Below are 40817 nucleotides of genomic sequence, written 5' to 3' on the forward strand. Positions count from 1 at the left end.
TGCGCACGCAGCGCTCCGGCACACTCGACCGACGAGCCGATGTAGGTCGACATCAGATCGATGTCGGTGGCGACGAACCACGCCCGGTCCCGCGGCCACGACAGGTTCGGACGCCACGAATCCAGGGCGCGCACCGCGTCACGCACGGTGCCGTGGACCAGATAGTTCTCGCGCCCGGGGATGCTCACCCGCGGCCCGAATCTCGGCAGTCCCAGACGCTGTCCGGCGCCGCGACCGTCCCAGAACCCGAACCAGCAGTCGTCCGGGGTGCCGGTGTGCCCGGTGAGCACCGCGGCCAGCACTGCGACCTGGTCTTCGGGCATGTCCCCAATCTCGGGTGCCTCGTCCCACACGATGCCCGCACCGTCCCCGGCACCGCGGCTGGTCCCGGCGTGCAGCAGGGAGAACCACTCGACGGTCGGATGGACCACCCCGGCGGTCGCGGCCGCGACCTCGGCCCACCGCACCGGGACCTGTTCCCCGGAGTCGTGCTCGACGCGCATCGCCGGATGCAGGATCCGCGTGTAGGCCGAGTAGATCGGCGGCACCAACGATCCGACGGTGGAATCGAAGCGGGTCAGCGCGGCGGTGACCCAGTCACCGGCAGATACATCGCCGAGGACATCGTCCACCTGCCACGCGAGCTGCTGGTACTCGTAGCCTGGGGTCATCGCCGGTCACTCATCCCGCGGGTAGACGCGGGTGGCCCGGAACGAATATCCGTCCTGCTGCGCAAGTTCCCAGCCGAACTCGACCGTCGCCCCTACGCTCAAGGCACGGAACCCGGTTCCCTCGATGGTGCTCCAGTACACCCAGCACCCGCCCGGGGTGTCAGGAGAGTCCAACACTCCCCACCCCAGCTCGCCGTGCCATTCCCGCACCGTCCCCACCGTCTGTCCCATGGTGACGGTGATACTTCCTCCGCCGGGCACAGGTCGGTCATCGGGATGTCTGCCCAGGTCGGCATCCCTCGCAAAGTCCTCGTAGCGTTCCGGCTTTCCATCCTCGATCACAGGTTCTTCGACCGAGGGGTCGTAGTCGGAAGGCACGTTGTCGTACGTGGACATGGCGGTTTGCTGCTCCTCGATCGGGTAGTTGTCCGTGTCGTCGACGACGAGAGTGAGCGCTGCTACGACCGCTGCAAGCACACAAGCCCCGCCCACCATGTGTGTGAATCTCAGAGTCACGCTGCCTCCTCTCCGACAATGCCGTGAGCGTAGCGGTGACCGAGATGGTCGACAGGCTCCTCGGAAGCGGCCAGCGCCGCATGGCCGTTCCGGGCGCTCGTCACCGCCTCCATGTTGTTTCTGGAAGAACCCGATCCCCGGTCGATCGGTGTGCTGCTTGGCGATCGTCAAACAGCACACCCACGAAACCGAACCCGAACCCGAGCACAGCGGGCCGGGCAGATTTCCACCACGGCGGGCTTGCGACTCGAACACCGCCCACTTTTGCGTTTGTTTCGTTTGCTGCGTATATTTCGCTTGGAGGAGGTGGGGTATGTCCGCGATCGAACATCCGAGTGCCGTGGAGCAGGAACAGGCACGGCAGGCGCTGAACGCTCTTCGGGACGTGAAACCGAGTGCCGACACGTTCGATGTCACCGTCGCCGGCACGTCGGAGTCCGTGCACCTGCCGAGTTCCGCCCTGGAGTTGATCAAAGACGTCTTGGCGAACATGGCAGCCGGCCAGGGCGTGACCGTGGTCCCTGCGCATGCAGAGCTCACCACCCAGCAGGCCGCCGAGCTGCTCAATGTGTCGCGCCCGCACGTGATCAAACTCCTCGACCAGGGCCTCATCCGGTACCGGCTGGTGGGCCGGCATCGCCGGATCCTGGCATCCTCGCTCCTCGAGTACCGACGCACCCAGCAGGGCGATGCGCGGCGGGCCGCGGACGATCTCGCTGCCCTGTCCGAAGACCTCGGACTCTACTGACGTGACCTTCACCGTCCTCTACGACGCGAACGTGCTGTACCCGAACGTGCTTCGCGACGTGCTGATTCGCATGGCCCAGACCGGGCTGGTGCACGCCCGGTGGACCGACCGGATTCTCGACGAGACGTTCCGCAATCTCGCCGCCGACCGACCGGACATCCCCACCGAAACCCTGGCCAGGCTGCGGGAGCTGATGAACCGAGCCGTCCCGGACTGCCGGGTCACCGGGTACGAAGCACTCATCCCGGCCCTGAGGCTGCCAGACGAGGACGATCGGCATGTACTCGCCGCGGCGATCCGCTGCGGAGCGCAGGTGATCGTCACCGCGAACCTGCGCGACTTCCCCGATACCGAACTTGCCCAGTTCGGCATCGAGGCCCTGCACCCGGACGAGTTCGTCATGGACCTGTTCACGCTCGACGGGGCGCGGGTGCACCAGGCGATCAGCGCTACTGCCGCAGCGTGGCGTAACCCGCCCGGCACGCCGGCCGACGTATGCGACCGCCTCGCCGCGGCGGGCTTACCGATCTCCGCCGCGGCGTTGCGCCGCTGAGGCTCACGATGCGCGCCCGCGACCGGATGGTTCCGAAGGTTGTTCTCGTACTGATGTTTTGACACGGCAGATTCAGAATCAACTTGCGAGACACCTTGGACTGGCATGTCGATCCATTACGGACGGGCGGCGTGGGCCGTCTCGATACCAAGGAAGTCCCGATCCGCGGGCCCGGTTCACCGTGACCGCCCGGGCATCGCCCGGGCGGTCACGGTGAACGAAACCGTGTGCACCACAACCCCGTGGTGACAGACTGGACCGATGGACGGTACCACCGAGGACCAGGCCATCGTCCGTGTGCTCGACAACCTGCGTAGTCAGTTCCCCGGAATCCCGTCCGAGCACATCGAGGCCCTCGTCGCCGAGATCCATGCCCGGTACATCGACTGCAGAATCCGAGACTTCGTCCCGCTGTTCGTCGAGCGTCACGCTCGCGCGCAATTGCATGCAGGCTCCGGCGGTTCGGCCATCCGGTCGAGCGCCGACCCCGCGCCGCCGACGGTCGCGCAGGGACGCTGACGGTCGACCGACGCCGACCGCCGGTGGCCGGGAAAGTCACCGGCACCCCCTGGCAACGACGAGTTCCGGTTCGGGAGGAGCGCGGCAGTCCCGCACCCCTCCTGCATCCCCTCGGAATTCACCGGTCCCCGCACCGCCCGGGCACGCATCTGCTGTTTCGCTGCGCTGACAGCCGGTCGGCGGCACGGCCGTCCGGCATGCGACAGACGAGGACACACCGGTCCCCGGACTTTCTGCCGGAGCCGGCGACGATGCCGGCAAGTGCGGTCGGCGGGAGCGCCGGACGTGCCCCGGGTGACGAGCAATACCGTCGGTCGGCCGGCGGGGGGTGGGAGGAAGACAACGTACGGACCTTGACGCATGATGTGCGGTGCGGGGGTGGCCGCTGCCGGGGGCGACCGGAACCTCGTCGAGGAGTCGTTCGAGGCCGTCGAGCGTATCGGCGTGGAGCAACAACTGCCCCGGTCCCGATTCCCGGTAGTGCGCATCGGACAAGCGGGTTACCGGGTGGAGTCTTCGACTCAGCGGTAGTCGGCGCGCGGCTGCCAGGTCGAGATCGCCCAGATCACCACCACGTCGAGCGCGATGATCGCCATCGCCCACCCCGGGTAGTACGGCAGCCACATGAAGTTCGCCAGGATCGACAACGCCGCGATGACGATCGCCGCCACCCGCGCCCAGGTGACGCCGGTGATCAAGGCGATGCCCACGACCACCATGACCACACCGAGGACGATGTGGATCCATCCCCACGTTGTGAAGTCGAACTTGAACGTGTACTCCTGGCCCTGGACGAGCAGTTCGTCCTCGGCCACCGCGGCAAGTCCCTGGAAGAACTGCAGGACACCGATCGTAACCATGATGACTGCGGCCCCGACCGAGGTTCCCGCGGCGATCCCCTGTTTGACGGACATGCTTTCCTGATCGGTACGCGCATGCTGTGACACAGTTCGTCTCCCTTTGCCAACGGACGCGACGAGGCAAGTGTGCGCCGAATCATGCCTCTATCGCAGGAACTTCGGCTCATTGGCGGTAGCAGAATCGTCGCGCCGCACCTGCTCACAACGAGCACTCGGACACGACGACGAGAAGTACCGCTGCCCCTGCGGTTCCTTCTACGCACCGTGCTGGACCAGCGATACCTCGAAACCTGATCGTTCCCTTTCCTTCGTCTCACGGATGGATGCTCGCGTAGTTCTGCAGGAATTGGGCTTCGACCGCCGACATCGCCGCGATCTCGGCGGGATCGACGCTTTCGTTGGGGGCATGGATCAGGGCCCGTGGTTCTTCGACGCCCATCAAGATGATCTCGGCGTCGGGGTATGTGTCGGCGAGGACGTTGCACAACGGGATGGATCCGCCTTGTCCCAGCATGACCATGGGCCGACCGTAGGCCTGCTGCATGGCTGCCGCGAGGGCCTGATAGGCGGGTCCGTCGGTGCGGGCCCGGAACGGCGATCCGGAGGCTTCCACCTCGATCTCGACGGCGACTCCCCACGGGGCGGCGGCACGCAAATGGTCGATGAGGGCCTTCTGTGCCTGTGGGGCTTCGAGTCCGGGGGGTATCCGCAGGTTCAGGCGGGCGCGGGCCCGCGGCGCGATCGCCGCCGCCGAGCCGACCACCGGCGGGCAGTCGATGCCGAGGATGGTCAGGGCCGGACGCGCCCAGAGCATGTCGGAGACGGTGCCGTCGCCGAGCACGGATTCGGTGTCGAGCATGCCGGCGTCGGTGCGGAACTGTTCCGGTGGGTAGCGCTCGCCGGCCCAGGTCTGGTTGTTGTCCAGACCGTGGATAGTGGTGTTGCCCTTGGCATCTCGCAGGGTTGCCAGCATGGCGACCAGAGCGGCAAGGGCGTCCGGGGCGGCCCCACCGAACATGCCGGAGTGCAGCTCGGAGGTGAGCGCTTCGACGGTGACGACGACGTTGACCATTCCGCGCAGGCTGACGGTGGCGGCGGGTCTTCCCACGTCGGCATTGCCGGTGTCGCACACGAGGATCGCGTCAGCGCGCAGGAGATCTGCGTTGTCCTGGACGAACGCTTCCAGGCCGCCGGTGCCTTGCTCCTCCGACCCCTCGACCACGAGTTTGAGGTGCACGGGGAGTTCACCGCCGAGAGCTCGCAGCGCGGTCAGGTGAACGAGGATGTTGCCTTTGCAGTCGGCGGTTCCGCGTCCGTACCAGCGCCCGTTCTTCTCGGTGAGCTGGAACGGTGGTGTGTCCCAAGCGGTGTCGTCGAGCGGGGGTTGGACATCGTAGTGGGCGTAGAGCAGCACGGTCGGGGCCTGCGGGTTCGAGCATCGCCTCGTCCCGACCACGGCGTGACTTCCGTCGGCGGTTTCTTCCAGGCGGGCATCTGCGAAGCCTTGTCGGTCGAATTTCTGCCGTACCCATTCCGCCGCACGGTGACATTCTTCGGGAGGATATCGGCGGGGATCGGCCACCGATTGCATCGCGACGAGTTCGGTCAGTTCTTCCTTCACCTGCGGCATCAGATCGCTGATGCGCTCGGTCAGATCCATCGGTTACTCCCCTGCCACATCGCTGGTCTCGAGGTCGTCCACGAACTGCTGGAACTCGGGTAGTTTTTCGGGGCAGTAGATCTCGATGATCAGCAGTTCTCCTTGAACGACCCGATCGTCCACGATGACCGGTCGGGTGCCCGGTCCGCCTGCTCCGTTGACCATCTGGGACAGCAAGGTGGCGCGGGTCAACGGAGCATCGGGATTGGCGCAGACGGCCCCGCCGTCTTCGCCGAGCACCCTGACGATCTGGTCGCGCGAGGGGGTGCGGGCGCCGGCCTGGTCCAGGGCGGCGATGAGCTGGTCGGCCTTGGCCTCGGCTTCTCGGCTCGACGAGACATAGGGAAACAGGAGCAGGGCAATGACGGTGAGGATGACGATGACAAATGCGACGACCCCGTAGATGATCATGCGGTCACGGCGATTCCATGTTTCCTCCGCGGTGGTCATGACGAGCTCTCCTCGGGTTGTTTCCACGAAGGCTTGCGGGATTTGTAGAACAGGTAGGGCACCAGCAGGCCGAGGCCGAGCGCGCCGGCGGCGACGATCAGGAAGTAGACCCCGGCGTTGCCGGAACTGAACTGCGAGGGCGGGATGAAGCCGATGAGCAGAGCAGCGAGCGAGGCGGCGAAGCCGACGCCGCAGAGCCCGACGAGCATCGGAGCCCGGTAGCCGCGGGGGTGGTCGGGAAACTTGCGGCGCAGCCGGACCGCGGCGACGAACATCAGCAGGTACATGATCAGATACACCTGGGTGGTGATCACCGAGAAGATCCAGTAGGTGCTCGACACGTCCGGGATGAACGCGTACAAGAGGGCGATCACCGTGGTGACCAGACCTTGCGTGACGAGGATGTTCTGTTGCACTCCGTGCTTGTTCACCCGCTGCAGGAACGGCGGCAGGTAGCCTTCCTGCCGAGAGATCAGCAGCAGGCCCTTCGAGGGGCCCGCCAACCACGTCAGCATGCCGCCGAGAGAGGCGGCCACCAGCATGATTCCGATCACCGGGGTCAGCCATTGCCAGCCGAATTGTGCGAACACGGCGTCGAATGCCTGCATCACACCGGCGGTCAGGGACAGCTGTTCGGCGGGCACCACCCAGCTGATGGCCAGTGCGGGCAGGATGAAGATCAACAGCACCAGCCCCATCGCGAAGAACATCGCCTTCGGAAATTCCTTGGCGGGGTTGCGCAACGAGGAGACGTGAACGGCGTTCATCTCCATCCCGGAGTAGGACAGGAAGTTGTTGACGATCAACACCAGGCTGGCCAGTCCGGCCCAGGCCGGCAGCAGATGATCGGCCGTCATCGGAGCAGCCGAGGGGTTCCCCTGCCCGAGGAAGACGGCGCCCAGGATCACCAGCAGCACCCCCGGGATCAGGGTGCCGATGATCAGTCCGCCGCTGGCCAGGCCCGCAACGCCCTTGGTGCCGCGGGAGGAGATGTAGACCCCGGACCAGTAGCAGATCATGATGACCAGGGCGGTCCACACGCCGCTACTGGCCAAAGCCGGATTGATGACGTACGCGAGGGTGCTGGCCACGTATCCGAGCAGACTCGGGTAATAGAAGATCGTCATCGCGAACTGGCACCACACCGCCAGAAAGCCCATCGGCTTGGAGATCCCGAGAGCGACCCAGTTGTAGACTCCGCCCTCCCATCCGGACGCCAATTCGGCCGATACCAGCGATGTCGGGAGCAGGAACACGATCGCGGGCACCACGTACAAGAAGACGCAGGCGAGACCGTAGACGGCCATCGTCGGCGACGGCCGCAGACTGGCAACGGAACTGGTGGTCATCAACGCCAGAGCCAGCCACGAGATCCAGGACCCGGCCGGAACGCGGGTCCGTGCCTTCGACTCGGTGGGCGGCCGGTCGGCCGGGATGTCCGGGGCACTCATGAGATCCACCTGTGGGAGATCCGGTGCCGGGCGCTGTGAGCCCCGAGGTTGCATGTCATCCCAGTGCCTTCCTCGTCACGGCGCGATCGAGCGCCCCTGTGGTGGACCTGCGGTGTCGGTGTAGGTGCTCTGTTCCTCGGCGCCATCGGGCCATTCGACGAGCGAGACCGCAGCCGCACCGTTCACGGCATCGGCATCGCCGCTCGAGTTCCGCGATATGGATTTCATCGACCACGGTCGTCCTCCCCAGGCCGCTCATCGCCGCATTTCCCGTATGCCCGCAACTACCGAATCTTGCGCCTGCTCAGCCGGACGCCGCAGCGAATTCGGGTAAATACGACCGCTGCCGGCTTCGGGACGAATGAGCGTTTCGTCTCGCGGATCCGAAGATTCGGTGTCGGTGATCAACGGTCTCGCCGAACGGATCCGCCGGGATCGTGCATCGAGCACGACCCATCCCCGGAAGCGCCAGGGTGAGCACGGTCGACACCATGCAGATCTTTCGGTGGCCAAACCCGATTCCGACGGTCCTGCCGTGGGGAACTATGGACGGCATGGACGAGAAGGCTTCTCAGGTGCCCGGCGGCGACGGGGCGGCCGGCGCAGGGAGAGACGATTCGGTGGCGGTGCGGTCGATGACCGTGCGCGGTGCCGCCTTCCTGGGGGTCGGCTCGATGGTCGGGGCGGGGATTTTCGCGCTCCTCGGCGAGGCCGGGGCGGTGGCCGGGTCGGCTGTGTGGGTGTCGTTCCTGCTGGCGGGAATTGTGGCCACCTTGCAGGGCTATGCGGTAGCCAAGCTCGGTGCGCGATATCCGTCCTCCGGTGGCATCGTGACTTTCCTGCTGCAGGCGTACGGTCGAGGCCACACCACCGCCATTGCCTCCTGGCTTCTCTACTTCGCCGCTCTCATCGTGACCGCGATGGTCGCCGTCTCGTTCGGCAGCTATGGTGCCGCATTGTTTTTCGACGACTCCGTCGTGTGGGGCAAGGTCCTCACGGCCGCAGTGATCGTGCTCGTGGTCGCGGTCAACATCGCCGGCGCAACCTTCATCGATCGAGTCCAGACCACGATCGTGGTGCTGCTGCTGGCCGTCTTCGCGGTCTTCATCGTGGTTACCCTCGCGGACCTCGAACCAGCCCTGCTCGCCCCCTCCACCTATCCCCCGACGGTGGACATCGTGTCGAGTGTGGCACTGACGTTCTTCGCCTACCTCGGATTCACCGTCGTCAGCTTCACCGGCGGGGACCTTCCCGACCCGCACCGCAACCTGCCCCGCGCGATGTACCTGTCGCTGGGCATCACCGTGACCCTCTACATTCTGATTTCCGTCGGAGTCTTCGGGACGCTGCCGGTGGACGAGGTCATCGCGCATGGCGAGACCGCCCTTGCCGTGGCCGCCCAACCCGCTCTCGGCGACGCCGGCTTCGCGATCATGGCCCTCGCCGCACTGCTGGCGACCTCGTCGTCGGTCAACGCCAACCTCTTTGCGGCTGCCGGATCCACCAGAAAGCTGGCCGAATCCGGCATGTTCCCACCGGTATTCGGTCGTCGAGCATGGGTCGGTGGCACCCGAGGGCTGACCATCTCAGCCGCACTGATTCTGGTTCTGGCCCTGTCCGTCGATCTGAGCGCGATCGCCTCCCTCGGCAGTGTGGTGGCCCTCGCGATCTTCCTCGTCACGTCGATCGGCGCCTTCCGGCTCCGGCGGGAGATTGCAGCGGCAACCGGCATCCTCGTCACCGGAATCGCGTTGACCGTAATCGTGCTCGTCGTATTCGTGGTGCAGACCTTGCGGACCGCCCCGCAGACGTTTGCCGCAATGGTGGCGACGCTGGGATTGGCGATCGTGCTGGAGCTGATCTGGTCCCGGATACGGGCACACCGTAAATGATCGCAGAGACCGGGTCGCCCCCGATCCCACGCGGTCGTGGTACTCCGGCGAGCTCGTGGGACTTCTCGTCTATGTGACAGCCATCGTCACTTCCATCGGAATCCCTGCAGGGCAGCAAGTTATTCGACCTTGCCTGCCGGGCAGTGGGTATCGGCATCGTCGTGTTCGCACCCCTGATCGTCGTCCTTCTCGCTCCATCGCGAGGACGGCGCCGGCATACAGCGCGGCACCCTTGGCGCGGAAGACCCACACATCGAGGCGACCGGATCCGCTGAAGCCACGGTGGGCGAGTGTCCACACGGCAGGAGCTTTCCGTGTCTCCGTCGTCCCGTCGGGGTGGTAGATCGTCGTCGACGTGAGTTGCTTGATGAAGTCGGAAGGGCGTGCCATCGCCCCAGCTATTCGCGTTCCGACTGGGCCCCAGCCCGAACTCGACACTCGCAGGCCAGGAGTCGTCCAAACTTCGCGCACGAACGCGTGTTCGAGTTGACCGCCCCCACCTCGCGTGGGACCATCCCAAGATCATCTGAAAACAGTTCGACCCCGGCCGGTGCGGGAACACCGATCCGGGGTCTGGGCACACGACAGAAGGAAGCTGTCATGCACCGTAGGCTGGATTCTATCCACGCGCCCGATCGAGGCGCGCACCGGCGAGCGACTCCGCTCGATCCCCTGTCGACGTCCTGACACTTCCGCCCTTCGACCCCGCCGGTCGAGGGGCCACAGGCGTTTCTCTTACACGGTTGTGCACGAGGGCCGTTCCGGTAACCGAGGCATGACCGTGCCCGTCGCTACCCTCCCGTAGTCCGACGTCAGCGCATCGACGCTGCGGGTCTCCGGCCACGGAGCCGAACCCGAAACCGACAGGGCACCAGTACCTTCAGCCTCCGCAGCTGGTGGCGGAGCACCCGATCGCGCGGGTCGACACGAACGACCGGGTCCAGCCGAAGCCACACGTCACCACCCGACGTGGGGCCAGAAGTGCTGGCCGAGACGGTCTATCGGGGTATGGCGACCGGGCAGCGTTGGGGAAGGGGCCGAGCAGACTCAGCGACCCGTAGGGTCTCCGATCGGTTCAATCCAGCCGCCCGCAGGGCGTCCGCGTCGATTCGTGTTTGCCCGTGCAGGAATCCCACGGAACCTCACGCGAGCGCGACCACCAGCAGAACGAAGGCGCCGACGAGAACGCCGACCCGCGCGTAGTGGTAGCGATCCCACTGCCCGACCTGGTCCTGCCAGTCGTCCGGCGCTCCCCCACCCGCCCACGCGGCGACACGATTGTTGATCGGCACGAGCAGCACAACGGACATCACCACGCTGAGCACCAGCAGCGCCGTCGCCACGATCACCAGCGATGCGCGCGGCTCGCCCCACGCGAGGATCGACCACAGCACTCCGAGAGCGGTCGCGGCTGTGTACCAGGGCGGCATCACGCCACCCTCGGGGATTGCATCCAGGGAACGAAGGACTGCTGGTCGACTGGTAGTCGGCACTCCGGAATGCGCGCCGCGACCACAAGACCCTCGAGGACCTCACCGAGGTCTTCGACGAGATCGAACAGCGCGCCGACACCCCGTTCGAGGGACCTGTTCGCCGTGCTGGACGGATTGTGACCACCCCGGTCCGCATGCCGGGATCTGCAAGCGCGGCCGCACAATGTCTCTTCGGTGCGTGCACGCCATGCACGCACCGCACGCCCATCGCCTCGGACCCGGTACACGGTCCGCACGGCAGCAGTCGGTATCTCCGAGTAGCCATGTCCGATCAGGACCGAAGTCCGTCCTGGCTCACGTGGGTCAAGTCCCTGGCCGCCATGGCGGTGTACCGGCTCGGGGAGCCTCGAACGAACTGGTCGGAGGCGGGTGCAATGCTCGAGGCATGGCAGAGCTCGAACCCACGGACTACGCCGCTACGCTCGAGGAACTCAAGCGCCGCGTACACCAGGCGCGGTATCAGGCGCAGCGGAAGGTGAACACCGAGCTGATAGGCCTCTACTGGCAGATCGGCCGCACGATCTTGGATCGCCAGCAGACCGAGCGTTGGGGAACCAAGGTGCTGTCCCGTCTCGCCGCGGACCTACGCGCCGAGTTCCCCACCATGAAGGGCTTCTCGCGAGCGAACCTGTTCTACATGCGACGCTTCGCCGAGGCATGGCCCGACGAAGAAGCAATCATCCAACGACCCGTTGGACAATTGCCGTGGGGTCACATCGCCGAACTTCTCGACAAGCTCGACGACCAGGACCTGCGTGAGTGGTACGCCGCCCGGGACGTCGAGCACGGGTGGTCACGCTCGGTGCTCGCTCATCAGATCACCACCTGCCTCCACGGCCGTCAGGGTGCTGCGCCCTCGTACTTCGGCTCCGCGCTCGAACAGCGGGACTTCGAGCTGGCGCAGCAGCTCACCAAGGATCCGTTCGCGCTGGAATTCCTTGCGATCGGCGGCGACGCGAGCGAGCGGGAACTCGAGGAGCGTCTGGTCGCGCGGATCATCGACACGCTGCGCGAGTTGGGTCGGGGATTCGCATTCGTCGGTCGCCAGGTGCATTTCGACGTCGACGGGGACGACTTCTACGTCGACCTGCTGTTCTTCCACGTCGAGCAGTTGCGCTACGTGGTCATCGAGCTCAAGACAACGAAGTTCGACCCGCGTGATGCCGGGCAACTCGGCTTCTACGTTGCTCTGGTCGAGGATCGACTGCGGCTCCACGACATACACCAACCGACGGTGGGCATGCTCCTCGTGGCCGAGAAGAACGAAACCGTCGTCCGGTACGCCCTCGCCGGCACCCGGTACCCTGTCGCTGTTTTCCCGATACGACCTGACGGCATCCGCCCAGGCCGCTCTCCCCGCCGAAGAGACCCTCACCCGCGTCGCCCTCGAAGTCACCGCCCACGACGGTCGCCACGGGACACGTGCCGGACACTGAGCCCCCGCCCGTAAGGATCCTGCCTACCGGCCGAGGCGTGTGAGGGATGTGCGCTGCGCCCGCAGATCACGGCCCACGGTGGAGCATCGGGCATACCCGATGAGGATTTCGGTCAGCAGTCCGTCGCAGTCGAACACGACCCCGGACGCTGCTTTCGGTGCGGGCTTCACGGCCGCATTCAACCAGATCGGCTGTGGTTGCACCGGATTACAGGCACCCGGGGTGCGCCCGACCCGGTCGCCGGCGGGACTATTCGACCCCGAGCATGACCTCGGTGGACTTGACCAACACCGTCGCTGCGACTCCGGCCGCGAGACCGAGTTCGTCGACGGCCTCCTTGGTGATCGGGGCGGTCACGATCTGCTCACCGCCGTCGAGCTTGACCTTCACAGTTGCCATCACGGCGCCGACGGTGACCTCCGTGACCGTGCCGGTGAGCTCGTTGCGGGTGGACAAACGCATCGAAGGTGGACCTCAATGCCTCACCGGCACACAGAGCACGGTCGCCGGCGACCCCACCGTCAAGGACGACGACCGCGTCGACAGAAGGCGGCCGGCACGCTGCACTGCACATGGCCGGATACCGCGGGACGCCAATCGGGCGCCGGGGTGTTGCGGGTGTGCTGTTTGAGGATCGTCAAACAGCACAGCTCAAATCAGGGTGGATCAGGTGGAGAATCCAGCCGTTGCCGGAATGATGTAGGGAAGGTCGGCGAGGGTGAAGGTGGTCGTGATCCACCGGACCGGTAAGACCCATCCTCTGTAGTCCTCACCGTCCTTCTCGTCGTGGATCTCATGGCGGTAGGGCCTGCTCAGCTCAAGGCTGCGGGACGGCAGTTCGTTCCCGTAGACGGTGAGAATTTCCTCGTCGGCTGGCTGGGCTTCGCTGGTTACTTCACCGACGCCGACGTAGCCGGTCTTCGGGATGTAGGTGAAGATGCGGGCGCGTGATGGCCTCGGCCTTCGGCCAATTCGTGCGCCGCATACCTGCACAGAGCACCTTGCCGACAACGAAGATCATGTCAAGGATGGTGGAGCCGGATCTGTATCCGATACGGCCTCCCAGAACGCGCGGTAGCGCGGCGCTTTATCGACGTCCCCGAGGTCGATTCTTTCTTGGCTCGTTTCTCCCAGCACCCTCCCGCAGTCCGACGTCAGCGCATCGACGCTGCGGGTCTCCGGCCACGGAGCCGAACCCGAAACCGGCAGGGCACCAGCACCTTCAGCCTCCGCAGCTGGTGGCGGAGCACCCGATCGCACGGGTCGACACGAACGACCGGGTCCAGCCGAAGCCACACGTCACCACCCGACGTGGGGCCAGAAGTGCTGGCCGGTTCAAGACAGCCGCCCGCAGGGCGTCCGAATCTATCGTGGGCACGTCCCCTGGTAACGGTCGAGACCGCGGCCGCCGTTGCGCTTCTTGCTCCGACCCGTAGGACCACCCTTCGGGCTCCGCACCCAGGTGCCCTTCGAATCGAGCCCGGGCATGCGCTCGCTTCCGATTCTGCTGTAACGGGTTTCGCCGTCGACGGTCAGCACACCATCCTGCACGTCGATGTGCGCGACGGTCGCCCAGTAGGCGTTCTTCCCGTTCCCGACGTACACGAGAATCTCGTCGGCGTCCGGACCCGGCAGCCCGTCCTTGCCGGCCCGGCCGTATCGGATCGCGACGCGCGGCCGGCCGAACGTGTCGATCGCGCCGGTGCCGTTGTCGACGCTCTGATAGATGTTGACGAGCAGATCCCCGTTCTCGTCGGGGAGCACCCGAACCTGTTCGACGGCAGGCTTCTTGCCGCGCCCGGGCCCCTTGCTGTCACCGTAGTGATGGATGTACGGCCACGTTCCGAGATCGCCGCGGTGGCCGCGGTCGCCGCTGATCACGACGTATTCGTTGGTGTGTTCGTTGCGGCAGTAGAAGTACACGTCGAGATCGCCCTCGCCGAACTTCTTCACGTTCCCGGATCGGTCGTAGATGGCTCCACGGCCGTCCCATTCGAGGCCGACGGTGAGCACCCAGTTCGGATCGCCCTGGGACTTACGCAGGTCGATCCGGGCGGTCTTGTCGGCGGAATCCTTCGTGAGGGAGACCTGAACCTTCTCGAACGAGATGGGGCGCGCTGCCGGCTGAGGTGGGGTCACAGCAGCCGGCTCAACTGCCGACTCAGCTTGCGGCTGAGCAGATCCCGGTTCGTCGACAACGATGCCGTGGTCGGTCGCGAATGCCGCCAGACCGTCCTGATAGCCCTGACCGACCGCGTCGAGACGCCATCCAGTGCCACGACGATAGAACGCGACGACCTGCAGAACGGTCTCGGTGGTCAGGCCGGGCGGGGTGAATTCGATGGTCTGTCGAGCGCCCCGGATCTCCGCGCGGAGCCCGGGCACGTCGCCGAATCGCCGACCCTGCGCTTCGGTGCTCGCCGCGACGAGCACCCGGTGGATGTCGTCGGGGACAGCGGACAGGTCCACAGACGCGGACGTGTCGGACGTGAGTCGGACGCCGGGAGCCTTCGGGTTGTTGAAGAAGACGAAGTCCTCGTCCGATCGCACCCGTCCGTCGGCGGTGAGGAGCACGGCGGTGAGATCGACCGCGCCCACAGGACCGCCGGTGACGAGTACGACCTCGTATCCGAGATCGACAAGGTCGGTCTTCGACCCCTTGGACACTGCACTCATCCGCGATCACCTGCTTCTGCCGTCATCCCGTTCGCAGCGAAATCGGCTGCAACGCATACAACGTAACCTGCACCGCGGGTTCCCCGCTCCTACGGCGGCCACCTCAGGTGATAGCACTTCCTACCGTTCGATCCTGGTCCATCATTTCGAAACACACTGCGCCACATCGGCATTCGAAACAACGACGGGACTACTCGGGTGCCTCGTCCCACGCCTCACGCAAGTGATCGAGGACCGCCTCGGCAAACCATCGATTGTGGTAGCGGCCGTACGACCCCTTCCCCTTGGCGACCAACCTGTCGGCGAGGCGCCTGACCAGCTCTGCATCATCGATGAGTGCCACGAACTGTTCGTTCGAGGCGTCGTCGAGCAGGTTGATCCTGATGACGACGGCGTCGCCCTCGGCCGATGCGAGCTGGGAGCGGTGGAATCGCAGATTCGGAAACTGCGAAGTCAATTCGTCGAACGTCTTTCCCGTCCGGCTCTCGAGCGCCGCACGGGAGACATATACCGACACAGACCACACGTCGATATCCCGGTCCTCGATGAATGGGTTCTCGACGTGGAGAACTTCCATCGGCCCGATGTTGAGCGTGAACAACCGTCGCCCTCGATCGGTGGCCGGCAGACAACTCAGCGTCCACCTCTCGACTTCACCGGAGGCCGGATCGTCGAAGGCCAGGTCCAGATACAACGCGACGAGGTCGAGGCAGATGATCAGTACGTCCTCGTCGCTCGCGAGTTCGCGGAAGTTCTCCTCGGATGCCGAGGGATACTCGTTCTCGCTGTTGCCGTCACCGGTACTCACTCGGCGCTACCACCTTGTTCTGCTCGTAGAGACCAGCAGAACTGTATAGATGCCGCTATCACCCCTCACGGAACCTCACGCGAGCGCGACCACCAGGAGGACGAACGCGGCGACGAGGACGGCGACCCGCACGTAGTGGTAGCGATCCCACTGCCCCACCTGATCCTGCCAATCGTCCGGCGCTCCCCCGCCCGCCCAGGCGGCCACGCGATTGTTGATCGGCACGAGCAGCACGACGGACATCACCACGCTGAGCACCAGCAGGGCCGTCGCCACGATCACCAGTGATACGCGCGGCTCTCCCCACGCGAGGATCGACCACAGCACTCCGAGAACTGTCGAGGCGATGTACCAGAACGGCATGGCGCGACCGAGCACGCGGGCGCCGTCGCTGCGTGCGATGAGTGCGCCGTCGCCCGGAAGGCGCGCGAGCATCGGGTTGACGAACACCGCGACCGCGAACTCCACGCCCACCAGCAAACCGACGATGACGACCGTGAGGACGGAAACCGAGTCCAACATGGGGACCTCCAGGATCTAGCAATGCTAGTTCTTCTGTCGATGACAACACTAGCACTGATCGAAGAACTAGCAGTGCTAGAATTCGACGATGCCGGTCAACGAACGCAAAGCCCGCGACAGAACCGCCCGTCACCGCCTGATCGTGTCGACCGCCCGCCGACTCGCCGAGGACGAGGGCTGGGGCGCGGTCACCACCCGGCGGCTGGCCGAGCAGATCGAATACAGCCAGCCGGTGCTCTACAGCCACTTCCGCGGCAAGGACGAGATCGTGACGGCGGTCGCGCTGGACGGATTCGTCCAACTCGGGGACGAACTCACCGAAGCCGTCCGCACAGAGCCCGGACCGCGCGCGCTGGCGACCACCTACCTCGCTTTCGCCCAGGCCCACCCCGCCGTGTACGAGGCGATGTTCGAACTCACCACCGATCTGCAGTTCGCCGACACCGAGACTCCCGCACCGCTGCGCGACGCGTTCCAGGTTCTGCTCGACACCCTGGGACCGTTGTCCGGGGCGGTCGATCCGGAGCTGTTCACCGAGGTCTTCTGGGCCGCTCTGCACGGCCTCGTCGGTCTCACCCGCTCGGGCCGGATCCCCGCGCAGGACACATCCCGGCGCATCGACGTGCTCGTGGAACGCTTCACCGGAGCGTGAACGACGCCCTCGCCGGGGAAGAGGCAACCGCGCGCCGAGTACCCTCGGTACCCGTGTCTGCCCCTTCCGTCCTCGACGATGCCCCGATCGAATCGTCCTCGCGCACGTTCAAGCGTGCGTTCAAGGACCTTCGCGAGGGCTTCAACCATCGTGAACTGTGGCTCCACCTCGGATGGCAGGACATCAAGCAGAGATATCGCCGGTCGGTACTCGGCCCGTTCTGGATCACGATCGCGACCGCGGTGTCCGCGGTCGCGATGGGCCTGCTCTACGGCACGCTGTTCAACCTCGACCTCGCCGAGTTCCTGCCGTACGTCACGCTGGGCTTCATCGTCTGGAACCTGATCCAGGGATCCATCCTCGAGGGCGCGGACGTGTTCATGTCCAACGAGGGCCTGATCAAACAGCTGCCGACGCCGCTGAGCGTGCACGTGTATCGGCTGGTGTGGCGGCAGATGATCCTGTTCGCCCACAACATCGTCATCTACTTCGTCATCCTGATCATCTTCCCGCAGCCGTTGAAGTGGACGGCGGTCTTCGCGATCCCCGCGCTCGCCCTGATCGCGATCAACGCGGTGTGGGTGTCGCTGGTGTTCGGCATCCTGGCGACCCGCTACCGCGACATCGCGCCGCTGCTCGGCAGCCTCGTGCAGCTGCTGTTCTTCATGACGCCGATCATCTGGACGGAGAAGACCCTCCAGGGCACCGGCAACGAGGGCCGCGCGCGGATCGCCGAGATCAACCCGCTGTACCACTTCCTCGACATCGTGCGCACGCCGCTGCTCGGCGGCGACCAGCAGCTCTACCACTGGGTGATCGTGCTGGGGGTGACCGTCGTCGGCTGGGCGCTGGCGCTGGTCGTCCTGCGCAACTACCGCTCGCGCGTCGCCTACTGGGTCTGAGTGCACCCGCGGTGAACGTCACCGCACGAAACGGATCACCTGGCTGACGTTGAACTGCCGGCGCTCGTCGATCCGGAAACCGGCCTGCAGGAGCCCGGCGTACTCCGGCGTCGACTCGAACCGGTGCGGCGGGAGCGTCCACCACTGGTTCGACGTGTGGTAGATCCGCTGTTCGGTCGTCCGCTCGGCGTCCGCGAAGAACCACACCACCTCGCACGTGGACAGCTGCCCGGCGACCGCCTGGAACGGCAGGTTCTCGTCCCACAGCCAGCCCTCCGCGGCGGCGGTCCGTCCCAGGCCCAGGTCACGGGTGCCCGCGAAGGTCTCCGGCCGGGCCGTGATCACCAGCCGCTGCGACGCCGGATTCCACGCGGCGCCCCCGAACAGCACGCAGTCACCGGGCGCCAGCCGACCGGCGACGTCGTGGTTGACCGTGCTGAAGTCCATGCCGCTGGGGTCGGACCACTGGCCGCGCTGCGCGACGAACGACGGCACGGACAGCAGCACCAGCGCACCGGTGACGCCGACACTCGCCCACGTCCGGACGGCCACGGCCGCGACGGCAGCGGCACCGACCAGGGCGACCGCCGGGGTCGTGAACGTCAGGTACCGGTCCAGGTAGACCGGGGACGCGACGAGCGAGTACGTCACGAGCATCGCCATCGGCACGACGATCCACGGCACGGCCACCACGAGAACACCGTGTCGCTGCACCCGCGTGCGTCGTAGTAGAGCCGCCACGAGCCCCACGACGATCAACACCGTGAACGCCACCGCGAACCAGGGGGCGCCCAGGAACCACTGGTACTCCCAGACGATCCGCGGCAGGTTCCGGTCGATCGGCGGAATCCACGTGGTCTGCCCGGCCTGGGCGAACGCCTCCGCCACGAGCGGGACGGCCACAGCCGAGCCCGCGACGACCGCCCCCAGCCACGCGCGCCCGCGACGCCGCAGGTCGCCCCGCAGCGCCAGGGTGATCAGGTGGGCCGGTATCAGCGCGATCGTGTACACGAACAGCACCACCGACAGCGCCAGCACGGCGGCGTAGAGCAGCCACCATCGGACCCGGCCGGACTCGCACCCCACGATGAGCAGCACGGTCAGCCACACGGCGGCGGCCGCGGACGGGGCGTAGCTGCGGGCCTCGACCGCGGCCCACGTCACGCGCGGGAGCAGCAGGAAGACGACGCCCGCGATCACGCCCAGCCGGCGGTCGCCGAGTTTCCGGCCCAGGACGACGACGCCGCCGGCCGCGGCGCCCACGGCCAGGACGCTCGGCACCCGTGCCGAGAACTCCGAGGCCCCGAACACGGTGAACCAGTACCACATCGCCACGTAGTAGAGGCCGTGGACGACGTCGACGTTGCCGAGCACCCGGTCCAGGTCGACGCGCGAGCGCTGGGCCACCGAGAGGGTGGCCAGCTCGTCGTACCAGAAGGAGGGCCGCCACGACCCCCACGCTGCGACGATCGAACCCAGCAGTGCGACGAGGACTGCATCCCGCGCGCCCGCCGGGGTCCGATCGGCCATGGGCTACTGCCCGTACAGGCGGGCCCAGTTCTCGCGGCTGGTGAGCTGCGGCGCGGCTTCGCGATACCGCAGGGACACCGCGGGCGTCTCCTTCTTCAGTGCCTGCAGCGCCTGCATACCGCGCCGGAGCAGTGCGACGGCCCGCTTCTTGTCCCGCTTGCGGACGCGGACACCTTCCTGGGAGGCGTCGGTGACCACGGCGTGCGAGAACAGCGAGACGTGCCACCAGTGCGCGTCCGACGACGGGATCGCGACCGGATCGGCCGGGAGCGTGCCACGCCATTGGTTGACGGCGCGCTTGGCCAGCACCGCCCATTCGAGGCTCTTGCGCGGAGGCGGTCCGGCCGGGGTGATGAACATGTCGGCCGCACAAAGGTCCGGCACGTTGTTCGCGTTGTGGCGGATCGTCTCCCCGTACTCCGCGCGCTCACGACGGATGGCGGCCGCGGCCTCCATGCCCCCGTCGCGCAGGAATTCGGGTCCTCGCAGGAAGTCCTCGATGGCCTTGATCAGGGTGAACGCCATGCCGTACTGCATGGAGACGAGGTAGCGGAACAGGTCGGTCCGCAGCTGCTTGGCCAGTGCCTTGCCGTCGAGTTCGGTGTGCAGCGCGGCGGTGATCATGGCGTTGCGGAGGTTGAAGTAGCGGTGCCACTCGTCCCAGTCCTTCCACGCGAAGTCCGCGTGCCACACCGCGGCGCCGGGGAGCGTGACGGTCGCGACACCGTTCGCCCGCGAGCGGTAGCCGTACTCGATGTCGTCCCACTGGAAGAACAACGGCAGCGGGTAGCCGACCTTCTCGACGACCTCCGACGGGATCAGGCACGACCACCAGCCGTTGTAACCGGCGTCGACCCGGATCTCCTGCTGCTTCTTGAGCGTGCTCTTGTCCGCGAACGCGTTCTGCACCTCGATACCGGCCTGGAGACGCTGCAGGTCCGCGACCTCGGCGCCGACGTGGACCCGGTCGGGATGCAGCAGGTACAGCATCTGCGCGCCGACGATCGCGGGTTCGACGGTGCAGTTCGCGAACGTGTTGAGCCGGACCACCGCTTCCGGTTCGCACAGGACGTCGTCGTCCATGAACACGATGTTGGCCCCGGGGTTGCGCGACGCCCCGGCGACCTCGTACAGGCCGCGGGTGAATCCGCCGGCACCGCCCAGGTTGGGCTGCGTGACGTAGACGAGGCGGTCGCCGAGTTCGGAGGCGACGCGGCGGAACTCCGGCCGGGTCTCCACCCGGTCGTTGCCCTGGTCGACCACGTGGATCGACTGCACGTCGGCCATCGCCGTCGGGTCGTTCGCCATGGCGGCCAGCGTCGCCGCGCAGTCGTCGGCGCGGTTGAAGGTGCAGATGACGACCGCGGCCTTGCGCAGGGACTTCGGCGTGGGGACCGTCCAGCGGGCGTTGTCGACGGTCAGCTCGCCGGAGCTCGTGGAGATCCGCGCGAAGAGGGCACCACCGTCGACGAAGCGGTCGATCGGGGTGGACACCGTCACCGTGGTGGGCGCGCCCTTCGACGACACGGGAGTGGTGGCGACGATCCGTCGCCGGCCCAGGGTGTCGGTGGCGACCAGTTCGATGCGGCCGTCGCCGTCGATCTCGGCTTCGAACGCGACCTCGGTGACCGCGGTCCAGCGCTGCCAGTAGCTGGCGGGGAACCTGCCGAAGTAGGTGTCCGTTTCGATACGGCTCCGGCGGCCGAGGTGCACGCGGGTCCGCTCGCGGTCCACGGTCCCCTTGGCGGTGACGTACATGTCGTCGCTGACCAGCGGGGACGGCCCCGCGAACAGCGCTCGCTGAGCGGTCTGCCGGGCGGCGGGACGCTCGAGGACGGACGAGCCGTCGGCCGCGGCGCCGACCCCTCCTGCCGGTTCGATCGCAGCGATTTCGGCTTTGTCCATTCCGTCCGAATACCTTTCAGAGCCTTGCTCTCAGAGCGTTTGCTTCCCCCAGCACACAACTCGTCCCAGGCTACCAACGTGCCTGGAAGCGGCAGACAGGACTGCGAATCGCCGCCCGCCGGGTCGGGCGTTTCCCGAGCACCCCCGCGTTATCCTGAGGCCCCTGGCCAGTCCCCGTCCCGACCCCCTGGAGCGCATGTGACGTCCGCCGTCGAACTCGCGTCGCGGCGGCAGCGCTGGCTCTGGGGCACCGTGGTGACGGCGGCGGTGACGGTCACCTATCTGGTGATCCTGGCGGCCGACGATCGGTGGTTCTACACCGACGACACCGAATCGGGTGCGGTACCGAACTGGATCTTCCTCGGCCGGATTCTGCGGACCGGACAGTTCCCGAGTCTCGTGCCCGAACAGTGGATGGCCGGCAATTATCCGGTCGAGGGACAGGGCGGGCTCTGGAATCCGCCGCAACTGCTCGTCAACCTGATCTCACCGTCGGTCGACAACATGGTGCTGCTCGCGACCGGTGTGAAGTGGGCTTTCTCCGTCCTGCTGGCGCTCGGGGTGTACCGGATCTGCCTGGAGTACGGCGCCCGCGCGCCCTGGGCCGCGGTGGCCGGCGCCGCGGTTCCCTTCACCGGGTTCGCGCTGTTCTTCGACCAGGCGACCTGGGTCACGGCCCTCACCGGCGCCGCCTGGGTGGCCCAGGCGTGGGCGAGTTCGCTGCGCTACCTGCGCGGCCGCTCCGGTCCCCTGCCGGCGTTCGTCTTCCTCTATCTCGCGATCAGCGTCGGCTACGTCTTTCCCGCCCTCGTCGCCGGGATCCTCACCGGCTGCCTCGTGATCGGCGAACGGATCCATCGGCAGTCGTGGCGCCCCTCGCTGAAACTGGCGATCGTGGGGGCCTGCGCCGCGGCGGGCGGACTGATCACCTATCTACCCGGGGTCCTGTCGAGCTCCGTCACCTGGCGCTCCGACCAGGGCTTCCAGAACGACAACTTCCTCACGGCACCCTGGTCGGACACCCTCAACTCCGGCATCCCCTCGGCGTTGCCCGCCATCGAAGCCTGGTTCGGGGAGGTCCAGCCGTTCCCCGTCACCTACATCGCCTGGTTCGCCGTCCCGGCGCTCGCCTTCGTGGACTGGAAAGCCGTGCACCGCTCGGTGCGCAGCCTCGCGGGCGCACTGATCTTCCTCGCCGCGATGCTGATCGCGACGGCGGGACCCAGTGTGATGGGGCCGTTGCGCTGGCCGGCGCGGCTGCTGCCGATGTTCGCCCTCGCGGCACTCGTCGTGGTGTGCGTGCTGGTCAGCCGCCACGGCACGCTCCGCAATCTCCCGGCCCGCGCGGGTGCGGCGGCCACGCTCGTGCTGGTGATGACGTTGCGCGCGGGGTCCTCGTCCCCGGAGTTCATGAATCGTCACGTGCTCTGGGCCGCCGCCGTCCTCCTCGTCGGGGCCCTCGTCCTGTGGACCGCGCGCCACGCCGGCGAGTGGGTGGTGACGACGATCCTGCTGCTCTCGGCCCTGCCGGTCGTGTACTTCCAGGTGGCCTCGACGACCCCGCACCCGCTCGCGTGGGATCTGCCGGCCCGGCAGTCGGTCGCGAAGGCGAACTTCCCGGACCGGCCGGGGACCACGCTGCAACTCGGCGACCGCGCCCTGGTGCTGCGTTGGACGGCGAACCCGGAGGGCGTCTATCGCTCCCTCGTGTTCGGCAACTTCGCCAAGTCCCTCGACGAGACCTACGTCAACGCCTACACCCCCATCGGCTTCGAGGAATTCGCCTTCCACCTGTGCATGCGGCACGACGGATCGAGTTGCGACGACGCGTTCGCCGCCGCCTTCGCCACCGAACCGAGTACCGGCCGGACCTACGTGGATCTGATGCTCGTGGATCGGGTGGTGCTCCAGCGCCGGCAGTACCCGGACGCCGACTCGGAGCCGGCACCGCCCGGCTGGCGGTGGGTGCAGTCCCCGCCCGGGTCCGCGGATGCCGTCGACGCGGTGGTCCTGGAGCGGATCGACGGGCCGATCAGCGGCCGCAACGGGCGCATCTCCTTCACCGAGGGAGTGACCGCGACCTCGATGGCCGAGGACTACGCGACCAGCCGGGTCCGCGTCGATTCGGTGGACGGCGGACGCGTCGTCTTCGCCCGCCTGAACTGGCCCGGCTACACGGTCACGCTGGACGGCCGGCCGCTGGAAGCGCGGTCGGTGGACGAGATGTTCCTCGCCGTGGACATTCCCGCCGGGACCGAGGGCGGGGACCTCGTCGTGAGCTGGACCCCGCCGGGACAGGGAGTCGGATTCGTCGGACTGGGCCTGGGCATCGCCGGCGCCGCGGTCATGGAGGTGCTGTACCTGCGGGACCGACGGAAGACCCGGAAGGAACGCCCGGAAGAAGACCGGGCGCGGGTCGCGGCCGCTACGGCGGGGTGAGACGCGACCGGAACAGGGTGTAGAACACCCGCCGTTGCAGCGCGGAGAGTTCGGCGCGGCGATTTCCCTTCCACACGTCGGCGGCCCGCAGCCCGCCGGGCAGTTCTTCGGCCACCCACCGGTGGTAGGCCTTCGCCTGCCGGGCCTGCTCGGCGACGAGGGCCACGCTCCATTGACCGGCACTGACCCGGAACCCGCCGACGACCTGCCGGAGCGCGTACAGATCGCCGTGGAACAGCACCTTCGAGTAGGAGGCCATGTCGATGAGGTAGGGGAATCGGCCGTCCCATCCGCCGGCCCGTTCGAGAACGTCGCGCCGCATCGTCACGCACATCGGCTCGCCGAAGACGTTGGTGCCGAGGCGCACCGTGCGCCGGATCGCCTCCGCACCGGGCACCAGGCCGGACAGTCCCTGGAGCCCGCGTCCGCCGATCATCTTCTCGCCGCGCGCGTCGAGGATGTCCCGCTGCGACGCCACCGCCACCGCCGACGGGTGCGCATCCAGCGCCGCCACCTGGGCCGAGAGGGCACCCGGATAGAGCAGGTCGTCGCCGCACACCAGCTTGACGTACTCCCCGGTGGCCTCGGCCGTCACGCGCTGCCAGTTCCGGGGAGCGCCGCCGCCCGCCGGGGTCGACAGCAGCGTCACGCGCGGGTCGTCCTCGTACTTGTGGAGCAGGTCGGCGGTGCCGTCGGGGGAACTGTGATCGGCGATGATCAGCTCGAAATCCCCGAAGTCCTGCGCGAGCACGGACTCGACCGTGGCCTCGATGAACGGCGCGTTGTTGTAGGCCGGAATTACGACGGAGAGTTTCGGCCTCGTCACTGCTCATCCCGTTCTCTGTGGGGCCCGCGCGGGCAGGCCGGTGGACGGCGACACCGTACATCGGTACGGTTCGTGCCCGGAAACTGCCCCACGCGACGTATAAACTGCCGGATTGTGAGCAGCGACAACCCGGCAGCGACGGGCACGCCACACCGCGTGTCGATTGTCGTGCCGGTCTACCAGGGCGAACACACCCTCGGTACGTTGCTCGAGCAGATCGTTCCGTTGACCGATGTCACCCTGACACCCGGCGGCCGTCCCATGGTGGTCGAAGAGGTCCTGCTCGTCCACGACAACGGCCCCGACAATTCGGCTCGTGTCATCCGCGAGCTGTCCACGAAGTACCCGTTCGTCGCGGGGGTGTGGCTCAGCCGGAACTTCGGCCAGCATCCGGCGACCCTTGCGGGCATGGCGTCGAGTGGTGGCGAGTGGATCGTCACGCTCGACGAGGACGGCCAGCACGACCCGGCCGCCATCGGCGGCCTGCTCGACACCGCGCTCGACGAGGGTGCGACCGTCGTGTACGCGAAGCCCACGAATCCGGCGCCGCACGGCGCGCTGCGGAACGCGGCGTCCCGGGGATCCAAGTGGTTCCTGGCCCGGGCGCTGGCCGTTTCCGACAGCACCGACTATCAGAGTTTCCGTCTGGTGCTGGGCGAAGTGGGACGGTCCCTCGCCGCCTACGCGGGGTCGGAGGCCTACCTCGACGTCGCGCTCGGCTGGATCGCGGGGAAGGTGACCACCAGCCCGGTCGAGCTGCGCGAAGAGCAGGGACGGGCCTCCGGGTACCGGCTGCGCAGCCTGCTGTCGCATTTCTGGCGGATGGTGCTGTCGAGCGGAACCAAGGGCCTGCGCATGGTGAGCCTGCTCGGCGTGGTCCTGGCCACCGGCGGTTTCCTGTGGGCGGTGTGGGTGCTGGTGTCCTCCCTGTTCTTCGGCAACCGCATCCCGGTGCAGGGCTGGGCGTCGACGACGGTCATCCTGCTGCTCGGATTCGGGGCCGTCCTGTTCTCCCTCGGGGTGATCGCCGAGTACGTCGGGGTGGCGGTGAAGACGGCGATGGGCAAGCCGCCGTATCTGATCGTCAGCGATCCCGAGTCCGGCCCGCTGGGCCGCACCCAGCGCTATCCCGACCTCGAGTCCTTCCGGAGCGGATAGCCGTGCCGGCACCGACCTGGGTCGTCGGAAGCGGAGGACTGCTCGGTTCGTGGGTGACCCGCGAATTGCGTCGCCGCGACGTCCCGGTGACGACGAGCACGGTGCCGTGGGACGAGCCGGAGCAGGCCCGATCCGTGCTGCTGGCCGATGCGGACCGGTTCGTCCGGAGCACCCGCGGCGGGCGGTGGCGGGTCGCGTGGTGCGCCGGCGCCGGCGTGAACGGGACGACCCCGGAAGCCTTCGCGGCCGAGAACGACCTGCTGCGCGACGTGCTCGACGGACTCGCCCGCGCGTCCGGCGGCAGCGCCGAGAACGGGACGGTGTTCCACGCGTCGTCGGCGGGTGGGGTGTACGCGGCCGCGATGGGCGCACCGCACTCGGAGCACACCCCCACGGCCCCGCTCGGTCCGTACGGACACGCCAAGCTGGCCGCCGAGGCGGTCGTCACGGATTTCGCCCGCGAGACCGGCGCGACCGCGGTGATCGGGCGCTTCGCGAACCTGTACGGGCCGGGGCAGAACCTGGACAAGCCGCAGGGACTCATCTCGCACCTGTGCCGCGGCTATCTCACGGGGACGCCGGTCTCGATCTACGTCTCGATGGACACCCTGCGGGACTACCTGTTCGTCGCCGATGCGGGAGAAATGGTGGTCGACGCGCTGGACCGGGCGGAGGCCGAACCGGGCGGGGTGAGCACCAAGATCTTCGCGTCGGGCCGGTCGGTGACGATCGGCGCGATCCTCGGCGCCTGCCGCACGGTGTTCCGGCGTCGCCCCAATGTGGTGCTGGCGTCGTCGCCGCTCGCGTCGGTACAAGGCCGGGACCTGCGGTTACGGTCGGTGGTGTGGCCGGAGCTGGACCGTCGCAGCCATCGGCCGCTGCCGGCCGGGATCGCCGCGACGCTGGAGTCGACGCGACGCGCGATGGGTCAGTCGGCGCGGCCGAGTGTGCGCTCGCCGGAGCGGGCGTAGGCCAGTTCGGTCGCGTCCTTCTGCGGACGCCACCAGTCCTCGTGGGTGCGGTACCAGTCGATGGTCGCGGCCAGACCCTCGCGGAAGTTGCGGTAGCGCGGTTCCCAGCCGAGTTCGGTGCGCAGCCGGGTCGCGTCGATGGCGTAGCGCAGGTCGTGGCCGGGCCGGTCGGTGACGAAGTCGAAGTCGGTGCGGTCCTTGCCGCACAGCTCGAGAACGGTCTCGACGACGGTGCGGTTGTTCGTCTCCCCGTCCGCTCCGATCAGGTAGGTCTGCCCGATCTCACCCTTGTCGATGATCGTCCACACCGCGCGGTTGTGGTCGTCGACGTGGATCCAGTCCCGCACGTTCTCCCCGGTGCCGTACAGCTTGGGCCGGACGCCGTCGAGGACGTTGGTGATCTGCCGCGGAATGAACTTCTCCACGTGCTGATAGGGCCCGTAGTTGTTCGAGCAGTTCGAGATGGTCGCGGCCACGCCGAACGAGCGCACCCACGCCCGGACCAGCAGGTCCGAGCCCGCCTTGGTCGAGGAGTACGGGCTCGACGGGTTGTAGGCGGTGGCCTCGGTGAACCGCGCCGGGTCGTCGAGTTCGAGGTCGCCGTACACCTCGTCGGTGGAGATGTGATGGTAGCGCACCGAGTGCCGGCGCACCGCCTCGAGCAGGGTGAACGTGCCGATCAGGTTGGTCTGCACGAACGGCGACGGATCGGCGAGGGAGTTGTCGTTGTGCGATTCGGCGGCGAAGTGCACCACCAGGTCCGACTCGGCCACCAGCGCATCCACGAGGTCCGCGTCGGCGACGTCGCCCTGCACGAATCGGATGCGGTCGGCGACGGGGTCGAGGGAGGCGCGGTTGCCGGCGTAGGTGAGCTTGTCGAGCACCGTCACCTGCGCGTCGGGGCGTTCGGCGACGGTTTGGTGCACGAAGTTCGCGCCGATGAATCCGGCACCGCCGGTGACGAGCAGCCGCATGCGGCAACCCTACCGGGGGCGCGCTCGTTGGTTCGCGTCCGCCCCGGGGTGGGACACTGTCCCTCATGCGCGGAATCATTCTCGCCGGCGGCACCGGGTCTCGGCTCCATCCGATCACGCTGGGAGTGAGCAAGCAGCTCGTTCCGGTCTACGACAAACCGATGATCTACTACCCGCTGTCGACGCTGATGCTCGCCGGAATCCGCGACATCCTGATCATCACCACCCCCGAGGATGCGCCGCAGTTCCAGCGGCTGCTCGGTGACGGCTCCCGCTACGGGGTGAACCTGAGCTACAAGGTCCAGCCGGAACCGAACGGCCTGGCCCAGGCGTTCGTCCTCGGCGCCGACCACATCGGCAACGGCGGCGCCGCCCTGGTCCTCGGCGACAACATCTTCTACGGTCCCCGGCTCGGCACCCAGCTCACCCGCTTCGCCGACCTCGACGGCGGTGCGGTGTTCGCCTACCGCGTCTCCGACCCCAGCGCCTACGGCGTGATCGAGTTCGACGCCGACGGCCGGGCCCTGTCGCTCGAGGAGAAACCCGCCACCCCGAAGTCGAACTTCGCGGTTCCCGGTCTGTACTTCTACGACAACGACGTCGTCGAGATCGCCCGTGGCCTGCGCCCGTCGGACCGCGGCGAATACGAGATCACCGACATCAACCGCACCTACCTCGAGGCCGGCCGGCTCCAGGTCGAGGTGCTCCCCCGCGGCACCGCCTGGCTCGACACCGGCACGTTCGACTCGCTGCTCGACGCCGGCAACTTCGTCCGTACCATCGAGCAACGCCAGGGCCTCAAGATCGGCGCCCCCGAAGAAGTCGCGTGGCGACTCGGCTTCATCACCGACGACGACCTGCGCGCCCTGGCCGCGCCGCTGGTCAAGTCCGGCTACGGCAGCTATCTGCTCGACCTGCTCGACCGGGAAGGAAACTGACGGTGCACTACCGCGAACTGAAGATCCCCGGGGCCTGGGAGATCACCCCTCGCCAGTTCGGCGACGACCGCGGCGTGTTCTACGAGTGGTTCAAGCAACCCACCTTCACCGACGCCTCCGGTCGCCCGCTCGAGCTGGCGCAGGCCAACTGCTCGGTCTCCGCCGCCGGGGTGCTGCGCGGCATCCACTACGCCGACGTCCCGCCCGGCCAGGCCAAGTACGTCACCTGCGTCTCCGGTGCGGTGCTCGACGTCGCCGTCGACCTGCGCGTCGGCTCCCCCACCTTCGGACAGTGGGACGCGGTCCTGCTCGACGACGTCGACCGCCGCGCGATCTTCCTGACCGAAGGTCTCGGCCACGCCTTCTGCTCCCTCGCCGACGGCTCGACCGTCGCCTACCTGTGCTCGACCACCTACAACCCCGAGCGCGAACACGAGATCAACCCCCTCGACCCGCAAATCGGCATCGACTGGCCCACCACGGGCCGCGACGGCCAACCGCTGCGTTACGAACTCTCGGCGAAGGACCAGGCGGCCCCGTCGTTGGCCGACGCGGTCGCGGCGGGTTCGCTGCCGCGGTTCCAGGGTTGAGTGCGACGCCGGTGTCCGCTCCCGACCCTGTCCGCGCACCCGGCGGGATGTCGGGGGCGCCCGGCCCGCTCATGCGCCTGTTCCGGAACCAGGCGGTGGCGTTCCTGCTGGTCGGCGCGTTCAACACCGCGCTGGGCACCGCATGGTTCATCGTCTGGCAGCTCGCCGTCGGCGACACCCTCGGCTACCACTTCGCCATCGTCGCGGGCTACGCGTCGAACGTCCTGTGTGCCTTCTCGACCTACCGCTACCTGGTGTTCCGGGTGCGCGGTCACGTGCTCCGGGACCTGTGGCGGTTCGTGACGGTCAACCTGAGCGCGTTCCTGCTGAACCTCGCCCTGATGACCGTGGCCGTCTCGGTGCTCGGGTTCCCGCCGATCCCGTCGCAGATCGCGATCACGGTTGTGACGGCGACCGCGAGTTTCTTCGGCTACCGGGACTTCTCCTTCCGCCGCGCCAAGCGCGGCTGAGCGGCCCCGCAGATTTCGAGCGCGCCGCGCGCCCCTCGTATCCGAGCGAATGTATCGCTCAGTCGATCCAAGGAGACGAGCGATACATTCGCTCGGTCACAGCAGGGCAGACCGCCGCCCGCCGACCACCGGCCGATCAGCGGATGCGGAAGATCACCGCACGCTGCACCACGAAGTTGATCACCGTCGCCGTGCCCTGCGCGACGACGAACGCGAACGGGATACGCCACCACTGGTCGGGCAGCGACTCGTTGAGCAGGCGGTTGATCCCGACCTGCGCCAGGAATGTGACCGCGTACAGGATCACCACCGCGACGAACCGCGCGCGGCTCGGCTCGGCCTTGAACGTCCAGCGCCGGTTGATGAGGTAGGCGGTCGTCGTGCCGGCGACGAAGGAGATCGCCTTCGCGAGGTCGCGGGTGACGCCGAACGCCATGAGCAGCACGTACAGGCCGTAGTCGACGATCGCCGACAGCCCGCCGGTGAGCACGAACCGCACGATCTGGGTCTTCAGGTCGAGCGCGTCGTCCGCGATGTTCTCGGTGACGGGAATCTCGACCGGCAGGGGTGCCCGGTGCTCGGGCTCGGACACGTCGTGGATTTCGGGCACGACGTCGAGAATAACGCCCAGGTCACGCGGGCCTTGACCTCGAGTCGACTCGAGGTTGCACGATCGGGGCATGGCCGTCGAACTGAACCACACCATCGTCCACGCCAGCGACCGCGACGCCTCGGCCCGGTTCTTCGCCGACATCCTCGGGCTCGCCGCCCCGAAACCGTTCGGCCCGTTCCTGGTCGTGCAGGTCGACAACGACGTCTCGCTGGACTTCATGACCGACAGCGGGCCCGTCCGGCCCCAGCACTACGCCTTCCTCGTCGGCGAATCCGACTTCGACGCGATCTTCGGACGCATCCGCGACCGCGGCCTCGAGTACTGGGCCGATCCGATGCACCGGCGGTCCGGCGAAATCAATACACACGACGGCGGGCGCGGCGTGTATTGGAGCGATCCGGACGGTCACAGCCTCGAGATCATCACGCGACCGTACGGCGGGTGACAAACGGCATCTTGCGGACCTGCCCGGACGCGCGGGTAGCCTCTATGCCGATGTCCACGACAGCTGCAGAGCAGGCGACTGCGCCGCTCCCAACCCAGACCCGCACTCTGACCGGCTGGGGGCGCACTGCGCCGACCACCGCGGAAGTGCTGTCCACCCCCGACGTCGAGCTGATCGCCGCAGCGGTCGCCCGGGTCGCGGAGCAGAACGAGTCGAAGCCGGCGCACCTGCGTCGCGGCGTCATCGCCCGTGGCCTCGGCCGCTCCTACGGCGACCCCGCGCAGAACGCCGGCGGCCTCGTCGTCGACATGACGGCGCTGAACAAGATCCACACGATCGACCGGGACTCCCGGCTCGTCACCGTGGACGGGGGCGTGACCCTCGACCAGCTGATGAAGGCCGCGCTGCCGTTCGGCCTGTGGGTTCCGGTGCTCCCGGGCACCCGCCAGGTGACGATCGGTGGCGCCATCGGCTCCGACATCCACGGTAAGAACCATCACAGCGCGGGCAGCTTCGGCAACCACGTCCGCTCCATGGACCTGCTCACCGCCGACGGCCAGGTCCGCACGATCACCCCCGGCGGCCGCAACTCGAAGCTGTTCTGGGCGACCGTCGGCGGCATGGGCCTGACCGGCATCATCCTGCGCGCGACCATCGAGATGACGCCGACCGAGACGGCGTACTTCATCGCCGACAGCGTGCGCACCTCGGGTCTCGACGAGACGATCGCCCTTCACAGCGACGGCTCCGAGGACAACTACGACTACTCGAGCGCGTGGTTCGACGCGATCTCGGCGCCGCCGAAGCTCGGCCGTGCCGCCGTGTCGCGGGGTTCGCTGGCCAAGCTCGATCAGTTGCCGAAGAAGCTGCAGAAGGATCCGCTGCGGTTCAACGCGCCGACCCTGCTGACGCTCCCCGACATCTTCCCGAACGGTCTGGCGAACAAGTTCGACTTCAGTATCGTCGGCGAGCTGTACTACCGGAAGACGAAGAACGCCACCGGTCAGGTCCAGAATCTGACGCAGTTCTACCACCCGCTCGACCTGTTCGGTGAGTGGAACCGCGCCTACGGTTCCAAGGGCTTCCTGCAGTACCAGTTCGTGGTGCCGCCCGAGGCCGTCGACGAGTTCAAGCGCATCATCGTCGACATCCAGAAGTCCGGGCACTACTCGTTCCTCAACGTGTTCAAGCTGTTCGGTGAGGGCAACAAGGCGCCGCTGAGCTTCCCGATGAAGGGCTGGAACATCTGCGTCGACTTCCCGATCAAGGCGGGCCTGAACGAGTTCGTGACCGAGCTCGACAAGCGCGTCCTCGAATTCGGGGGTCGTCTCTACACGGCGAAGGATTCGCGCACCACCGCCGAGACGTTCCACGCGATGTACCCGCGCATCGGCGAGTGGCTCAAGGTCCGCCGCTCGGTCGACCCCACCAACGTCTTCGCCTCCGATATGTCCAGAAGGTTGGAACTCCACTGATGATCAATGCCGTCGGCAACCCCCAGACCCTGCTGCTGCTCGGTGGCACCTCCGAGATCGGCCTGGCCATCGTCGAGGAGTACCTGCGCAAGGCACCGGCCCGCGTCGTGCTCGCCGCGCTGCCGAACGATCCGCTGCGCGAGTCCGCGGTCGCACAGGTGAAGGCCGCGGGCGCGACGAAGGTCGACCTGGTCGACTTCGACGCCCTCGACACCGAGAGCCACCCGAAGGTCATCGACGAAGCGTGGGCGGGTGGCGATGTCGACATCGCGATCGTCGCGTTCGCGCTCGACGGCGACCCCGAGGAACTGTGGCAGAACCAGCGCAAGGCCGTGCTCGTCGCGAACGTCAACTACACCGCGTCCGTGTCGGTCGGTGTGCTGATCGGCGAGAAGATGAAGGCGCAGGGCTTCGGCCGGATCATCGCGATGTCGTCGGTGGCCGGTGAGCGCGTCAAGCGCGCCAACTTCGTGTACGGCTCGACGAAGGCCGGTCTCGACGGCTTCTACCTCGGTCTCGGTGAGGCGCTCGCCCCGTTCGGGCCGAAGGTCACCGTGGTGCGACCGGGCATGGTGCGCACCAAGTTCAGCGCCCACGTCAAGGAAGCGCCCCTCACCGTGAACAAGGAGGATGTGGCCGCGCTGGCCGTCGCCGCGTCCGACAAGGGCAAGGAAATCGTGTGGGCGCCCGGACCGTTCCGCTTCGTGATGATGGCGCTGCGGCACATCCCGCGCGCGATCTTCCGTAAGCTGCCGGTCTAGAGTTCTTTCGCCGCTGCCCCGCCGGGTTCGATATCCGGCGGGGCGGTCGCGTCTCTACTGCAGGTAGCCGACTCCGGTCGAGAATCCGTCGTTCAGCCCGTAGCAGGCGTGGTTGACGAAACCTTCGTTGGTGAAGACGCCGTTCACGTCGCCGCTTTGACCTGGTGCGTTCGACGCGTAGCCGACGCCGGGTTGCCCGACGATGACGCATTGATAGGACTCGGTGCCTTCGTTGTCGGACAAATTCCCGTCGATGGCGCCTCCGGGAGGTCCCGGCAGGATCACCGGGTCTGCCGCGGCCTGTGCGGCCCCGGCCACGAGGAGCGGTGCTGCCACGAGTGCAGCGAACAACGCGCGCACGGATGTTCGTCTCATGAGTCCAGCCTTCCGTTCGACTTCACCCGGTGTTTCCGGGCGACCCCCTGACGCGATGGCGGACATGCTCCTGCCGGTGGCGTGTCCGGCCACCGTCGCTTCCATCCAGCATGCAAGATCAAGTGGGCTCGAGGCCAGCATTGGCACTACTCGAATCTGCGGTTGCCGCGCCGCGGGCGGCACCACGCGTCCCCCTATGCTCGGATGGTGCTCACCGCCTCCGAAGTAGCCCCCGCACGCCGCGTCGTCTCGGCGCTCACGCAGTTCGCGTGCGCCGCAGTCGTCGCCGCAGTGGTCGCCGCGGTCGGACTGTTCGCGTTCGCGCGGGTGCAGTGGCCGGCGTTCAATTCGTCGAACGTGACGCAGGCGATCACGACGGTGCTGCAGGTCGCGGCGCTGGCGGTGCTCGCGGCGTCGGTGTGGATGCTGCGGCGGCGCCGGTGGCCGTGGGTGGCGCGGGTGCTGTCGTGGGCGGGACTGTCGGGCTTGGTGACAGCGACGTTGGGGATGCCGCTGGCCGCGACGAAGCTGTATCTGCACGGCGTGTCCGTCGACCAGGAGTTCCGCACCGAGTACCTGACGCGCTTCACGGATTCGGCAGCGCTGCACGACATGACGTACGCGGATCTGCCGCCGTTCTATCCGGCGGGCTGGTTCTGGGTGGGCGGTCGCGTCGCGAACGTGCTCGGCACGGACGGCTGGGAGGCGTTCAAGCCGTACGCGATCGCCTCGCTGGCGGTGACGGCGGCGGTGGCCGTCGTGCTGTGGTCGGAGCTGGTGCGGTCGGATCTCGCGGTGCTCGTCGCGACCGCGACGACCGCGATCGTGCTCGCCTACGGCTCCCCCGAACCGTACGGGGCGATCATCGCGCTGCTGCTGCCCGCCGCCCTGGTGCTGGCGTGGGGCGCTTTCGCGCCGGTGTGCCTTTCTGGCGGTCAGGACCGCCACAAAGGCACACCGCAAGGGACGCGGCAGGGATGGGGGGCCGTGCTGGGCACCGGCCTGTTCCTCGGCCTGGCCGCCACCTTCTACACCCTCTACCTGGGGCTCGCCGCGTTCGCGGTGGTGGTGATGGCCGTGGTGGCCGCGGCGCTCGCGTGGCGCGCGGCCGGGACGTGGCGGGCGGTGATTCCCGTCGTCGTCCGCCTGGCCGTCATGGCTGCGATCGCGATCGTGGTCGCGCTCATCGTGTGGCTACCGTTCCTGCTCGGCGTCCTCGGCGGCGCGCAACTCGCCGGGTCCGGCACCGCGACCCACTACCTGCCCGAGGCCGGCGCGCGCCTGCCGCTGCCGATGTTCCACGCCTCGCTCATCGGGCTGCTGTGCCTGCTGGGCACCGTGTGGCTCGTCGGCCGGGCATCGTCGTCACGCCGGGCGCAGGCACTCGGGCTCGGTGTCGTCGCCGTATACCTGTGGTACCTCGCGTCTCTGGCGCTGACCGCCGTCGGCACCACGCTCCTGGCGTTCCGGCTCGAGGTGATCCTGCTGGTGCTGCTCGGCGCCGCAGGCACTTTCGCGTTCGTCGACTTCACCCGCTGGATCGTGCTGGCCAGCAGCGACAATCCGCGGGTGCGCTGGTCCCTCGTGGCCGTCGGCGCGCTCGGCGCAGTCGCGTTCACCCAGAACATCCCGCAGGTCCTCGCCGGGGAGATCACCGTCGCCTACACCGACACCGACGGCAACGGCGAACGCGCCGACCAGCGACCGCCGGGCGCGGCGTCGTACTTCGCGGAAGTGGACGAGACCATCACCTCGCAGCTCGGCCGCGACCGCCACGACATCGTCGTGCTCACCGCCGACACCACCTTCCTCGCCTACTACCCGTACTACGGATTCCAGGCTCTCACTTCGCATTACGCGAATCCCCTCGCCGATTTCCCGGCACGGGCCGCGGCGATCGCCGAATGGGCGGAACTCGAGACCCCCGACGAACTGCTCGCCGCATGGGACGCCGCGCCGTGGCGGGCCCCCGACGCGGTGGTGTTCCGGCAGAGCGCCGAAGGGTACACGCTCCGACTGGCCGAAGACGTGTACCCGAACGACCCGAACGTGCGTCGCTACACGGTGACGTTCCCGAAGGCGCTGTTCGACGATCCGCGTTTCACGGTGAGCGAGGTCGGCCCGTTCGTCGTGGTCACCCGCGCCGGATCGGCATGATCCGCCGGACCCGGAGATCGCGCAGCCACAGGCCGCCCCACACGAAGATGCCGGTGTAGATCGGGAACAGGGTGGTGCTCACGATCGGCTGCTCGGTGAGCAGATTCGTCGCGACCGCGCCACCGAGATAGCCGGTGAGCAGCACGGCACCGAGGATCGAGGTCGCCGGAACCACGTACGCGATCAGGCACACGAGCAGCACGATGCCGAACACGCGGTTGAGGCTCGGATCGAATCCCAGGTCGGCCATGGCCTCCTGCACCTGGGACGTGTTGAGCACGTGGATCACCGAGTCGAAGAGCAGGAACAGCACGACGAGTCCGCTGACGATCAGCCCGGCGATCCGGGCGCCTTTCGACGGCGCAGCATCGGCGGCGGCGGTGCTCGTGAACGTAGAAGTCGAGGTCATGATGGTCTCCTGAGGTCGCATCAGTACGGTCGCGTGTACAGACCGGGCAGCGCACGGAAACTCATCGCGGTTGCGGTATCGTCCCGGGCGGGTCGTACGGGGGTGCGGCGGAATCGGGGGATTCGATGGGGGAAATTCTGTTCGTACCGACCCGTCGGCGTGACGGTTCAGGGCAGGTTCAGCTGGAGATGCGATCACTGCCCGACGGCCGATTGGCGTTGCCCGCGTACACCTCGCTCCCGGAACTGACCCGCTGCTGCGGCCCCCGGCAGGCGTGGATGGGCGTCGACAGCGCCGGGTTGCAGCAAATCCATCGCACCACCGGCTACGACGTCGTCCTCCTCGACGGCAAACAGCCACCACCACCGCCTCCCCCGTCGGAAGACGAGTACACGCAGCCACGCAGCTGGCTGCGCGACCCGCTCGGACGGGCGGAAACCTCGTGAGCATCGAAATCGGGGATCTCAACGCGGTGGCGAGGAACCTGGCCACCGGAGCCGACGGGCTCAACGAACTCGGCTCCGAGAGTGCCGATCTGCCCGACGCCGGAGCATCCACCGCGCTGCTCGCGGAATCCCTGGGCGCGCTCGCATGCGCGCTGGATCTGGCCGTGCGGTCGCTGGCCAACGCAGCCGATCTCACCCAAAACGATCTGCGCGACTACCAGGAACTCGAAGCACAGAACACGCAGAACATCGCCCAGGGCGGTCAGCGGTGAGCATCGATACCCGGGTCTTCGGCGACCCCGCGACGTGCTACATCTGCGCCGACTCTCTCGCCGCGCTCGCTGCCGGCGTGAACCGGCAACTGGCGTCGGCTCGCGCGGGTCGCACCGAGTCGGAACACGAGTTCATCGGCACCACCGGCGACGAATTCCGACGACGCCTGGACAGCATCATCTCCGGGACCACCGAGGTCGCCGACCAATCCGACACGATCGCCACCGCCCTGCGCACCTTCGCCGACCAGCTCGTCACCGCTCGCGCCCGCATGACGCAGGCCGAAACGACTGCGGCGGAAGCCGGTCTGCCCGTGGAGTTCGGGATCGGTATCGGTGAACCGATCGAGATCGATCCGAATTCGTACGACCTTGCACCGCAGGTCCTTCGCGCCCGTCAGGTGGCGGCATACAACGCCGCGCTCGAGCTCGTTGCCGAAGGTCGCGAAATCGAGGGCGCAGCGCACAGCAGGTTCGCGGAGGCGCTCCGCGGCCCGACCACGATCCTGAAGGACGCCGAGGCGCAGTGGGGTTGGCTCCTGGCGTTCGTCGTCACCGGATACATCGGAACCGCAGTCAACGAATTGTCCAAGTGGGGACCGATCGCAGCCAAACAGGCATCGCTGGTGTCCCGGTTCGGTGAACTCGCCGCGGAAGCTGCTCGTCTGGGCGATCCGTATCCGGAAGCGGCCGCAGCCAGGGCAATGCGAGCATTCCAGGGTGGCGCGGACGACGCCGCCCGCTTTGCCGCAGAGAACTCTCGGCTGCTCGCGGGGCTTGGCGGCAATCGCCTCGTCAACGCTCTCGGTACAAACTTGGATGTAGTTTTCACCGAGGGTTCAGCACTCGCCAAGTTCGGATCGAAGGTTCCGGGAGCAGGCCTGCTCTTGACCATCGGCCAAACAGGATTCGACGTCTACCACGCTGAAGACAGCGACGCAGCGATCAAAGCCGTCGCCAAGGATGTCGGAGGATTCGTCGCGGGAACCGTCGCAACGGAATTGATCCTCGCCAGTGCGGCTGGCGGGCCCGTCACACTGCTTGCCGTAGGGGCCGGCGTCGGCGTCGCGTTCGGAGTCGGTGAAGTGATCGAACACTGGGACGACATCTCCGGCGCCGCCGGCTCAGCGGCACGCTGGGTCGGCAATCTCTTCTGAGGACCACAAAATGCACACATCCGATCTGCCCCCGATCCCCGACGCGGCAACCGGCGAACCTCGTCCACCCCGCGCACCCCGAATCCATCAGGGAAAGGAGCAGACACCGCAGGACCGTCAACCCCACAATCCGCCCCCATTGCCCAGCGGCCACGGACCCATGCTCGAGTGGATCCAACCGAGCGTCCGCCTTCAATACGGTGCGGCCGCAGCACTGGCGGGAATACTCGTCGTGTTCGCGATCGTTCGAACCGGTGGATTCGAATGGCTCCACTGGTGGTGGTACTGGGCACTTCTCATCGTCGGATCCTGGATAATGTTCCGTGCCACCAGGAATCATTGGACCGCAGCCGGCGCCACCTGGGTCCAGTGGCGCAGCAGTTGGGTCGACACCTATCGCCTCACCCGCATCCGCTTCTCTGCTGACGGAACCAACCGCGTCCTGCGTCTGCGTGACGAGCACGGCAACGAAATCCATTCGTTCAAAATCAGTGAGATCCAAGGCAACCCCGACCTCTGGGACCTCGTCTACAACGGCATCCTCCACTCCATCGCATCCGGCAACTGCGACATCGACGCCAAGACCCGCCAAATCCTGCAGATTCCCTACGAACTCGGCCCCCGCCCCACCGGAAAGCGTGCCGACAGAAGACGACTCTGGTGAACGCCCCTCACTCCGGCATCGAGCTGCCGCCGATGCCCGACCCGGTCACCGGCCAACCCCGGCCTCCTCGCGCGCCACGGGTGGGGCATCAACGCCCGAACACTCCCAGCGACCGCTTGCCACGCACTCGACCTGCCCCACCACCCGCCGAGTTCGGGCCGATGCTCGAGTGCGCTCAGCCGAGGTTCTTCGACCGGTTCGGCGGGGTCGTAGTGATGGTCGCAGTACTGGCGTTGTACGGCACCGCGCAGAACCTGGGCTTGGAATGGATGTCCTGGTGGGGCTATTGGGCAATCATGGGAGTCTCTTCCTGGTTCATGTACTTCACGGGCGATCGCTGGACCGCGGCCGGAGCCTCCTGGGTGCAGAAGCAGAATTCGTGGGTCGACACCTACCACCTCACTCGTATTCGCGTCTACGTCGGCAGGGGCATCCGATCCCTCTCCTTCGGCGACACACACGGCAACGAGCTACGCAGTTTGTCGCTCGCGCAGATCCAGGCCAACCCCGACCTCTGGGACCTCGTCTACAACGGCATCCTGCATTCGGTGGCGTCGGGCAACTGTGACATCGACGCCAAGACCCGCCAAATCCTACAGATCCCCTACGAACTCGGACCGCGACCCGTGCGGTACGTCCCGCGCCGAGGCCGTGTTGCGCCGGTAACCGATCGCCGGACTCGGCGCCCCGTGAACTTCGTGCCCCGCACCGGCCGCCACCGCCCCGGGTGACGGGACCGTTCGCCCTGGCCGCCCGAGTATCGCTTCCCGTCACCCGGGCGGGGCGGGGAGGCGGGAGGCGAGGAGTTCGGCCAGGTGCATCCCGCGACGATCGGTGAGATCGGCGATCTGGGTGCGGCACGAGTAGCCGTCGGCGAGGACGACATGGTCGTCGGCCGCCGCCTCGACCGCCGGGAGAAGCTGGTGCCCGGCGACCGCGACGGACACCTCGTAGTGGCCGCGCTCGACACCGAAGTTCCCTGCGAGACCGCAACATCCGCCGATCCGGGACACGTCCGCGCCGGCGTGCCGCAGCAGGTCGGCGTCGGTGTCCCAGCCCATCACGGCGTGGTGGTGGCAGTGCGGCTGCGCGACGACGGTGGTGCCGGCTAGCGACGGCAGCGGCCGGTCGGCGAGCAGTTCGGCCAGCGTCACCGTGGACCGTGCGACGGTCCGCGCCGACTGCGACCCGAGCAGATCCACGGTGTCCGATCTCAGGACGGCGGTGCACGACGGTTCGAGCCCCACGATCGGCACCCCAATGCGGAACAGCTCGGAGACTGTGCGGCCCAGTATTTTTCGTGCAGCGTCGAGCTGTCCGGTGGTGATCCAGGTGAGACCGCAGCACTGCTGCCGCTCGGTGACACACACCCGGAATCCGGCCGACTCGAGCACCTGCACGGCGGCGATGCCGACGTCGGGAGTGAAGTAGTCGGTGAAGGTGTCGACGAACAACAGCACCGGATCGCCCGTCCGCGACCGCGAGGCCGCGCTGTCGGCGAACCAGCGCCGGAACGTGCGTGTCGCGAACCGCGGGACGCTGCGCCGCCGATCCAGTCCGGCGACCGTCAGTCCGGCAGCCGCGACCCCGGGCATCCCCGCGACGGCGTTGACCAGACGCGGGGCGTGGCTCGCCCACGCCGCCCAGCGCGGCAATCGCCCCAGCGAGTAGTGAGCGGCCGGGCGCGGACGGTTCCGGTAAGTCTGGTACAGCACTTCGGATTTCCACGTAGCCATGTCGACGCCGGTGGGACAGTCGGAGGCACAACCCTTGCAGGACAGGCACAGATCGAGCGCCTCGTGCACCTCGCGGGAGCGCCACGAATCGGTGACCAGACCGCCGTTGAGCATCTCCTGCAGCGCCCGCGCCCGCCCGCGAGTGGAGTCCTTCTCCTCGCGCGTCGCCAGATAGGACGGGCACATCACCCCGCCGGTCGCGGTCGTGTCGGCGCGACACTTGCCGACGCCGGTGCAGCGGTGCACAGCCCGGGTGAAGTCACCGCCGTCGTCCTCGTACCGGAACGCCAGATCCTTCCGGATGATCTGTGCGGCAGGAACTCTCAGATCACGATCAACCGGCGCCGGGTCGACGAGCACTCCCGGGTTGAGGATGTTGTCGGGATCGAACACGGTCTTCACCGCGCCGAACAACCGGAGCGCCGCAGGCGAATACATCAGGGGCAGCAGTTCGCTGCGGGCGCGGCCGTCGCCGTGCTCCCCCGACATCGACCCTCCGTACGACGCGACGAGTTGCCCTGCCGCGAAAAGGAATTCCCGCAGCAACCCGGGAACCTCGAGCGGAATGTCCAGCCGGATGTGCAGACAGCCGTCGGCGAAATGACCGTACGGATACCCGGTGATCCCGTACCCCGCGAGCAACGACTCGAATTCGCGCAGGTACGCACCGACCCGCTCCGGCGGGACCGCCGCGTCC

General features: G+C 67.4%; 43 protein-coding genes. 22 read left to right on the top strand and 21 right to left on the bottom strand.

Annotated features, from left to right (window positions below; translation table 11 throughout):
- Nucleotides 1-671, bottom strand: a 671-nt coding sequence (locus tag ACN675_RS14585; protein ID WP_420751522.1) for a hypothetical protein, incomplete at its 3' end; no start/stop codon positions are given.
- 6 nt (nt 672-677) lie between these two features.
- Nucleotides 678-1187, bottom strand: coding sequence for a hypothetical protein (locus tag ACN675_RS14590; RefSeq protein ID WP_420751523.1), 510 nt, complete (start codon nt 1185-1187; stop codon nt 678-680).
- A 313-nt stretch (nt 1188-1500) separates the two neighbouring features.
- Between ACN675_RS14590 and ACN675_RS14595 the strand changes: the two genes are divergently transcribed.
- The 3 genes from ACN675_RS14595 to ACN675_RS14605 all read left to right on the top strand — a co-directional run bounded on the left by ACN675_RS14595 (nt 1501) and on the right by ACN675_RS14605 (nt 3007).
- Complete coding sequence (locus tag ACN675_RS14595) at nt 1501-1935, top strand: helix-turn-helix domain-containing protein (protein WP_420751524.1); 435 nt, start codon at nt 1501-1503, stop codon at nt 1933-1935.
- Nucleotide 1936: 1 nt separating this feature from the next.
- The gene (locus ACN675_RS14600) at nt 1937-2488 is read left to right on the top strand and encodes a PIN domain-containing protein (RefSeq protein ID WP_420751525.1); all 552 of its coding nucleotides are present in this window, start codon (nt 1937-1939) and stop codon (nt 2486-2488) included.
- A 261-nt stretch (nt 2489-2749) separates the two neighbouring features.
- On the top strand, nt 2750-3007 hold the full coding sequence (locus ACN675_RS14605; protein ID WP_420751526.1) for a three-helix bundle dimerization domain-containing protein: 258 nt from the start codon (nt 2750-2752) through the stop codon (nt 3005-3007).
- 521 nt (nt 3008-3528) lie between these two features.
- On the opposite strand, the gene ACN675_RS14610 is transcribed toward ACN675_RS14605, so the two are convergent.
- The 5 genes from ACN675_RS14610 to ACN675_RS14630 form a co-directional block, all read right to left on the bottom strand.
- A complete protein-coding gene (locus tag ACN675_RS14610; protein WP_420751527.1) occupies nt 3529-3921 on the bottom strand; it encodes a DUF7144 family membrane protein in 393 nt (130 codons plus the stop codon).
- A 259-nt stretch (nt 3922-4180) separates the two neighbouring features.
- The gene (locus tag ACN675_RS14615) at nt 4181-5527 is read right to left on the bottom strand and encodes a dipeptidase (protein ID WP_420751528.1); all 1347 of its coding nucleotides are present in this window, start codon (nt 5525-5527) and stop codon (nt 4181-4183) included.
- A 3-nt stretch (nt 5528-5530) separates the two neighbouring features.
- A complete protein-coding gene (locus ACN675_RS14620; protein WP_248673803.1) occupies nt 5531-5977 on the bottom strand; it encodes a hypothetical protein in 447 nt (148 codons plus the stop codon).
- Nucleotides 5974-7428, bottom strand: a complete 1455-nt coding sequence (locus ACN675_RS14625; protein ID WP_248673804.1) for an APC family permease — start codon at nt 7426-7428, stop codon at nt 5974-5976. Before ACN675_RS14625 ends, ACN675_RS14620 begins: the two co-directional genes overlap by 4 nt.
- A gap of 75 nt (nt 7429-7503) precedes the next feature.
- A complete protein-coding gene (locus tag ACN675_RS14630; protein ID WP_420751529.1) occupies nt 7504-7656 on the bottom strand; it encodes a hypothetical protein in 153 nt (50 codons plus the stop codon).
- A 326-nt stretch (nt 7657-7982) separates the two neighbouring features.
- Between ACN675_RS14630 and ACN675_RS14635 the strand changes: the two genes are divergently transcribed.
- Nucleotides 7983-9320 carry an APC family permease gene (locus ACN675_RS14635; protein WP_420751530.1) on the top strand — a complete coding sequence of 446 codons (1338 nt, stop codon included), beginning with the start codon at nt 7983-7985 and terminating at the stop codon, nt 9318-9320.
- A gap of 1142 nt (nt 9321-10462) precedes the next feature.
- On the opposite strand, the gene ACN675_RS14640 is transcribed toward ACN675_RS14635, so the two are convergent.
- Complete coding sequence (locus ACN675_RS14640; RefSeq protein ID WP_420751531.1) at nt 10463-10750, bottom strand: anthrone oxygenase family protein; 288 nt, start codon at nt 10748-10750, stop codon at nt 10463-10465.
- Nucleotides 10751-11198: 448 nt separating this feature from the next.
- On the opposite strand from ACN675_RS14640, the gene ACN675_RS14645 reads away from it, so the two are divergent.
- On the top strand, nt 11199-12263 hold the full coding sequence (locus tag ACN675_RS14645; RefSeq protein ID WP_420751532.1) for a PDDEXK nuclease domain-containing protein: 1065 nt from the start codon (nt 11199-11201) through the stop codon (nt 12261-12263).
- A 235-nt stretch (nt 12264-12498) separates the two neighbouring features.
- Here ACN675_RS14645 and ACN675_RS14650 read toward each other — a convergent pair whose 3' ends face one another.
- From ACN675_RS14650 to ACN675_RS14670, 5 genes are all read right to left on the bottom strand, one after another.
- Entirely contained in the window at nt 12499-12711 is a 213-nt protein-coding gene (locus tag ACN675_RS14650) for a TOBE domain-containing protein (RefSeq protein WP_420751533.1), read from the bottom strand.
- 204 nt (nt 12712-12915) lie between these two features.
- Nucleotides 12916-13242, bottom strand: a complete 327-nt coding sequence (locus ACN675_RS14655) for a hypothetical protein (RefSeq protein WP_420751534.1) — start codon at nt 13240-13242, stop codon at nt 12916-12918.
- 372 nt (nt 13243-13614) lie between these two features.
- Nucleotides 13615-14925, bottom strand: a complete 1311-nt coding sequence (locus tag ACN675_RS14660; RefSeq protein ID WP_420751535.1) for a TerD family protein — start codon at nt 14923-14925, stop codon at nt 13615-13617.
- Between the two features lie 190 nt (nt 14926-15115).
- Nucleotides 15116-15733, bottom strand: coding sequence for a hypothetical protein (locus ACN675_RS14665; RefSeq protein ID WP_420751536.1), 618 nt, complete (start codon nt 15731-15733; stop codon nt 15116-15118).
- 75 nt (nt 15734-15808) lie between these two features.
- Entirely contained in the window at nt 15809-16255 is a 447-nt protein-coding gene (locus ACN675_RS14670) for an anthrone oxygenase family protein (RefSeq protein WP_420751537.1), read from the bottom strand.
- 88 nt (nt 16256-16343) lie between these two features.
- Here ACN675_RS14670 and ACN675_RS14675 point away from each other — a divergent pair, with 88 nt between their 5' ends.
- Together ACN675_RS14675 and ACN675_RS14680 are read left to right on the top strand one after the other, a co-directional pair.
- Nucleotides 16344-16907: a TetR/AcrR family transcriptional regulator gene (locus ACN675_RS14675; protein ID WP_420751538.1), complete on the top strand. Its 564-nt coding sequence runs from the start codon at nt 16344-16346 to the stop codon at nt 16905-16907.
- A 53-nt stretch (nt 16908-16960) separates the two neighbouring features.
- Nucleotides 16961-17809 carry an ABC transporter permease gene (locus tag ACN675_RS14680; RefSeq protein WP_420751539.1) on the top strand — a complete coding sequence of 283 codons (849 nt, stop codon included), beginning with the start codon at nt 16961-16963 and terminating at the stop codon, nt 17807-17809.
- Nucleotides 17810-17827: 18 nt separating this feature from the next.
- On the opposite strand, the gene ACN675_RS14685 is transcribed toward ACN675_RS14680, so the two are convergent.
- Nucleotides 17828-19339 (bottom strand): glycosyltransferase family 39 protein, encoded by a 1512-nt coding sequence (locus tag ACN675_RS14685; RefSeq protein ID WP_420751540.1) that lies wholly within the window; start codon nt 19337-19339, stop codon nt 17828-17830.
- Nucleotides 19340-19342: 3 nt separating this feature from the next.
- Nucleotides 19343-21244, bottom strand: coding sequence for a glycosyltransferase (locus ACN675_RS14690; protein WP_420751541.1), 1902 nt, complete (start codon nt 21242-21244; stop codon nt 19343-19345).
- A gap of 198 nt (nt 21245-21442) precedes the next feature.
- Here ACN675_RS14690 and ACN675_RS14695 point away from each other — a divergent pair, with 198 nt between their 5' ends.
- Nucleotides 21443-23683 (top strand): hypothetical protein, encoded by a 2241-nt coding sequence (locus tag ACN675_RS14695; protein ID WP_420751542.1) that lies wholly within the window; start codon nt 21443-21445, stop codon nt 23681-23683.
- Here ACN675_RS14695 and ACN675_RS14700 read toward each other — a convergent pair.
- Nucleotides 23670-24509: a glycosyltransferase family 2 protein gene (locus ACN675_RS14700; protein WP_420751543.1), complete on the bottom strand. Its 840-nt coding sequence runs from the start codon at nt 24507-24509 to the stop codon at nt 23670-23672. The two genes, ACN675_RS14695 and ACN675_RS14700, sit on opposite strands and share 14 nt — an antisense overlap.
- A 156-nt stretch (nt 24510-24665) precedes the next feature.
- On the opposite strand from ACN675_RS14700, the gene ACN675_RS14705 reads away from it, so the two are divergent.
- Nucleotides 24666-25667, top strand: a complete 1002-nt coding sequence (locus ACN675_RS14705) for a glycosyltransferase (protein ID WP_420751562.1) — start codon at nt 24666-24668, stop codon at nt 25665-25667.
- Between the two features lie 2 nt (nt 25668-25669).
- Entirely contained in the window at nt 25670-26638 is a 969-nt protein-coding gene (locus ACN675_RS14710; RefSeq protein WP_420751544.1) for an NAD-dependent epimerase/dehydratase family protein, read from the top strand.
- On the opposite strand, the gene rfbB is transcribed toward ACN675_RS14710, so the two are convergent.
- Entirely contained in the window at nt 26596-27612 is a 1017-nt protein-coding gene (gene rfbB, locus ACN675_RS14715) for a dTDP-glucose 4,6-dehydratase (RefSeq protein WP_420751545.1), read from the bottom strand. The genes ACN675_RS14710 and rfbB overlap by 43 nt on opposite strands.
- A 65-nt stretch (nt 27613-27677) precedes the next feature.
- Here rfbB and rfbA point away from each other — a divergent pair, with 65 nt between their 5' ends.
- Genes rfbA through ACN675_RS14730 form a run of 3 tightly spaced genes read left to right on the top strand, consistent with a single transcriptional unit; the run spans nt 27678 to nt 29610 of the window.
- On the top strand, nt 27678-28550 hold the full coding sequence (rfbA, locus tag ACN675_RS14720) for a glucose-1-phosphate thymidylyltransferase RfbA (protein WP_420751546.1): 873 nt from the start codon (nt 27678-27680) through the stop codon (nt 28548-28550).
- A 2-nt stretch (nt 28551-28552) separates the two neighbouring features.
- Nucleotides 28553-29140, top strand: a complete 588-nt coding sequence (gene rfbC, locus ACN675_RS14725; protein ID WP_420751547.1) for a dTDP-4-dehydrorhamnose 3,5-epimerase — start codon at nt 28553-28555, stop codon at nt 29138-29140.
- A complete protein-coding gene (locus ACN675_RS14730) occupies nt 29137-29610 on the top strand; it encodes a GtrA family protein (RefSeq protein WP_420751548.1) in 474 nt (157 codons plus the stop codon). Before rfbC ends, ACN675_RS14730 begins: the two co-directional genes overlap by 4 nt.
- A 136-nt stretch (nt 29611-29746) precedes the next feature.
- On the opposite strand, the gene ACN675_RS14735 is transcribed toward ACN675_RS14730, so the two are convergent.
- The gene (locus tag ACN675_RS14735; RefSeq protein ID WP_420751549.1) at nt 29747-30292 is read right to left on the bottom strand and encodes a GtrA family protein; all 546 of its coding nucleotides are present in this window, start codon (nt 30290-30292) and stop codon (nt 29747-29749) included.
- Here ACN675_RS14735 and ACN675_RS14740 point away from each other — a divergent pair.
- The 3 genes from ACN675_RS14740 to ACN675_RS14750 are packed head-to-tail and all read left to right on the top strand — an operon-like array spanning nt 30291 to nt 32904.
- A complete protein-coding gene (locus ACN675_RS14740; RefSeq protein ID WP_420751550.1) occupies nt 30291-30668 on the top strand; it encodes a VOC family protein in 378 nt (125 codons plus the stop codon). The two genes, ACN675_RS14735 and ACN675_RS14740, sit on opposite strands and share 2 nt — an antisense overlap.
- Nucleotides 30669-30718: 50 nt before the next feature.
- On the top strand, nt 30719-32143 hold the full coding sequence (locus ACN675_RS14745) for an FAD-binding protein (protein ID WP_420751551.1): 1425 nt from the start codon (nt 30719-30721) through the stop codon (nt 32141-32143).
- On the top strand, nt 32143-32904 hold the full coding sequence (locus ACN675_RS14750) for a decaprenylphospho-beta-D-erythro-pentofuranosid-2-ulose 2-reductase (RefSeq protein ID WP_420751552.1): 762 nt from the start codon (nt 32143-32145) through the stop codon (nt 32902-32904). Before ACN675_RS14745 ends, ACN675_RS14750 begins: the two co-directional genes overlap by 1 nt.
- Before the next feature lie 54 nt (nt 32905-32958).
- On the opposite strand, the gene ACN675_RS14755 is transcribed toward ACN675_RS14750, so the two are convergent.
- Nucleotides 32959-33279, bottom strand: coding sequence for a hypothetical protein (locus ACN675_RS14755; RefSeq protein ID WP_420751553.1), 321 nt, complete (start codon nt 33277-33279; stop codon nt 32959-32961).
- 204 nt (nt 33280-33483) lie between these two features.
- Between ACN675_RS14755 and ACN675_RS14760 the strand changes: the two genes are divergently transcribed.
- Nucleotides 33484-35436, top strand: coding sequence for a galactan 5-O-arabinofuranosyltransferase (locus tag ACN675_RS14760; RefSeq protein WP_420751554.1), 1953 nt, complete (start codon nt 33484-33486; stop codon nt 35434-35436).
- On the opposite strand, the gene ACN675_RS14765 is transcribed toward ACN675_RS14760, so the two are convergent.
- Nucleotides 35414-35845 carry a DoxX family protein gene (locus tag ACN675_RS14765; protein ID WP_420751555.1) on the bottom strand — a complete coding sequence of 144 codons (432 nt, stop codon included), beginning with the start codon at nt 35843-35845 and terminating at the stop codon, nt 35414-35416. The genes ACN675_RS14760 and ACN675_RS14765 overlap by 23 nt on opposite strands.
- Nucleotides 35846-36033: 188 nt before the next feature.
- Between ACN675_RS14765 and ACN675_RS14770 the strand changes: the two genes are divergently transcribed.
- From ACN675_RS14770 to ACN675_RS14790, 5 genes are all read left to right on the top strand, one after another.
- On the top strand, nt 36034-36291 hold the full coding sequence (locus tag ACN675_RS14770) for an SAV_915 family protein (RefSeq protein WP_420751556.1): 258 nt from the start codon (nt 36034-36036) through the stop codon (nt 36289-36291).
- On the top strand, nt 36288-36563 hold the full coding sequence (locus ACN675_RS14775) for a hypothetical protein (RefSeq protein WP_420751557.1): 276 nt from the start codon (nt 36288-36290) through the stop codon (nt 36561-36563). Before ACN675_RS14770 ends, ACN675_RS14775 begins: the two co-directional genes overlap by 4 nt.
- On the top strand, nt 36560-37720 hold the full coding sequence (locus ACN675_RS14780) for a hypothetical protein (protein ID WP_420751558.1): 1161 nt from the start codon (nt 36560-36562) through the stop codon (nt 37718-37720). Before ACN675_RS14775 ends, ACN675_RS14780 begins: the two co-directional genes overlap by 4 nt.
- A 232-nt stretch (nt 37721-37952) precedes the next feature.
- The gene (locus ACN675_RS14785) at nt 37953-38384 is read left to right on the top strand and encodes a hypothetical protein (protein ID WP_420751559.1); all 432 of its coding nucleotides are present in this window, start codon (nt 37953-37955) and stop codon (nt 38382-38384) included.
- A gap of 215 nt (nt 38385-38599) precedes the next feature.
- Nucleotides 38600-39115, top strand: a complete 516-nt coding sequence (locus tag ACN675_RS14790; RefSeq protein ID WP_420751560.1) for a hypothetical protein — start codon at nt 38600-38602, stop codon at nt 39113-39115.
- 39 nt (nt 39116-39154) lie between these two features.
- On the opposite strand, the gene ACN675_RS14795 is transcribed toward ACN675_RS14790, so the two are convergent.
- The coding region (locus tag ACN675_RS14795; RefSeq protein WP_420751561.1) for an FAD-binding and (Fe-S)-binding domain-containing protein at nt 39155-40817 on the bottom strand (1663 nt) is incomplete at its 5' end.

The sequence above is a fragment of the Rhodococcus sp. O3 genome (genome assembly GCF_048897285.1).
Classification (GTDB): Bacteria; Actinomycetota; Actinomycetes; order Mycobacteriales; family Mycobacteriaceae; genus Rhodococcus.

Bases quoted from the DNA above. Each gene is read 5' to 3' on its own strand.
- ACN675_RS14635 (WP_420751530.1), top strand. From the start codon at position 7,983: ATGGACGAGAAGGCTTCTCAGGTGCCCGGCGGCGACGGGGCGGCCGGC.
- ACN675_RS14675 (WP_420751538.1), top strand. From the start codon at position 16,344: ATGCCGGTCAACGAACGCAAAGCCCGCGACAGAACCGCCCGTCACCGC.
- ACN675_RS14640 (WP_420751531.1), bottom strand. From the start codon at position 10,750: ATGCCGCCCTGGTACACAGCCGCGACCGCTCTCGGAGTGCTGTGGTCG.
- ACN675_RS14760 (WP_420751554.1), top strand. From the start codon at position 33,484: ATGGTGCTCACCGCCTCCGAAGTAGCCCCCGCACGCCGCGTCGTCTCG.
- ACN675_RS14660 (WP_420751535.1), bottom strand. From the start codon at position 14,925: ATGAGTGCAGTGTCCAAGGGGTCGAAGACCGACCTTGTCGATCTCGGA.
- ACN675_RS14790 (WP_420751560.1), top strand. From the start codon at position 38,600: ATGGTCGCAGTACTGGCGTTGTACGGCACCGCGCAGAACCTGGGCTTG.
- ACN675_RS14690 (WP_420751541.1), bottom strand. From the start codon at position 21,244: ATGGACAAAGCCGAAATCGCTGCGATCGAACCGGCAGGAGGGGTCGGC.
- ACN675_RS14750 (WP_420751552.1), top strand. From the start codon at position 32,143: ATGATCAATGCCGTCGGCAACCCCCAGACCCTGCTGCTGCTCGGTGGC.
- ACN675_RS14630 (WP_420751529.1), bottom strand. From the start codon at position 7,656: ATGAAATCCATATCGCGGAACTCGAGCGGCGATGCCGATGCCGTGAAC.
- ACN675_RS14650 (WP_420751533.1), bottom strand. From the start codon at position 12,711: ATGCGTTTGTCCACCCGCAACGAGCTCACCGGCACGGTCACGGAGGTC.
- ACN675_RS14765 (WP_420751555.1), bottom strand. From the start codon at position 35,845: ATGACCTCGACTTCTACGTTCACGAGCACCGCCGCCGCCGATGCTGCG.
- ACN675_RS14625 (WP_248673804.1), bottom strand. From the start codon at position 7,428: ATGAGTGCCCCGGACATCCCGGCCGACCGGCCGCCCACCGAGTCGAAG.
- rfbA (WP_420751546.1), top strand. From the start codon at position 27,678: ATGCGCGGAATCATTCTCGCCGGCGGCACCGGGTCTCGGCTCCATCCG.
- ACN675_RS14735 (WP_420751549.1), bottom strand. From the start codon at position 30,292: ATGCCCCGATCGTGCAACCTCGAGTCGACTCGAGGTCAAGGCCCGCGT.
- ACN675_RS14620 (WP_248673803.1), bottom strand. From the start codon at position 5,977: ATGACCACCGCGGAGGAAACATGGAATCGCCGTGACCGCATGATCATC.
- ACN675_RS14595 (WP_420751524.1), top strand. From the start codon at position 1,501: ATGTCCGCGATCGAACATCCGAGTGCCGTGGAGCAGGAACAGGCACGG.
- ACN675_RS14740 (WP_420751550.1), top strand. From the start codon at position 30,291: ATGGCCGTCGAACTGAACCACACCATCGTCCACGCCAGCGACCGCGAC.
- ACN675_RS14605 (WP_420751526.1), top strand. From the start codon at position 2,750: ATGGACGGTACCACCGAGGACCAGGCCATCGTCCGTGTGCTCGACAAC.
- ACN675_RS14685 (WP_420751540.1), bottom strand. From the start codon at position 19,339: ATGGCCGATCGGACCCCGGCGGGCGCGCGGGATGCAGTCCTCGTCGCA.
- ACN675_RS14645 (WP_420751532.1), top strand. From the start codon at position 11,199: ATGGCAGAGCTCGAACCCACGGACTACGCCGCTACGCTCGAGGAACTC.
- ACN675_RS14755 (WP_420751553.1), bottom strand. From the start codon at position 33,279: ATGAGACGAACATCCGTGCGCGCGTTGTTCGCTGCACTCGTGGCAGCA.
- ACN675_RS14770 (WP_420751556.1), top strand. From the start codon at position 36,034: ATGCGATCACTGCCCGACGGCCGATTGGCGTTGCCCGCGTACACCTCG.
- ACN675_RS14745 (WP_420751551.1), top strand. From the start codon at position 30,719: ATGTCCACGACAGCTGCAGAGCAGGCGACTGCGCCGCTCCCAACCCAG.
- ACN675_RS14615 (WP_420751528.1), bottom strand. From the start codon at position 5,527: ATGGATCTGACCGAGCGCATCAGCGATCTGATGCCGCAGGTGAAGGAA.
- ACN675_RS14670 (WP_420751537.1), bottom strand. From the start codon at position 16,255: ATGTTGGACTCGGTTTCCGTCCTCACGGTCGTCATCGTCGGTTTGCTG.
- rfbB (WP_420751545.1), bottom strand. From the start codon at position 27,612: ATGCGGCTGCTCGTCACCGGCGGTGCCGGATTCATCGGCGCGAACTTC.
- ACN675_RS14610 (WP_420751527.1), bottom strand. From the start codon at position 3,921: ATGTCCGTCAAACAGGGGATCGCCGCGGGAACCTCGGTCGGGGCCGCA.